The 46,477-nt window shown below is 72.4% G+C and carries 41 protein-coding genes; 28 read left to right on the top strand and 13 right to left on the bottom strand.

Going from position 1 to position 46,477, the window contains the following annotated elements; genetic code table 11:
• Window positions 1-53: 53 nt before the first annotated feature.
• On the bottom strand, window positions 54-1,661 hold the full coding sequence (locus ACFW2G_RS26570) for a PKD domain-containing protein (protein ID WP_384580876.1): 1,608 nt from the start codon (window positions 1,659-1,661) through the stop codon (window positions 54-56).
• Between the two features lie 336 nt (window positions 1,662-1,997).
• Between ACFW2G_RS26570 and ACFW2G_RS26565 the strand changes: the two genes are divergently transcribed.
• The 5 genes from ACFW2G_RS26565 (at window position 1,998) to ACFW2G_RS26545 (ending at window position 8,898) form a co-directional block, all read left to right on the top strand.
• Window positions 1,998-3,149 carry a CaiB/BaiF CoA transferase family protein gene (locus tag ACFW2G_RS26565; protein WP_384455977.1) on the top strand — a complete coding sequence of 384 codons (1,152 nt, stop codon included), beginning with the start codon at window positions 1,998-2,000 and terminating at the stop codon, window positions 3,147-3,149.
• Window positions 3,149-4,174 carry an LLM class F420-dependent oxidoreductase gene (locus ACFW2G_RS26560; RefSeq protein WP_037915963.1) on the top strand — a complete coding sequence of 342 codons (1,026 nt, stop codon included), beginning with the start codon at window positions 3,149-3,151 and terminating at the stop codon, window positions 4,172-4,174. The genes ACFW2G_RS26565 and ACFW2G_RS26560 overlap by 1 nt, the downstream gene beginning before the upstream one ends.
• An 80-nt stretch (window positions 4,175-4,254) precedes the next feature.
• Window positions 4,255-5,397 carry an acyl-CoA dehydrogenase family protein gene (locus ACFW2G_RS26555; protein ID WP_384455974.1) on the top strand — a complete coding sequence of 381 codons (1,143 nt, stop codon included), beginning with the start codon at window positions 4,255-4,257 and terminating at the stop codon, window positions 5,395-5,397.
• A gap of 72 nt (window positions 5,398-5,469) precedes the next feature.
• Window positions 5,470-6,684 (top strand): acetyl-CoA C-acetyltransferase, encoded by a 1,215-nt coding sequence (locus ACFW2G_RS26550; RefSeq protein ID WP_384455971.1) that lies wholly within the window; start codon window positions 5,470-5,472, stop codon window positions 6,682-6,684.
• 42 nt (window positions 6,685-6,726) lie between these two features.
• On the top strand, window positions 6,727-8,898 hold the full coding sequence (locus ACFW2G_RS26545) for a 3-hydroxyacyl-CoA dehydrogenase NAD-binding domain-containing protein (protein ID WP_384580874.1): 2,172 nt from the start codon (window positions 6,727-6,729) through the stop codon (window positions 8,896-8,898).
• Window positions 8,899-9,003: 105 nt separating this feature from the next.
• On the opposite strand, the gene ACFW2G_RS26540 is transcribed toward ACFW2G_RS26545, so the two are convergent.
• The 3 genes from ACFW2G_RS26540 to ACFW2G_RS26530 all read right to left on the bottom strand — a co-directional run bounded on the left by ACFW2G_RS26540 (window position 9,004) and on the right by ACFW2G_RS26530 (window position 11,091).
• Complete coding sequence (locus ACFW2G_RS26540; protein ID WP_384580872.1) at window positions 9,004-9,675, bottom strand: 1,4-alpha-glucan branching protein; 672 nt, start codon at window positions 9,673-9,675, stop codon at window positions 9,004-9,006.
• Window positions 9,676-9,731: 56 nt separating this feature from the next.
• Window positions 9,732-10,184, bottom strand: a complete 453-nt coding sequence (locus tag ACFW2G_RS26535) for an SRPBCC family protein (protein WP_384455961.1) — start codon at window positions 10,182-10,184, stop codon at window positions 9,732-9,734.
• A 178-nt stretch (window positions 10,185-10,362) separates the two neighbouring features.
• Window positions 10,363-11,091 (bottom strand): MerR family transcriptional regulator, encoded by a 729-nt coding sequence (locus ACFW2G_RS26530; protein WP_037915979.1) that lies wholly within the window; start codon window positions 11,089-11,091, stop codon window positions 10,363-10,365.
• A gap of 85 nt (window positions 11,092-11,176) precedes the next feature.
• Between ACFW2G_RS26530 and ACFW2G_RS26525 the strand changes: the two genes are divergently transcribed.
• Window positions 11,177-13,018, top strand: coding sequence for an AMP-dependent synthetase/ligase (locus ACFW2G_RS26525; protein ID WP_384580870.1), 1,842 nt, complete (start codon window positions 11,177-11,179; stop codon window positions 13,016-13,018).
• 142 nt (window positions 13,019-13,160) lie between these two features.
• On the opposite strand, the gene ACFW2G_RS26520 is transcribed toward ACFW2G_RS26525, so the two are convergent.
• Together ACFW2G_RS26520 and ACFW2G_RS26515 are read right to left on the bottom strand one after the other, a co-directional pair.
• Entirely contained in the window at window positions 13,161-13,316 is a 156-nt protein-coding gene (locus ACFW2G_RS26520) for a hypothetical protein (protein WP_157840147.1), read from the bottom strand.
• On the bottom strand, window positions 13,313-13,537 hold the full coding sequence (locus tag ACFW2G_RS26515; protein WP_037915984.1) for a hypothetical protein: 225 nt from the start codon (window positions 13,535-13,537) through the stop codon (window positions 13,313-13,315). The genes ACFW2G_RS26520 and ACFW2G_RS26515 overlap by 4 nt, the downstream gene beginning before the upstream one ends.
• A 176-nt stretch (window positions 13,538-13,713) precedes the next feature.
• On the opposite strand from ACFW2G_RS26515, the gene ACFW2G_RS26510 reads away from it, so the two are divergent.
• Window positions 13,714-14,961 carry a Twin-arginine translocation pathway signal gene (locus ACFW2G_RS26510; RefSeq protein ID WP_384580868.1) on the top strand — a complete coding sequence of 416 codons (1,248 nt, stop codon included), beginning with the start codon at window positions 13,714-13,716 and terminating at the stop codon, window positions 14,959-14,961.
• A gap of 1 nt (window position 14,962) precedes the next feature.
• Complete coding sequence (locus ACFW2G_RS26505) at window positions 14,963-15,277, top strand: 4a-hydroxytetrahydrobiopterin dehydratase (RefSeq protein WP_384580866.1); 315 nt, start codon at window positions 14,963-14,965, stop codon at window positions 15,275-15,277.
• Window positions 15,278-15,386: 109 nt separating this feature from the next.
• Here the strand turns inward: ACFW2G_RS26505 and sph are convergent, their stop codons facing one another.
• Window positions 15,387-16,376, bottom strand: coding sequence for a sphingomyelin phosphodiesterase (gene sph / locus ACFW2G_RS26500; RefSeq protein ID WP_037917933.1), 990 nt, complete (start codon window positions 16,374-16,376; stop codon window positions 15,387-15,389).
• Window positions 16,377-16,506: 130 nt separating this feature from the next.
• Between sph and ACFW2G_RS26495 the strand changes: the two genes are divergently transcribed.
• On the top strand, window positions 16,507-17,403 hold the full coding sequence (locus tag ACFW2G_RS26495; RefSeq protein ID WP_384580865.1) for an oxygenase MpaB family protein: 897 nt from the start codon (window positions 16,507-16,509) through the stop codon (window positions 17,401-17,403).
• A 58-nt stretch (window positions 17,404-17,461) separates the two neighbouring features.
• On the opposite strand, the gene ACFW2G_RS26490 is transcribed toward ACFW2G_RS26495, so the two are convergent.
• The gene (locus tag ACFW2G_RS26490) at window positions 17,462-19,021 is read right to left on the bottom strand and encodes a M1 family metallopeptidase (protein WP_384580863.1); all 1,560 of its coding nucleotides are present in this window, start codon (window positions 19,019-19,021) and stop codon (window positions 17,462-17,464) included.
• 351 nt (window positions 19,022-19,372) lie between these two features.
• Between ACFW2G_RS26490 and ACFW2G_RS26485 the strand changes: the two genes are divergently transcribed.
• From ACFW2G_RS26485 to ACFW2G_RS26465, 5 genes are all read left to right on the top strand, one after another.
• Window positions 19,373-20,236, top strand: coding sequence for a hypothetical protein (locus tag ACFW2G_RS26485; protein ID WP_037915995.1), 864 nt, complete (start codon window positions 19,373-19,375; stop codon window positions 20,234-20,236).
• 84 nt (window positions 20,237-20,320) lie between these two features.
• On the top strand, window positions 20,321-22,744 hold the full coding sequence (locus ACFW2G_RS26480) for a Tex family protein (RefSeq protein WP_384580861.1): 2,424 nt from the start codon (window positions 20,321-20,323) through the stop codon (window positions 22,742-22,744).
• A 325-nt stretch (window positions 22,745-23,069) separates the two neighbouring features.
• Complete coding sequence (locus ACFW2G_RS26475) at window positions 23,070-23,570, top strand: ImmA/IrrE family metallo-endopeptidase (protein ID WP_037916001.1); 501 nt, start codon at window positions 23,070-23,072, stop codon at window positions 23,568-23,570.
• Window positions 23,560-24,747, top strand: coding sequence for an MAB_1171c family putative transporter (locus tag ACFW2G_RS26470; RefSeq protein WP_384580859.1), 1,188 nt, complete (start codon window positions 23,560-23,562; stop codon window positions 24,745-24,747). Before ACFW2G_RS26475 ends, ACFW2G_RS26470 begins: the two co-directional genes overlap by 11 nt.
• A complete protein-coding gene (locus ACFW2G_RS26465) occupies window positions 24,744-25,523 on the top strand; it encodes an SDR family NAD(P)-dependent oxidoreductase (RefSeq protein ID WP_384447501.1) in 780 nt (259 codons plus the stop codon). Before ACFW2G_RS26470 ends, ACFW2G_RS26465 begins: the two co-directional genes overlap by 4 nt.
• A gap of 147 nt (window positions 25,524-25,670) precedes the next feature.
• Here ACFW2G_RS26465 and ACFW2G_RS26460 read toward each other — a convergent pair whose 3' ends face one another.
• Window positions 25,671-26,111: a hypothetical protein gene (locus ACFW2G_RS26460; protein WP_037916007.1), complete on the bottom strand. Its 441-nt coding sequence runs from the start codon at window positions 26,109-26,111 to the stop codon at window positions 25,671-25,673.
• A gap of 105 nt (window positions 26,112-26,216) precedes the next feature.
• Between ACFW2G_RS26460 and ACFW2G_RS26455 the strand changes: the two genes are divergently transcribed.
• Window positions 26,217-27,521 (top strand): cutinase family protein, encoded by a 1,305-nt coding sequence (locus ACFW2G_RS26455; protein ID WP_384447504.1) that lies wholly within the window; start codon window positions 26,217-26,219, stop codon window positions 27,519-27,521.
• 51 nt (window positions 27,522-27,572) lie between these two features.
• Here the strand turns inward: ACFW2G_RS26455 and ACFW2G_RS26450 are convergent, their stop codons facing one another.
• The gene (locus tag ACFW2G_RS26450; protein WP_037916013.1) at window positions 27,573-29,210 is read right to left on the bottom strand and encodes an ABC-F family ATP-binding cassette domain-containing protein; all 1,638 of its coding nucleotides are present in this window, start codon (window positions 29,208-29,210) and stop codon (window positions 27,573-27,575) included.
• 142 nt (window positions 29,211-29,352) lie between these two features.
• The gene (locus tag ACFW2G_RS26445; RefSeq protein ID WP_384580857.1) at window positions 29,353-30,105 is read right to left on the bottom strand and encodes an enoyl-CoA hydratase/isomerase family protein; all 753 of its coding nucleotides are present in this window, start codon (window positions 30,103-30,105) and stop codon (window positions 29,353-29,355) included.
• Between the two features lie 146 nt (window positions 30,106-30,251).
• On the opposite strand from ACFW2G_RS26445, the gene ACFW2G_RS26440 reads away from it, so the two are divergent.
• Complete coding sequence (locus ACFW2G_RS26440; protein WP_384580855.1) at window positions 30,252-30,938, top strand: HdeD family acid-resistance protein; 687 nt, start codon at window positions 30,252-30,254, stop codon at window positions 30,936-30,938.
• 130 nt (window positions 30,939-31,068) lie between these two features.
• Window positions 31,069-31,563, top strand: coding sequence for an ATP-binding protein (locus ACFW2G_RS26435; RefSeq protein ID WP_384447678.1), 495 nt, complete (start codon window positions 31,069-31,071; stop codon window positions 31,561-31,563).
• Between the two features lie 36 nt (window positions 31,564-31,599).
• Here the strand turns inward: ACFW2G_RS26435 and idi are convergent, their stop codons facing one another.
• Window positions 31,600-32,199: an isopentenyl-diphosphate Delta-isomerase gene (idi, locus tag ACFW2G_RS26430; protein ID WP_037916025.1), complete on the bottom strand. Its 600-nt coding sequence runs from the start codon at window positions 32,197-32,199 to the stop codon at window positions 31,600-31,602.
• A gap of 182 nt (window positions 32,200-32,381) precedes the next feature.
• Window positions 32,382-33,695 (bottom strand): GNAT family N-acetyltransferase, encoded by a 1,314-nt coding sequence (locus ACFW2G_RS26425; protein ID WP_384580852.1) that lies wholly within the window; start codon window positions 33,693-33,695, stop codon window positions 32,382-32,384.
• Window positions 33,696-34,234: 539 nt separating this feature from the next.
• Here ACFW2G_RS26425 and ACFW2G_RS26420 point away from each other — a divergent pair.
• The 11 genes from ACFW2G_RS26420 to ACFW2G_RS26370 all read left to right on the top strand — a co-directional run bounded on the left by ACFW2G_RS26420 (window position 34,235) and on the right by ACFW2G_RS26370 (window position 46,184).
• Window positions 34,235-35,869: a DUF5941 domain-containing protein gene (locus ACFW2G_RS26420; protein ID WP_384580850.1), complete on the top strand. Its 1,635-nt coding sequence runs from the start codon at window positions 34,235-34,237 to the stop codon at window positions 35,867-35,869.
• Complete coding sequence (locus ACFW2G_RS26415; RefSeq protein ID WP_037916031.1) at window positions 35,866-36,618, top strand: sugar phosphate nucleotidyltransferase; 753 nt, start codon at window positions 35,866-35,868, stop codon at window positions 36,616-36,618. The genes ACFW2G_RS26420 and ACFW2G_RS26415 overlap by 4 nt, the downstream gene beginning before the upstream one ends.
• Complete coding sequence (locus tag ACFW2G_RS26410) at window positions 36,606-37,667, top strand: iron-containing alcohol dehydrogenase family protein (RefSeq protein WP_037916034.1); 1,062 nt, start codon at window positions 36,606-36,608, stop codon at window positions 37,665-37,667. Before ACFW2G_RS26415 ends, ACFW2G_RS26410 begins: the two co-directional genes overlap by 13 nt.
• Window positions 37,645-38,424 (top strand): CDP-alcohol phosphatidyltransferase family protein, encoded by a 780-nt coding sequence (locus ACFW2G_RS26405; protein ID WP_078555802.1) that lies wholly within the window; start codon window positions 37,645-37,647, stop codon window positions 38,422-38,424. The genes ACFW2G_RS26410 and ACFW2G_RS26405 overlap by 23 nt, the downstream gene beginning before the upstream one ends.
• A gap of 8 nt (window positions 38,425-38,432) precedes the next feature.
• Window positions 38,433-39,314: a glycosyltransferase family 2 protein gene (locus tag ACFW2G_RS26400; RefSeq protein WP_370466671.1), complete on the top strand. Its 882-nt coding sequence runs from the start codon at window positions 38,433-38,435 to the stop codon at window positions 39,312-39,314.
• Between the two features lie 94 nt (window positions 39,315-39,408).
• On the top strand, window positions 39,409-40,338 hold the full coding sequence (locus tag ACFW2G_RS26395; protein WP_384580848.1) for an ABC transporter permease: 930 nt from the start codon (window positions 39,409-39,411) through the stop codon (window positions 40,336-40,338).
• Window positions 40,331-41,113 (top strand): ABC transporter ATP-binding protein, encoded by a 783-nt coding sequence (locus tag ACFW2G_RS26390; RefSeq protein WP_384447526.1) that lies wholly within the window; start codon window positions 40,331-40,333, stop codon window positions 41,111-41,113. Before ACFW2G_RS26395 ends, ACFW2G_RS26390 begins: the two co-directional genes overlap by 8 nt.
• A 431-nt stretch (window positions 41,114-41,544) precedes the next feature.
• Window positions 41,545-42,429, top strand: a complete 885-nt coding sequence (hpnC, locus tag ACFW2G_RS26385; RefSeq protein ID WP_384447529.1) for a squalene synthase HpnC — start codon at window positions 41,545-41,547, stop codon at window positions 42,427-42,429.
• Window positions 42,426-43,406 carry a presqualene diphosphate synthase HpnD gene (gene hpnD, locus ACFW2G_RS26380; RefSeq protein ID WP_106967503.1) on the top strand — a complete coding sequence of 327 codons (981 nt, stop codon included), beginning with the start codon at window positions 42,426-42,428 and terminating at the stop codon, window positions 43,404-43,406. Before hpnC ends, hpnD begins: the two co-directional genes overlap by 4 nt.
• 217 nt (window positions 43,407-43,623) lie before the next feature.
• Window positions 43,624-45,003 carry a hydroxysqualene dehydroxylase HpnE gene (gene hpnE, locus ACFW2G_RS26375; RefSeq protein ID WP_384447534.1) on the top strand — a complete coding sequence of 460 codons (1,380 nt, stop codon included), beginning with the start codon at window positions 43,624-43,626 and terminating at the stop codon, window positions 45,001-45,003.
• On the top strand, window positions 45,000-46,184 hold the full coding sequence (locus tag ACFW2G_RS26370) for a polyprenyl synthetase family protein (RefSeq protein WP_384447537.1): 1,185 nt from the start codon (window positions 45,000-45,002) through the stop codon (window positions 46,182-46,184). The genes hpnE and ACFW2G_RS26370 overlap by 4 nt, the downstream gene beginning before the upstream one ends.
• Window positions 46,185-46,477 lie beyond the last annotated feature (293 nt).

Here is a 46,477-nt window from a genome sequence, read left to right as displayed (position 1 = left end):
GGGCGCGGCCGCACGGCCGCGCCCGGGGCGCCGGGGGTTCACCTGTCGGTGGATCAGCCCTGCTGGTACAGGCCGAAGAGGTCGACGATCAGGTCGACGTCGTCCCAGCCCCGGTTCCAGAGGTCGATGATGCCGTGGCTGCCGGTGCTCGCCTGGACCAGGTTCGGGACGGTGTCGCCCCTCTTCCAGTTCAGGTTCGAGGAGTTCGGCGGGGTCGGCCAGCCGGCCGTGTCGTTGATGTAGTCGTCGATGGAGTTCGGGTCCGGGGTGACCGTGAGGTATCCGTCGCCCTCCGGGTTGGTGACCGTGGTGTTCAGCACGAAGCCCGTGATGCTCGGGTCGTCGTAGGACATCGGCATGTAGATGTAGCTCTGCCCCCACAGCTTCCCGTACACCGGGTCCTGGGGGTCGCGGGTGTCCACCAGGCGCTCGGGCGAGAACGGCAGGAAGGCGCTCTTGCTGTCGGCGCTGTAGTAGCCCACGACGTCGACGACGACGTCGGTGCCCGCCCAGGCGCCGTTGAAGACGCTGATCCTGCCGTCCGCGCTGACGGGGACGATCACCGAGTTGGCGATCGTCTGGCCCGCGGTGAAGTTCAGGTTGGACGCGGTCGGGGTGGCGCCGCCGCCCGGGAAGACCGACAGGTGGCCGGCTTCCCGCGGGTTGGTGACCGTGACGTTCAGCGCGACGGCGCTGATGCCCTGGGGGATCCCGCGCAGGCCGCTGATCTGGGTGGAGAAGGTCTTGCGGCCGCCGAGCTGGCCCTTCGCCGTGCCGAGGCCCTCGCGGGTGTCGACGAAGCGGGACGGGGTGACCGGGGTGTAACCGCTGGATGCGGTCTTGGAGAAGTAGCCGGTGACGTCGGCGATCAGGTCGACCGGGGCGTCGCCGCGGTTGGCTATCTCGACGTAGCCGTTCTTGCCGACCTTCACGATGACCAGGTTCGGGACGCTCTGGCGGGCCTTGTAGTTGACGTTCGACGTGGTCGGACGCTGGGTGCCCTCGGGGAAGGCGGTGATGTGGCCGTTGCTGGAGGTGTTGGTGACCGTGACGTTGAGGACCACGGCGGTGACGCCGGCCGGGATCCCACCGTTGCCGCCGATCTTCACGCGGGTGGAGCTGTACGGCTGGACCTTGCCCGCCGGCGCGCCGGTCCCGTCGCGGGTGTCCAGCAGCCGGGTGGGGGCGTACGGGGTGAAGTCCGCACCGGCGGTGACGAAAACGACCTCGTTGACGGCCGAGACGCCGTTCTCGGCATCCGCCACGGTGACCTTGACCGTGTAGGAGCCGACCTCGGCGTAGGTGTGGGCCGTGGTGTGGGTGCCGGAGCCGAAGGCGTCGAAGACGTCCGACTTCCCGTCGCCCCATTCGATGGTGACCGTGAGCGCGGTGTCCGCGCTGTAGATGGTGGTGTCGACCTCGATGCCGTGCGCCGTGACGCCGTAGGCGGTCAGGCCGACCGAGAGGTCCGGGTTGGCGGAGGCGGACTGCGCCGCGGCGACTCCGGTCTTCGCGGACGGGGCGGCGGCCTTGCGGACCGTGCGGTCCGCGGGGCTGGTGAAGGTGTTGCTCTTGGACTTCGCGTCCTTGCCGAGACCCAGGTCAAGGTCCGGCGCGGTGGTGCCGCGCGCCTCCGGCTGGGCCGGGTCGGCCTGGGCCACGCCCGGGATGAGACCAACGCCAGCCGCGATCGCGGCAGCGGAAACAACAAGACGGCGACGACGCACCGGCTCCCCCATGTGTGTGATTGAACGCTTGATCGACTCGAAAGCCTGATCAGGGTACAGAGTCGCGAAACGATCTATCAGGGGGGTGGGTCCCGGATTCCGCCCGCCTCCCGGTCCGCCCGGTCCGCCGGTGCCGGCCGATCCCACCGTGCCCCGGCCAGGGGGCTTGTGCTCGCTGGAGCGCGTTCCTAGCATCACCGGTGTTACATCAGTTGTGTCACACGGCCGCACACCAGGCACACCACCCACACCGCAGACGCTGGGGGCTCGATGGCAGTGACAGGGAACGCGACCGGGACGGCGGGCGGCAACGGCCCGCTCGCCGGCGTGCGCGTCGTCGAGCTGGCCGGCATCGGACCCGGACCGTTCGCCGCCATGCTCCTGGCCGACCTGGGAGCAGACGTCGTACGGGTGGACCGCCCCGGCGGCGGCGGGCTCGCCGTCGACCCGGCCTACGACATCACCAACCGCGGCAAGCGTTCCGTCCTGGTCGACCTCAAGTCCGCCGACGGGCCCGCCCGCGTCCTGGACCTCGTCGAGCGGGCCGACGTGCTCGTCGAGGGCTTCCGCCCCGGGGTCGCCGAACGGCTCGGCGTGGGACCCGCCGAGTGCCACGCCCGCAATCCGAAGCTCGTCTACGGGCGGATGACCGGCTGGGGCCAGGAGGGCCCCCTCGCGCACACCGCGGGCCACGACATCGCCTACATCGCCGTCACCGGCGCCCTCGGCATGATCGGCGGCCCGGAGCAGCCCCCGGCGGTCCCGGCCAACCTCGTCGGGGACTATGCGGGAGGCTCGCTCTACCTGGTGGTCGGGGTCCTCGCCGCCCTCCAGCACGCCCGCGCCACCGGCACCGGGCAGGTCGTCGACGCGGCCATCGTCGACGGCACCGCCCACCTCACCGCCATGATCCACGGGATGATGGCGGCGGGCGGCTGGCAGGACCGGCGCGGAGCCAACCTCCTCGACGGCGGCTGCCCCTTCTACGGCACCTACCAGACCTCCGACGGCGGCTACATGGCCGTCGGCGCGCTGGAGCAGCAGTTCTACGACACCTTCGTGCAGCTCCTCGGCATCGCGGACGAAGCGCCGGCCCGCAAGGACGTCGCCCGCTGGGGCGAGCTGCGCGAGGCCGTCGCCGCGCGCTTCCGCACCCGTACGCGCGAGGAGTGGACGGCGGTCTTCGAGGGCACCGACGCCTGCGTGGCCCCGGTGCTGTCGCTGCGCGAGGCCCCCGGCCACCCCCACCTCGCCGCCCGCGGGACCTTCACGGACGTCGGCGGGATCGTCCAGCCGGCGCCGGCGCCGCGGTTCTCCGCGACGCCGGTCGCCGTCACCACGGGCCCCGCCCGACCGGGCGCCCACACCGAGTCGGTGGCCGCCGACTGGGACGTAGCGGCCCTGCTCCCGAAAGAGGCCTGATGGAACTGTCGATGATGCTCGACTACGCGGGGGACCCGCGCCGCGCCGCCGACGAGGCGGCGGCGCTGGAGTCCGCCGGACTGGACGCCGTGTGGGTGGCCGAGGCCTGGGGCTTCGACTCCCCGACGATCATGGGCTACCTCGCCGCCCGCACCGAGCGGCTGAAGATCGGCTCGGCGATCATGAACGTCTACTCGCGCACCCCCGGCCTGATCGCGCAGACGGCCGCCGGACTGGACGCCCTCTCGGGCGGCCGGGCGCTGCTCGGCCTCGGCGCCTCCGGCCCGCAGGTCGTCGAGGGCTGGCACGGGAAGCCGTACGACAAGCCGCTCGGCCGCACCCGGGAGACGGTCGAGCTGTGCCGGCGCATCTGGCGCCGCGAGACGATCGACCACCACGGCATCACGGACATGCCGCTGCCGCCCGGGAAGGGCGGCCGGCACGGCAAGCCCCTGAAGATCCTCACCAGACCGGTGCGCGACGCGATCCCGGTCTTCATCGCCTCGCTCGGGCCCGCCAACGTCAGGCTCACCGCAGAGATCGCGGACGGCTGGCTGCCCACGCTCTTCATCCCGGAGAAGGCCGATGCGGTGTGGGGCGGCCCGCTCGCCGAGGGCGCGGCGCGGCGCGCCCCTGAGCTCGGCCCCCTGCAGACCGTCGCGGGCGGACTGCTCGCGATCGGCCCGGACGCGGCCGCCGTACGCGAACGCGCCCGCCCGCAGATCGCGCTGTACGTCGGCGGCATGGGCGCGGTCGGCAAGAACTTCTACAACGACCTCGCCGTCGCCTACGGCTATGCGGAGGAGGCCCGGAAGATCCAGGAGCTCTACCTCGCCGGACGCACCCGCGACGCGGCGGCCGCCGTACCGGACGAGTTCTGCGAGCTGATGACCCTGTGCGGGCCCGAGGGCTACGTGCGCGAGCGTGTCGAGGCCTTCCGCGCGGCCGGCGTCACGATGCTCAACGTCACCCCCGTCGGCCCCGAGCCGGCGCGCCTGATCGAAACCGTGAAGAACTGGCTCTGAGGAGCCCTGCCGAAGCCGAGAGCCTCCCGACGAGGCGAGTCCTGCGATGAAGCGAGCCGTCCGATGAAGCGAGCCGTCCTATGAAGCGCCTGATCTTCGACGCCGACCACGAGGCGTTCCGCGAGACCGTCCGCACCTTCCTGGCCAAGGAGGTGCTGCCGCACTACGAGCAGTGGGAGAAGGACGGCATCGTCAGCCGCGCGGCATGGCGGGCCGCGGGCCGGCAGGGGCTGCTCGGGCTGGCCGTCCCGGAGGAGTACGGCGGTGGCGGGAACACCGACTTCCGCTACGCCGCCGTGATAGCGGAGGAGTTCACCAGAGCGGGCACGCCCGGGTTCGCCATCGGCCTGCACAACGACATCATCGGGCCGTACCTGACCTCGCTCGCCACGGAGGAGCAGAAGCGCCGCTGGCTGCCCGGTTTCTGCTCCGGCGAGACCGTCACCGCCATCGCGATGACCGAGCCGGGAGCGGGCTCCGACCTCCAGGGGATCCGGACCACCGCGGAGGACCGGGGCGACCACTGGGTGCTGAACGGCTCCAAGACCTTCATCTCCAACGGCATCCTGGCCGACCTGGTGATCGTGGTCGCCAAGACCACCCCCGAGGGCGGGGCGCACGGACTGTCGCTGCTGGTCATCGAGCGCGGAGCGGAGGGCTTCGAGCGCGGCCGTAACCTCGACAAGATCGGCCAGAAGGCGCAGGACACCGCCGAGCTGTTCTTCCACGACGTACGCGTCCCGAAGGAGAACCTGCTCGGCGAGCTGAACGGCGCCTTCGTCCACCTGATGACCCATCTCGCGCAGGAGCGGATGGGCATCGCGATGGCCGGGATCGCCGCCGCCGAGCACCTCCTGGAGATCACCACGCAGTACGTGAAGGAGCGCGAGGCCTTCGGACGTCCGCTGTCCAAGCTCCAGCACGTCCGGTTCGAGATCGCGGAGATGGCCACCGAGGTCGCCGTCACCCGGGCCTTCCTCGACCGGTGCATCACCGACCACTCGAACGGCGAGCTGGACCATGTGCACGCCTCCATGGCCAAGTGGTGGGCCACCGAACTGCAGAAGCGCGTGGCGGACCGCTGCCTGCAACTCCACGGCGGGTACGGGTACATGACCGAGTACCGGGTGGCCCGGGCCTTCACCGACGGCCGGATCCAGACGATCTACGGCGGCACGACCGAGATCATGAAGGAGATCATCGGCCGGTCTCTCCTCAGCTGACCCCCTCGTCCCACCCCGCGGCCCCGCCGAGGACCATCCCAGGACCTTCCAGCACACCGAAAGGCTTGACCAGTGAGCACCGAAGCTTACGTATACGACGCGATCCGCACCCCGCGCGGCCGCGGCAAGGCCAATGGCTCCCTGCACGGCACCAAGCCGATCGACCTGGTCGTCGGACTCATCGACGCGCTGCGCGAGCGCAACCCCGCCCTGGACCCGGCCGCCATCGACGACATCGTGCTCGGCGTGGTCGGCCCGGTCGGCGACCAGGGCTCCGACATCGCCCGTATCGCGGCGATCGCCGCCGGTCTCCCCGACACCGTGGCCGGCGTACAGGAGAACCGGTTCTGCGCCTCCGGGCTGGAAGCCGTCAACCTGGCCGCTGCGAAGGTCCGTTCCGGCTGGGAGGACCTGGTCCTGGCGGGGGGCGTGGAGTCCATGTCCCGCGTTCCGATGGCCTCGGACGGCGGCGCCTGGTTCGCCGACCCGATGACGAACTGGGACACCGGTTTCGTGCCGCAGGGCATCGGCGCCGACCTGATCGCCACCATCGAGGGCTTCTCCCGGCGGGACGTCGACGAGTACGCGGCCCTCTCGCAGGAACGCGCCGCCGCCGCGATCAAGGACGGCCGCTTCGCGAAGTCGGTCGTCCCGGTCACCGACCGCAACGGCCTGACCGTCCTGGACCACGACGAGTTCGTCCGCCCGGGGACCACCGCCGACACCCTCGCCAAGCTCAAGCCGTCCTTCGCCGACATCGGCGAGCTCGGCGGCTTCGACGCCGTCGCCCTGCAGAAGTACCACTGGATCGAGAAGATCGACCACGTCCACCACGCGGGCAACTCCTCCGGCATCGTCGACGGCGCCGCGCTCGTCGCGATCGGCTCCCGCGAGGCGGGGGAGCGGAGCGGCCTCACCCCGCGCGCCCGCATCGTCTCGGCGGCCGTCTCCGGCTCCGAGCCCACCATCATGCTCACCGGCCCCGCCCCGGCCACCCGCAAGGCCCTCGCCAAGGCCGGACTGACCATCGACGACATCGACCTGGTCGAGATCAACGAGGCCTTCGCCGGGGTCGTCCTGCGCTTCGTCAAGGACATGGGCCTCTCCCTCGACAAGGTCAACGTCAACGGCGGCGCCATCGCGCTGGGCCACCCGCTCGGCGCCACCGGTGCCATGATCCTCGGCACGATCGTCGACGAGCTGGAGCGCCAGGACAAGCGCTACGGCCTCGTCACCCTCTGCGTCGGCGGCGGCATGGGCGTCGCCACCATCGTCGAGCGCCTCTGAACCGTCCTGTATCCCCGACCCTCCGACACGGAAGTAGCGAACATGAGCGAGTCCACCACGATCCGCTGGGAACAGGACGAGACCGGCGTCGTCACCCTGATCCTCGACGACCCGGGCCAGTCCGCCAACACGATGAACCAGGCCTTCAAGGACTCCATCGCCGCGGTCGCCGACCGCGCCGAGGCCGAGAAGGACTCCATCCGCGGCATCATCTACACGTCCGCCAAGAAGACCTTCTTCGCCGGCGGCGACCTCAAGGACATGATCCGGCTGCGCCCCGAGCACGCGCAGCTCGCCTTCGACACCGGCACCGAGATCAAGCGGTCCCTGCGCCGCATCGAGACCCTCGGCAAGCCCGTCGTCGCCGCCGTCAACGGCGCCGCTCTGGGCGGCGGTTACGAGATCGCCCTGGCCTGCCACCACCGGGTCGCCCTCGACGTGCCCGGCTCCAAGATCGGCCTGCCCGAGGTCACCCTCGGCCTGCTCCCGGCGGGCGGCGGCGTCACCCGCACCGTGCGCCTGATGGGCATCGCCGACGCGCTGCTCAAGGTACTGCTCCAGGGCACCCAGTACACCCCCCGGCGCGCCCTCGACAACGGCCTCGTGCACGAACTGGCCGCCACCCGTGAGGAGATGCTGGCCAAGGCCCGTGCCTTCATCGACGCCCACCCCGAGTCGCAGCAGCCCTGGGACGTACCCGGCTACCGGATCCCCGGCGGCACTCCGTCCAGCCCGCGCTTCGCCGCGAACCTCCCGGCCTTCCCGGCCAACCTGAAGAAGCAGCTGAACGGCGCCCCGTACCCGGCGCCGCGCAACATCCTGGCCTGCGCCGTCGAGGGCTCCCAGGTGGACTTCGAGACCGCGCTGACGATCGAGGCCCGCTACTTCACCGAGCTGGTCACCGGGCAGACCGCCAAGAACATGATCCAGGCCTTCTTCTTCGACCTGCAGGCCGTCAACGCCGGCCGCAGCCGCCCGCAGGGCATCGAGCCGCGGCAGGTCCGCAAGGTCGCCGTCCTCGGCGCCGGCATGATGGGCGCCGGCATCGCCTACTCCTGCGCCCGCGCGGGCATCGAGGTGGTGCTCAAGGACGTCACCACCGAGGCTGCCGCGAAGGGGAGGGCGTACTCCGAGAAGCTGCTCGACAAGGCCCTGTCCCGCGGCCGGATCACCGAGGCGGGGCGTGCCGAGCTGCTCGCCCGGATCACCCCGACCGCCGACACGGCCGACCTCGCGGGCTGCGACGCCGTCATCGAGGCCGTCTTCGAGGACACCGCGCTCAAGCACAAGGTGTTCCAGGAGGTCCAGGACGTCATCGCGCCCGACGCCCTTCTGTGCTCCAACACCTCGACCCTGCCCATCACCGGTCTCGCCGAGGGCGTGAAGCGGCCCGCCGACTTCATCGGACTGCACTTCTTCTCGCCCGTCGACAAGATGCCCCTGGTCGAGATCATCAAGGGGGACCGGACCGGGGACGAGGCCATCGCGCGCGCCTTCGACCTGGTGCGCCAGATCAACAAGACCCCGATCGTGGTCAACGACTCGCGCGGCTTCTTCACCTCGCGCGTCATCGGCCAGTTCATCAACGAGGGCGTGGCGATGGTCGGCGAGGGCGTCGAGCCCGCGTCGATCGAGCAGGCCGCCGCCCAGGCCGGCTACCCGGCCAAGGTCCTCTCCCTGATGGACGAGCTGACCCTGACCCTGCCGCGCAAGATCCGCAACGAGAGCCGCAAGGCCGTCGAGGCGGAGGGCCGGACGTGGACCGAGCACCCCGCCGACACCGTCATCGACCGGATGGTCGACGAGTTCGGCCGCCCCGGCCGCAGCGGCGGCGCCGGCTTCTACGAGTACGACGAGTCGGGCAGGCGCGCCCGCATCTGGCCGGGGCTGCGTGAGCACTTCGCCAAGCCGGGCCACGAGGTCCCCTTCGAGGACATGAAGGAGCGGATGCTCTTCTCCGAGGCCCTCGACACCGTCCGCTGCCTGGACGAGGGCGTCCTCACCTCGATCGCCGACGCCAACATCGGCTCCATCATGGGCATCGGATTCCCGGCCTGGACGGGCGGTGTGATCCAGTACATCAACGGCTACGAGGGCGGCCTCGCCGGCTTCGTGGCCCGCGCCCGCGAGCTCGCCGGCACGTACGGCGAGCGGTTCACCCCGCCGGCCTCCCTCGTGGAGAAGGCGGAGCGGGGCGAGACGTACACCGACTGATCCCGTACGGCCCCCGGCCGCCCCTTCCACCCCGGACGTCACGGTCACCCCGGCCGTCCCGCCCGGGACGGTCGGGACGGCCGGGGCGGTCAAGGTGTCTGCCGGTCAGGCCTTCGCGGCGTGCAGGACGGCGAAGACCCCGTGCAGTTCGCCCGCGTCGGCGTCCGTCCACCGGTTCAGCAGCTGGGCCAGGACGGATCCGCCGGTCACGGCGGGCCCGGCCGCCAGCACCCGGGACACGGACAGGGCCCGCACCGGCTCGTCCCGTCCGGCCGGTGCGACGCCGACGACGGTCGCGTCGGAGGTGTCCGTCACGTCCTTCGGCCCGGCCAGCCCCTCCGGCACTCCGGCAGCTTCGGCGAGCACCCGGGCCGCCGGGTCCGGTGCGTCGCTCGCGTTCTGGTCCTGAGCGGCCGCCCGGCCCGCCAGCAGCGCGAGCAGCTGTGCCACCAGGACCGGGTCGTGTGTTCCGTCGTAGATCCAGCGCAGGCCCAGGACCCCGTGCTCGGAGGTGCCGATCAGGGCGTCCTCGCCGTGTTCCAGCGGCGTCCCGCGGTAGGTCATCGGTACCTGGTAGGTGACGGGGACGCCCCCCGAGGTGTCGGTGACCACCATGAACTCGATGCCCACCTCGCCCGCGGGGTCGTCGAGCCGGAAGCCGCCGGCCTTGGCGAGCAGCGGTGCGTCCCCGCCCCGGTACCAGGGCTTCGACGGCAACCAGGCGGCGATCAGTTCGAGCTTGCCCGGTGACATGGTGGTGCGGTGAATGACTGCCATGATCCGTAAACTACCCGGGCGTCAACGGGTGTTGGCGGGCGAGGACCCGGCCGGGGTCAACGGGGCGCGGCCGTGCCGTGTTCCCGGACGGCGATCCTGGCCAGCTTCGTCAGCATCATGCCGTTGCGCACGGCGACCAGGTAGTCCACCGGCAGCCCGTGCATGCGGGTGCCGGGACCCCGCAGCGGATGCCAGTCGAGGGTGAAGAGCGTGTTCCGGCCCCAGGGAGCCAGGTTCATGGCGACGCGGGCCGCGCCGAAGGGTTCGGCCCGGGCCTCCAGCTCCAGGCGCCGCTGCGGTTCGCAGACGCGGACGACGCAGGTGTCGTCGAGGGTCAGCGGGCCGGCGCCGACCCGGACCCGCAGCCGGGCGCCCACGCCGGGCCAGTGCGGGTCCGCGGCGAGGACCTGCCGGGTGCCCGTCACCCACTCCCCGTAGCGGTGCCCGTCGGCCAGCAGGCGCCAGACCTCGGAGGGCGGGCTCAGGATGAGACGGCGGTTGCGGGCCACGGCTGTCACGCTCCTTCCGGACGGTGGCCGGGCCGTCGCGCCGCCCCGCCCACCCCCACCCTCACGCCGTACCCGCGCCCCCGCAGTCCGGCAGACCCGAACGGCTGTCACGGACTGCGGCCGCCCGGGACCGTCCCCGGTCCGTCCCCGGACCCGCCCGGGACCCGCCCGGGACCCGTCAACCGTGTTCGGAGGCGAACGCCGCGCGCAGCTCCTCCCGCAGCGACCGCTGGAAGGCCGTCACCAGGGCCTGGACCACCATCGGCTGCATGTGCGCCGACAGGGCCTTCATCGACTCCACCCGCTCCGGATCGCTCTCGCCCTCCGTGAACGGCCCCCACACCTCGTCCCGGAAGAGAGCCGTCAGCTCGTGCGCTGCCGACCGGGTGTGCTCCACCAGCACCGTGCGCGCCGCCAGGATCGTCTCGTGCGCGATCGGCACGTCGAGCAGGGCGACCCCCAGCCGCAGCAGGCCCACGTCCACCCGGAAGCCCCCGCCCGAGGCGGCGAGCACGTTCATCGCCGTCAGCCGCCGCACGTCCGTGTCCGACAGGCTCCGTCCCGCCCGCTTCTCCAGCTCCTCCCGGGAGACCTCCCGGGCCGCGTCCGGGGCCCAACTGGCCACCATCGCCCGGTGGATCGCGAGATCGTGCGCGCTCAGGTCGTCGGGCAGCGCGTCCAGGTAGCGTTCGATCGCCGACAGGGTCATGCCCTGGTGCTGGAGCTCCTCGATCAGAGCCAGCCGCGACAGGTGCTCCGGCCCGTAGTGCCCCACCCGACGCGGACCGATCACGGGAGGGGGCAAAAGCCCGCGGGTGCTGTAGAACCGTACCGTGCGCACGGTGACGCCCGCCCTGGCCGCCAGCTCGTCGACGGTGAGCATCGGCTCGGGTGCCTGGTCGGCCATCGTCTGCGCCTCGCTCTCTGCTCCACAGCTTGGGTTCAACAGTATTGCTGTCGCACCAATGATGTGAAACGGCCAGGAGCTGCCCATGACCACGAACCTGCGACTGCCCGGACGACCCGAAGAGATCACCTTCCCCGCCCTGATGGCCCGCAACGCCGCCGCGTACGGAGACCTCCCCGCCCTCTCCTGGCGGGCCGGACCCGACGCGGCCGGGTGGACCACGCTCACCTGGAGCGAGGTCCGCCACGAGGTCGCCGTCCTCGCCGCCGGATATGCCGCCCTCGGCGTCGGGCGCGGCGAGCACGTCCTGCTGATGATGGGCAACCGCCCCGAGCACTGGCTCAGCGACCTCGCCCTGGTCCACCTCGGCGCCGTACCCGTCACCGTCTACGGGACCTCCGCGCCCGAACAGACCGCCCACATCGCCCGCCACAGCAGGGCCCGGATCGCCGTCGTGGAGGGCGCCCGCGAACTCGGCCGGTGGGAGCCGCTGCTGGCCGACGCCGACGTCCCCCTGGAGCGCATCGTCGTGGCCGAGGCGGCCGAGGCCCGCGGCCACGGCACGTACGCCTCCCTGTACGAGAGCGGCGCCCGGTTCCACCGCGCCGAGGACTTCGAGAAGGCCTGGCAGCAGACCGGCCCCGAGGACCCGCTGACCGTCGTCTACACCTCGGGCACCACCGGCGACCCCAAGGGCGTGCGCCTGACCCACCGCAACCTGATGCTCCAGGCGGTCCGCCTCGACCGGCACGTGGACCTGCCCGAGCATGCCGAGCACATCTGCTACCTGCCCTTCGCGCACATCGCCGAGCGGGTGCTCGGCATCTACCTGCCGCTGCTGAGGGCCGCCCACGTCATGCTGTGCGCCGACCCCACGGCTGTCTCGGCGGCCGTACGAGAACTGCGCCCGGTGCAGTTCTTCGGAGTGCCCCGGGTGTGGGAGAAGCTCGCCGCCTCGGTCCGCGCGGTCCTCGCGCAGCTCCCCGAGGACCGGCGCGGCGCCATCGAGGCCGCGAACGACCTCGCCCGCACCCGGGCCGCCCACCACGAGCGCGGCGAGGAGGTGCCCGCCGCGCTGGAAGCCTCGTATGCAGCGGCCAAGGAGCGGACGCTGGACCCGCTGTTGCGTCTGGCGGGCATGGACCGGCTCACCTGGACGGCCAGCGCCACCGCGCCGATGCCCATCGACGTCGTCCGCTTCTGGGCCGGCTGGGGCATCACGATCATGGACGCCTGGGGGCTCACCGAGACGGCCGGGGTGTGCACGCTCAACAGCGCCGAAGGCTTCCGGCTGGGCTCGGTGGGCCGCCCGATCGAGGGGCTGGAGCTGAGGATCGCGGAGGACGGGGAGATCCTCACCCGCGGTGCGACCGTCTTCGGCGGCTACCTGCGGCCGGACGGCTCGGTGCAGAGCGCCTCCGACCCGGAGGGCTGGTTCCCCACGGGGGACGTCGGCCGGATCGACGGGGACGGCTACCTGTGGATCACCGACCGCAAGAAGGAACTGATCATCACGTCCAACGGGAAGAACGTCTCGCCCGCGCTGGTGGAGAACACGGTCAAGGAGCACCCCCTGATCGGGCAGGCGCTGGTGCACGGCGACGGCCGCTCCTACTTGGTCGCCCTGCTCGTCCTGGACGCCGAACTGGCCCCCGTCTGGGCGGCCGCCCGGGGCATCGAGGACACCTCGCCGGGCGCGCTCGCCGGACATCCCGCGGTCCGGGAGGAGATCGCCCGCGCGGTCGCGGCGGCCAACGCGCGGCTCAACCGGACCGAGCAGATCAAACGCTACCGGCTGCTGACGCAGGAGTGGGGCCCCGAGACGGGAGAGCTCACCCCGTCGCTCAAACTCCGCCGTCGGGTGGTCCGCGACCGGTACGCGGACCTGATCGAGGGCCTGTACGAGGAGCCGTACGACCCGGCGTGACCCGGGCGCCCGGCCGGCGGGCGGTGTGCGCGCCCGCCGGCCGGGGCGGTCCCGGCCCGCCCGATCGCGGTGAGGGTGGCGCCGGGCGCCTCTCCTTCGGCGGCGGAATGCAGGGTCCGGCGAGTGCTGCGGAGGACCTGGGTCAGGTGATGCCGTGGCGGCCGCCGCGCGGGCAGCCCTTCGCATGGACCACGGCGCCGCCCTCGGGCCCGCCGAGCGGCAGCGGCCGCGCGCCGCACGGGCACGGCCGCGGCGGCTGCTTGGCGGCCCGCTGGTAGGTGATCTCGTCCGTCGTCACCGGGCCGCCTCGATGTTCGCGACGGCCGTGGACAGTTCGCGGCCGCCGCCGGCCGGCCGGATGTAGGCGATCTCCGCCCAGCGTTCCGGCAGGTCGGCCGCGGCCGTGTTCTCCATCAGCACCGCCATGAGCGTTCCCTCGATGCCGGACGCGATGTCGCGGACCGGCTTCCTGAGGAGCGGGTGCGGAATCTCTGTGTGCGCGTCCTGCGGGGCGGCCATGGCGGGTGCTCCCTACGTCGTCAGTGGGTCATCCGGCCTTTTCGCCTGCGGAGTTCGAGGCCGTACCAGGATGATGGGCCAGCACGCAGATGGGCGGACAGGCCATCGCGTGGCCATCGGCGGCCACCTGGCGGCCACGACCGGGGACCGACGTGATGACACCTCACACTGGGGTCATGAGCCCCCGCAACGACGCGCTCAGGGCCGCCCGGCTCCGGGTGGGCTGGCGCACCATGGAGCAAGCCGCAGCCCAGCTCCAGGCACTCGGGCAGCGATTCCTCGACGACCCGCACTACACCGTCAGCGCACGCACCTGGCGCCGATGGGAAGGCAGGACGCCCGGCTGGCCGCCGGAAGAGACCGCCACCGTCCTCCACGACGCCCTCGGCCAGTGGCCCGAAGACCTCGGGTTCACGGCGCCCGCCGGTTGGATCCGCCCCGAGGCAGAAGCAGAGGAAGCCGTGAAGCGAAGGACCTTCGTCTCCGTGACTGCGGCCGCCCTGATGCCCGGTCCCGTCGCCGCACAGCATGTCGACCCCGCGCTGATCGAGTACTTCCAGCAGCAGCTCGAAGGGCACTACAGGGCCGACATGTTTCTGGGCCCGCACGACCTCATCGGTACCGTGTCGGCTCAGTACCAGCTCATTGACAAGCTCCTCCGGAGCGCGCGCGGCGAGACCCGCCGTGGTTTGCTCCGCGTCGGAGCGGCCTACGCCGCACTCGTCGGCTGGCTGTACCAGGACGCCGGGGACCTCGGGGCGGCGGGCTTCTGGCGGGGGGTGACCCAGGAGATAGCGGTACGGTCCCGGGACCCGCACCTGATCGGGTACTCCCTCGTCAACCAGGCCCAGGTTCGCACCGACCTCGGTGACGGCCGCGGCGTCATCGACCTCTGCGAGGCCGCCCTTGACGACGCGGACCGGCTCTTTCCCAAGGTTCGCATCATGGCCATGCAACAGCAGGCCCACGGCGCCAGCCTCACCGGAGATCGGAACGCCGTCGACCGGCTCATCGACACCGCCGGCGGGCTCCTGCCGCGCGTCGACGACGACCTGCCCTGGGGCAACGCGTGCCGTCGGACTCCCGGATACCTGGAGGTGCAGAGGGCCACCTGCTACGGCCGGCTCGGACTCGGCCGCGAGGCCGACCGACTCTGGTCGCAGGTCCTCGCCGCAGTGCCGTCCGCAGCGCGCCGGGACCGCGGCGTGTACCTGGCCCGGCACGCCATCGCCGCCGCCGTCTGCCGGGACCCCGACCACGCTCTGGAGATCGCCCGTGAAGCGGCGACCATCGCCGTCGAGACCAGGTCGGTGCGGATGCTGCGCGAACTCGGTTCCCTGGAGCGGGCCATGCGGCCGTGGCACGATGCCCCCGTTGGCCGGGACCTCGCCGAGGTCTTGGGGCCTGTGAACGAGGGGAGCTGACATGGGCGCACAGAAGCCGCTGACGCACGAGGAGATCGCCGAGCACCTGGCGGCGTTGCCGGGGTGGGAGCAGGTGGGTGACGAGATCACCCGCACCTACCCGATCCGCTACCACGCGGCCGTGGCCGCGATCGTGACGATCGCCGACCGGTCCCGGCGGATCCAGCATCACGCTGACCTGGACTTGAGGATCGACCATCTGCGGGCGGCCATCACCACGCACGACGCCGGGAACCGGCTCACGTCGGCAGACTTCGACCTGGCCGCGCGCATCGACGCGATCGTCGCCGCGCACCAGGCCCTGCCGCTGGACTGACCCCGGCCATGACGACAACCCCCTCCCGCCCGAGGGCGGGAGGCGGGCCGTTGCGGTCAGGCGGAGAGGTCCTGGGCGGCGCGCGCGGCCCACCCGCCGGGACGGGGCGTCAGCGTCCGATCAGCGGGTAGTGGTCGGAGAGGTTGGTGTAGGTGTACGAGGTGCCCCAGCTGGATACGGTCCAGGGCGCCGACTCCTCCTTGACCACGTTGTTCTCCCAGCCCGCCGGGCGGGCGTTGCCCTTGCGGTAGAGGACGTAGTCCAGGTCCTCGCGCGGGTCCGTCGGGTAGCGGTACTTCGCTATCGAGTTCAGGGCGGTGTCGAAGGAGTACGGGTGGCCCGTGCGCGAGTCGGAGTCGGCCAGGTCGGCGTTGGCGAGCATGCTCGCGTACTCCGGGGTGCGCGAGTCGACGTTGAGGTCGCCGGCCAGGATGACCTGCTCGTTCGCCGGGATGTTCTTGCCGTCCAGGAAGGTGTCGATGGCCCGGAACTGCCGGGCGCGCATCTGCGCGGCCTCGCCCGCGCCGCAGCCCGGATCGGTGGACTGCGCGTGCGTGCCGACCACGTGCACCTTCGTGCCGCCCACGTCGAGCACGACGTAGGCGAAGCCCTTGTTGGACCACCAGTCGGCGCCGCAGGCGTCCTTGAAGACGAACTGTTCCTTGCGGACGATCGGCCACTTGCTGAGGACCGTGACGCCGCCGTCCTCCGGGGTGGTGGAGGAGTAGGCGCCGCCCGTGGCGTCCCAGCCGCTCCTGCTGCGGCCGACGACCGGGGTCTGGTACGGGTACTGCGCGGCGGAGTTCGCCTTCAGCGCGTCCGAGGAGCTGTTGTCGAAGGCCTCCTGGAGTACGACCACGTCGTGGCCCTGGTAGAAGGCGGTCTTGGGGATCTCCGCGGCCCGGTGGTCCTGGCCCCAGTTCGGGTAGAGGTTCTTGCTCATCAGGAACACGTTGTACGACAGGACGCTGAGCCGGGGGGCGGCGGTGTGCTCCGCGGCCGTGGCGGCGGGCGCGGTGGTGGCGGCCAGTGCGCCTGCGGCGACCGCGGCGACGGCCGTGGCGGCGGCGCGGCGCGAGCGGGTCGTGGAAAGCAGCATGAAGGTCTCCGTCATTCCTGCGGGGGAAGATCGACGCCGTCATACAAGCAGCAGCAGTTACCTCTGGGTAACACCCGTGCAGAGACTTTCTGACCGTGAGACGGCCGTCCGGTGCTCGCATACTTGTCGTATGACGGAGATCGACTCGGCACACCCCAGCGGACCTGCGGCTACGCGCCGCACCGACCCCGAACCGCCACCGCCCGGCGGGGTGCTGTGGACCATCGCCGGCGACGTCCGCGCCTTGCTGATGCTGCCCGCCGCCTTCACCCTGCAGGTCGCCCACCCGGCCATCGCGGCCGGCGTCGACGAGTACTCCGTCTTCCGCACCGACCCCTGGGGTCGCGGCGAGCGCTCCCTGCGCTCGGTCCAGCTGTGGGTGTACGGAGGCGAGGGGGCCGCCGAGGAGGGCCGCAGGGTACGCCGCCTGCACAAGGACATCCAGGGCACCGACACCCGCGGCCGGCGCTACCACTCCCTTGACCCGGCCTGCTACGCCTGGGTCCACGCCACCGGCTTCCCGGTCTACCTCTACGCCGGCCGCTACCTGCTGCGCCGCTTCACCCCCGCCCAGGAGCATCAGCTCTACCGCGAATGGCTGCAGGTCGGCCGGATCCTCGGCCTGCACGACCGGGACATGCCGCAGACCGTCGAGGAGTACTGGAGGTACTGGGCCAGGATGCTGGCCGAGGAGATCGAGCCCACCGCGGTCGCCCGCGAGCTCGTCGCCACCGACGTGCCGCTGCCCCCGCCCGAGGGCGGCCCGCTTCCCGTGCGGCTGCTGGTGCGGCTGACCTGGCCCGTGCTGCGCGCGGCCTTCCTGCACCTGCGGGCCTTCGTCACCGCCGGGTACATGCCGCCCGAGGCCCGGGCCGCGATCGGGCTGGAGTGGAGCCCGGCCCAGGAGCGCAGGCTCCGCCGGTTCAGCACCGCCGTACGGATCCTCGTCCCGCTGCTGCCGGAGCGGCTGCGCTACCTGCCGATCGCCTACCGGGCGCGCGCCGCCTGGCACGCGGGCCGCCGCTGACGACCGGGCACGCGGCCCCCGCGAGCAGCGGGAGCCGCGTGCGCGGCGCGGCGCGGCGTCAGTGCCGGTGGCCGGGCCCGGAGCCGTGCTCGGTGTCGTGGACCGTGTTCGTCTCCGCGATCTTCTTCCAGGACTTCGGTTCGGCGGCTGCCCCCGCCGGTGCGGACTGCGGCGGGGCCGGCCGGGCCGAACGGGCCGACGGCCCGGCGGACGCCGGGTGCAGCGCCGACGCGTCGGGCCTGCCCGGGGTGTAGAGCCAGGTCTCGAACAGCTGGGCCAGTGGCGTGCGAGAGACCTTCTCCGCGTACCGTACGAAGTCACCCACCCCGGCGTTGCCGTGGGCCCGCTCGGTCGGCCAGCCCTTGAGGATCCGGAAGAACGCCTCGTCGCCGATCTCGTTGCGCAGCGCCTGCAGGGCGATCGCGCCGCGGTCGTAGACGGCCCCGTGGAACTGGTTCTCCGGGCCGGGGTCGCCCGGCTTGACCTGCCAGAAGGCATCCTCCGCCGGGCGCAGGGAGTACGCCCAGTCGGCGAGCTCCTGGGCGGTGCCCTCGCCCTCCTTCTCCGACCACAGCCACTGGCTGTAGCGGGCGAACCCCTCGTTGATCCAGATGTCCTTCCAGCCCTTCACGGACACGCTGTCGCCGTACCACTGGTGGGCCAGCTCGTGCACCACCACCGAGACGTTCGAGCCGTTGTTGAACAGGCGCGGACCGTAGAACGGGCGCGTCTGGGTCTCCAGGGCGAAGCCGGCGTTCACGTTCGGCACGTAGCCGCCCAGCGCGTTGAAGGGGTACGGCCCGAAGACCCCCTCCAGCCACTCGGTGACCTCGCCGGTCCGCTCCACGCTCGCGCGCGCCGCCCCCGCGTTGTCACCGAGGTCCTTGCTGTACGCGTTGACGATCGGCAGCCCGCTCGCGGTCCTGTCCGTGGTGATGTCGAACTTGCCGACGGCGAGGGTGGCCAGGTAGGTCGCCTGCGGCTTGTCGGAGCGCCAGTTGTACCGCGTCCAGCCGAGCCGCGAACTCTGCGACTGGAGCACGCCGTTGCTGATGGCCTGGGTGCCGTCGGGCACGCTGACGGAGACGTCGAAGGTCGCCTTGTCCAGCGGGTGGTCGTTACTCGGGAACCACCAGACCGCCGAGTCGGGCTCCTGCGCGGCCACCCCGCCGTCCGGGGTGCGGTGCCAGGCGGTCCATCCGTCGATCTTCAGCTCGGAGGGCTTGCCGGCGTACGTGACGACGACGGTCAGCGGGGTGTCGCGCGCCAGCGGCTTCGCCGGGGTCACCTCCACCTCGTGCGCACCGGACGCGGCGAACTTCGCCCTGGCACCGTTGACCCGGATCTCGCTGACCCGGAGGCCGAAGTCGAGGTTGAAGCGGGACAGGTCCTGCGTGGTGGTGGCGATCAGGGTCGCGGTGCCTTCCAGCAGGTCCGTCGCCGGCTGGTACTTCAGGCGCAGGTCGTAGTGCGACACGTCGTATCCGCCGTTGCCGCTGGCCGGGTAGTAGGGGTCGCCGATACCCGGGGTGCCCGGACCGTAGCTCGCCGCCGACGCCGGGACCACCAGCAGGAGGGAAGCGGCGAGCACGCTCGGGGCGATGACTTTGCGGTGCACGAATGACTCCAAGTGGTTGGGGAGACAGCTCGGTTCGAGGTCGTCGCTCGACCGTATTCACCCCTGGCCGCTCAGGCCGTGTCCATGGCGCCCACTGTCACACGATCGCCATTCGGCCGTCACGCGACCGCGTGCGCAGCGGTGCCGATCCGCCCGCCGCGGTGCCGCCGAGCCGCCCGCACCGGCCCCGGCCTGCGCCTCGCCCGCCCGCCCCGCCGGCCCGGCGCTCCCGCCGAACGGCCGGGCCCTGCCCGGGCGATCGTCCGGATCGAACCTCCGCCCGGAGGCCGGCCGGGATCGGGGGCGGGGCCGCCCTACCCGACGTACCGAACAGTCGGTACCGTGCCGCGCATGACCCTTCACCCGCTCGCCGCGCGACGCTGCTGGCACGCCGCCGTCAACCCGCTGCACGCCACCGTCTACTTCTCGCCCGAGATCGCCGAGGAGTTCGCCGCCCTCGGGATATCCGACCCCGTCGCCGTCAACCTGGCGCACCGCTCCGCCGCGATGGGGGCCGTCGGGGCCGGCGCGGTCACCGCCGCCTTCTACAACTACCGGCACGACCTCGTCGCCCGGCACCTGCCCGCCGTCTGGGACACCGTCACCCCCGAGCAGGCCCTCGCCGCCCGGCTGCGCGCCGCCGACGCCGCCCTCACCCGGCTGCTCGGCGCCGACACCGTGAAGTCCCCCGAGGTGGCCGAGGCCGCCGACCTGGCGATGCGCGCCACCGAGGGCTGCACCCGGCACGCCCGCACCCTGTACGCGGCCCACGCCGACCTCGACGTCCCCGAGGAACCGCACCTGAGGCTGTGGCACGCCACCACCCTGCTGCGCGAACATCGCGGCGACGGCCACCTCGCCGCCCTGCTCCTCGCCGGCCTGGACCCGGTCGAGGCCCTGGTCAGCCACACCGCCACCGGCAAGGGCATGACCCCGAAGTGGCTCAAGGGCATGCGCGGCTGGACGCAGGACGACCTCGACGCCGCGGCCGGCCGGCTGCGCGAGCGCGGCGTCCTCGACGCCGACGGCGAGCTGACCGAGGAGGGTACAGCCCTGCGCGAGCGGCTGGAGAGCGACACCGACCGGCTCGACGCCGCCCCCTACACGCACCTCGGCGCGGAGGGCCTGGCCCGCCTCACCGAGCTCGGCGGCGCCCTCGTCGTCAAGGCCGTGACCGCCGGGGCCTTCCCGAGGGACCTGATGGGCAGGGCCTGACGGGCAGGGCTCCCGCCGTCCGTCACGACCACCTGCCACAATTGGCAGCCTTCCAGTGCAAACGAAGGCAGGCGGGACCCGATCGTGACGATGTCCATCGAAGGCAGGATCGCCGAGGAGCTCGGCGTACGGGAGCGGCAGGTCAAGGCCGCCGTCGAGCTGCTCGACGGCGGCTCCACCGTGCCGTTCATCGCGCGCTACCGCAAGGAAGCGACCGAGATGCTCGACGACGCCCAGCTGCGCACCCTTGAGGAGCGCCTGAGGTATCTGCGCGAGCTGGAGGACCGGCGCGCGGCGATCCTGGACTCCGTACGGGAGCAGGGCAAGCTCGACGCCGAACTGGAGGCCCGGATCAACGCGGCCGACACCAAGGCGCGCCTGGAGGACATCTACCTCCCGTTCAAGCCCAAGCGCCGCACCAAGGCGCAGATCGCCCGCGAGGCCGGCCTGGAGCCGCTCGCCGACGGCCTGCTGGCCGATCCGTCGGTGGACCCGGCCGCCGCCGCGGCCGCGTTCGTCGACGCCGACCGGGGCGTCGCCGACCCGGCGGCCGCCCTGGAGGGCGCCCGAGCCATCCTCACCGAGCGGTTCGCCGAGGACGCCGACCTGATCGGCGAGCTCCGCGAGCGCATGTGGGGCCGCGGCCGGCTGGCCGCGAAGGTCCGCGAGGGCAAGGAGGAGGCCGGCGCGAAGTTCGCCGACTACTTCGACTTCGCGGAGCCGTTCACCGCGCTGCCCTCGCACCGGGTCCTGGCCATGCTGCGCGGGGAGAAGGAGGACGTCCTCGACCTCACTCTGGAGCCCGAGGCCCCCGAGGACGCCGACACCCCCGGCCCCTCCACGTACGAGGGCATGATCGCGCGCCGCTTCGGCGTCGCCGACCGCGGTCGGCCCGGCGACAAGTGGCTCGTCGACACCGTCCGCTGGTGCTGGCGCACCAAGGTCCAGGTGCACCTCGGCATCGACCTGCGGATGCGGCTGCGTCAGGCGGCGGAGGACGAGGCGGTACGGGTCTTCGCGTCGAACCTGCGCGACCTGCTGCTCGCGGCGCCCGCCGGCACCCGGGCCACCCTCGGCCTCGACCCGGGCTTCCGCACCGGTGTGAAGGTCGCCGTCGTCGATGCCACCGGCAAGGTCGTGGCCACCGACGTGATCCACCCGCACGTGCCCGCCAACCGGTGGGACGAGTCCCTCGCCAAGCTGGCCCGCCTCGCGAAGGAGCACGCGGTCGAGCTGGTCGCCATCGGCAACGGCACCGCCTCACGTGAGACGGACAAGCTGGCCGGGGACCTGATCTCCCGCCACCCGGAGCTGGGTCTCACCAAGGTGATGGTCTCGGAGGCGGGTGCCTCCGTCTACTCGGCCTCCGCCTTCGCCTCGCAGGAACTGCCCGGCATGGACGTGTCGCTGCGCGGCGCGGTCTCCATCGCCCGACGCCTCCAGGACCCGCTCGCCGAGCTGGTCAAGATCGACCCGAAGTCCATCGGCGTCGGCCAGTACCAGCACGACCTGTCCGAGGTGAAGCTCTCGCGATCCCTCGACGCGGTGGTCGAGGACTGTGTGAACGGCGTCGGCGTGGACGTCAACACCGCCTCCGCGCCGCTGCTGTCGCGGGTCTCCGGCATCAGCGGGACCCTCGCCGAGAACATCGTCGCCCACCGCGACGCCAACGGCCCCTTCCGCAACCGCAAGGGGCTCAAGGACGTGGCCCGGCTGGGTCCCAAGGCGTACGAGCAGTGCGCGGGCTTCCTGCGGATCCGCGGCGGGGACGACCCGCTGGACGCCTCCGCCGTGCACCCCGAGGCCTATCCCGTGGTCCGGGCGATGGGGAAGACGTCGGGCGGCGAGGTGGCCGCGCTGATCGGCAACACCGGGGTCCTGCGCTCCCTGCGGCCCGAGCAGTTCGTCACCGAGGCCTTCGGTCTGCCCACGGTCACCGACATCCTGCGGGAGCTGGAGAAGCCGGGCCGCGACCCGCGCCCGGCCTTCAGGACGGCGACCTTCAAGGAGGGCGTCGAGAAGATCGGCGACCTCGCCCCCGGGATGATCCTGGAGGGCGTGGTCACCAACGTGGCCGCCTTCGGCGCCTTCATCGACATCGGTGTCCACCAGGACGGTCTGGCGCACGTCTCGGCGCTGTCGAAGAACTTCGTCAAGGACCCCCGGGACGTCGTCAAGCCGGGCGACATCGTCCGCGTCAAGGTCCTGGACGTGGACATCCCGCGCAAGCGGATCTCGCTGACCCTCCGGCTGGAGGACGAGGCCGGTGCCGAGCGCGGCGCGGGTGCCCCGCGCCAGCGCGACGAGCGGCGCGGCGGCGGCCGTCCCCCGCAGCAGCGCGGCGGAGCGGGCGGCCAGGGCGGAGGCAGGAGCCAGGGCGAGCGGGGCCAGAGCGGCGGCCAGGGACGGCGCCAGGGCGGCGGAGCCCCCGCGCCCGCCAACAGCGCGATGGCCGACGCGCTGCGACGGGCCGGCCTCACCGGACCCGAGGAGCGCCGCAAGCGCTGACAGGAGCGTCGAGGGCGTGCGGGGGAGGCCCCGTACGCCCGTGGTCGTGTCCGCCCCCCGGGGCGGCTGCCCGGCCACCCGGCGCGTGAGGACCTTCGTACGCGATGGCCGAATAGGTTCCCCACCTGGGGACTTTCCTTGCCAACTCCCGTACAAGATCTGTAGGCATGGTGGAACGCCCGTTCGTCGTCCGGCGGACGGGCTTCCGTGTTTCCTCCCCCTCAGGACTGCATTCCCCGAGGCCGCCTTGAAGGCACAGGACGTCATGCCCATGCCCACACACGCCTACCGACGCTGCCCCGGACAGGCGCCGAAGAGGGATCACATGCCCCACCGGCAACTCAGCATTCGCAAAAGGTGCGAGAACATTCTCGGCCATCTGGATCTGACCCACCCGTTCTCCCTGGACGTCCTGTGCCGCCGGATCGCGGAGCAGCGCGGCCGCCCCATCCGGCTCCACCCCCTGCCCAAGGAGGCGGCGGAATCCGGTGTCTGCGGCCTCTGGGTGGGCACGGCCAGCGTCGACTACGTCTTCTACGAGGCGCAGACCACCCCGCTGCACCGGGAGCACATCGTCCTCCACGAGCTCGGCCACATCCTCTTCGGACACCACTCGCTGGAGGGCGAGGAGAGCGACGGCAGCGCCCCCGTGGTGCTCGGCCGCACCAACTACACCACCCGCCAGGAGCAGGAGGCGGAGATGCTCGCGAGCATGATCCGCATCCGGACCGCCAACGCCGGCCCCCGCACAGCGGGCCAGGGCCGGGGCGCCCTGGCCCGACTGGAGTCCGCCATGGGGTACGAGCGGGGCACCGATGGCGGCTGATCTGACCGCCTTCGGCAACAGCCTCGCCGTCCCGGGCGTGGTCTGTCTGTGGCTCGCCGTCCTGCTGCGCGCCCCCGGCGCCCTGCGCTCGCCCCAGCAGCGCGGCCTGTGGCTGGCCGTCGCCACCGCCGCCGCGGCGATGACCCTGAACCTGCCGGAGGTCGTCTCCTACGCGATGACCCGCGGCGCCTCCTACGCCCACACCATCGGCCTCGTCCGCAACCTCATCGGGGTGCTGTCGGCGGGCGCCGTCCTCTACTTCGTCGCCGCCGCCACGCGCGGTCGCCGCCTCCGGCTGGCCTCCTGCGCCGCCACCGCAGCCTGGCTGGCCCTGCTGGTGGCGCTGGACGCCACCGCACCCGGCCACGGCACGCATACCATGCCCCCGGTCGGCGACCCGGTGCCCTCCCTCGCGTACTGGCTCGTCCTGATCTCCGCCCACCTGGTCGCCAACACCGTCTGCGTGTCCGTGTGCTGGCGCTACAGCCGGCGCACCGAAAGCCGGGGGCTGGCCGCCGGCCTGCGCCTCTTCGGCCTCGGCACCGCGCTCGCCGGGCTGTTCTGGCTGGCCTACCTGCTCAAGGCCCTGTCCGCCGGAACCTGGGCGATGCCCGCCCTCCCGCTGCTGATGAACCTGCACGGCCTGCTGCGCGCCGCCGCGATCCTCGTGCCCACCGTGTTCACCCTCCGCCGCACCATCGCCGACACCACCACCGCCTGGCGGCTGTGGCCGCTGTGGCGCGACCTGGTCGAGGCGGTCCCGCACGTCGCCCTCAACAAGCCGCGCTCGGGCCGGGTGGTGGAGCTGCTCTGGCCGCCGGTACCGCGCAACCTGCTGGTCTACCGCAAGGTCATCGAGACGCGCGACGCCATCCTGATCCTGGGCGAGCATGTCCGGCCGGGCGCCCTGGAGCAGGCCCGCGGCCATGTCGCCGACCACGGGATCCCCGAGCAGCGGCGTACCGCGGCCGCGCTCGCCCGGGTACTGAAGGACGCACGGCGGGCCAGGCTCGCCGGGCTGCCCGGGCAGACGGGCGAGGCGGCCGGGCTGGAACTGCCCGCGGCCATCCAGAGTTCGAACGAAGGCGGGGACCTGGCGGACGAGGCCCGGTTCCTCGTCGACGTCGCCGAGGCCTACACCTCGCCGGCCACCACCGAGGAAGTGAACGCACCGTGACCACCGTACTGATCACCGGAGCCAGCGCCGGACTGGGTGCCGCCTTCGCCCGGGGATTTGCCGCCAAGGGCTGCGACCTGATCCTCGTCGCCCGCGACACGGACCGGCTCGACGGTGTCGCCGGCGCGCTGGCCCGCGAGTACGGCACCGCCTCCGAGGTGCTGCCCGCCGACCTGCTGGACGAGACGGGCCTTGCAGCGGTCGCCGAGCGGCTCGCCGACCACACCCGGCCCGTGGACATCCTGGTCAACAACGCCGGCTTCGGGCTTCCCGCCCCCTTCCCGTACAGCCCGGTCGAGGACGAGGAGCGCATGCTCGACCTCCTCGTCAGGGTCCCGCTCCGGCTCACCCACGCCGCGCTGCCCGGTCTGCGCGAGCGCCGCCGCGGAGCCGTCGTCAACGTCTCCTCGGTGGCCGGACTGCTGCCCACCGGCACCTACGGGGCCGCCAAGGCCTGGGTCACCGCGTTCAGCGAGTCCCTCCGGGTGGACATGGAACCCCACAACGTCCGTGTGCTGGCCGTCGTCCCCGGCTTCACCCGCACCGAGTTCCAGGAGCGCGCCGGAATGGACGTCAGCGCGCTGCGCGACGCGGTCTGGCTGGAACCGGAGGCCGTCGTCGGGCAGGCGCTCAAGGACCTCGCCCTGCGCCGCCCGGTCAGCATCACCGGCCGCCGCTACCAGGCCTACGCCCTGGCCGCCCGGCACCTCCCGCGCGCCTTCGTCGCCCGGAGGATGGCCCGCAGGCGCAGGCCCCCGGCCGGTCCGGACGCATGACGGGCGGCCTGGACCGGGCCTGCCGGACCCTGTGGTCCGGTTCCGGCGCACGCCACGAGCTGCCCGACGGCATGGGTGCACCGAACCCGCGGCGGGCTCCTGCGAGGGCGCGCCGGCCGGGAGCCCGGGCGGGTGACCGGAGCCGGCTCACGGCCCCTGCGGGCCGTGCCGGTCGAGCTGGTCCTGAAGGTCGTCCCAGCGGATGGTCTCCCAGCGCTCGGTCAGGGCGGACAGCAGCCGTCGGGAGTCCTCGGCGTCGAGGTCGGGCAGGGTCAGCGTGCGTGCCTGCCGGGCCCTGCGCGCGAAGCCCTCGCAGAGCAGGGCCAGCGTCTCGGCCTTGCGGGCCTGGTCGGCGGGGCGGCTGAAGCCCAGTACGGCTCCCAGCGCGGAGGAGGCGAGGGCGAGCACGGCCGCCGGGCCCTGGTGCTGCTGCGAGGCCAGGACGCTGACTCCGGCCAGCGCCGAGAGGACCGCCACGGTCAGCCCCGCCCATGTTTCGACGAAGCGCCACCACACCGCCCAGCTCCGCTGGCCCCGCGCGGTCTTCGCCGCCAGCTCCTCCAGCGCGGAGATCTCCTCGGCGGCCATGCCGCGCACGGTGTGCGCCAGGTCTGTCTCTCCGTCAACGCCTTCGCTACGCTCGGTAGTACGAGGACGAGCACGGCCACGGACCTCGGGGGGAGTGGTGGAGTCGTGATCCGCAGAAGGTGTCTGGTGCTCCTGGTCCTGATCGGGCTCGCGCTGACGGGGTGTTCCCGTGAAACCGTCGGACAGGGCCCCTCCCGGCGCTACGGCACGCTCACCCAGGACTGCTCGGAGGAGTACATCGTGGTGTTCGCCCGTGGATCGAGTCAACCCCAGGACGTGTCGGGGCAGCCCGAGACCCGGCGCTTCTTCGACGCGATCGACGAGGTGATCCGCCACGAGGCGAAGATCGGGTTCATCTCGGTGGAGTACCCGGCGCGCGGCGGCCACACCGGCAACTGGGAGGCGTACCGCAACCAGGCCACGTCCGGCTCCTACCACGACAGTCGGGCCGCCGGATCGGAGGCGGCGGCCCGTCTGTTGAACGACCGCTCAGCGCACTGCGACGGGCTCGAAGCGGGGACGAAGGGGCGCGCCCGGCAGTGGTTCATCCTCGGCGGCTACTCGCAGGGAGCCCACGTCATGCGCGAAGCGCTCTTCCGGTTGACCGACGCGGCCAGGCAACGGGTGCTCTACGTCGCCCTGTTCGGGGATCCCACCTTCCGGGACTCGGAGATCGCGGCCGGCAGTCGCCAGAAGGGCGCCCAGGGCGTCTTCGGCGGGCCGGAACAACAGGTCCCGGCGGACCTCGTGGACAACACCGAGTCGTACTGCGACGGTCGGGACCTGTTCTGCGGCGGCGGCCGGGAGCTGGGCGCCCTCGCGGCCAGCCAGGCCAAGGACATCCTGCTCAGCGCGGTGGGCCGGCAGTCGGCACACGCCCTCTACCCCTTCGAGGAGATGTACGAGGCGGCCGCCCGGTACCTCAGGCGCCGGACCGTGCCCTTCGCCTTGCCGCACATCGACATCAACAGCGGTCAGTTCGCCGGCCGGTACGAGGGCACCGCCGGATGCGCATGGAGCGGCGAGGTGGGCTACTCCGAGCCCGGGCTGATGATGTACCTGACCCTCGACATCACCCCGGAGGGCACGGACCTCAGCGGTACCGAACGGGTCGACCGCCTCACCGCAGTACTCACCTACGAGGACACCGGCCGGCCTCGGCGCAAGCGCCTGGGTCAGGCACAGCTGGCGGGGACCGCACGGGAGGGCGGCGTCGACCTCAAGCACCAGAAGTGGCTCAGCGGCGGCGAGGGGGTGACGCCTCTGGACGTCGTCGCCGAGGCCTCGTTCCGGGTGACGGGGGAGGGGCCGGTCGGCAAGGCCAAGAAGCTCGCCGCCCTCGCCACCCCGCTCTCCGGCCACCAGGGCTGCTTCTACCGGCTGGGCGACACGGTCCGCACCGGCCGGTGAACGGCGGCCGGCGGCCTTGCCGCCCCCGCCCCGCACCGGACGGCTCCGGCCCTACAGCTCGGTGACCCTGCCGCCGGAGACCTCCAGGCGGCGGGTCACCCGGACCGCGTCGAGCATCCGGCGGTCGTGCGTGACCAGCAGGAGCGTGCCCTCGTACGACTCCAGGGCAGACTCCAGCTGCTCGATCGCCGGGAGGTCGAGGTGGTTGGTCGGCTCGTCCAGGACCAGCAGGTTCACTCCGCGGCCCTGGAGCAGCGCGAGCGCGGCACGGGTGCGCTCACCGGGGGAGAGGGTCGCCGCCGGGCGCAGGACGTGTGCCGCCTTGAGCCCGAACTTGGCCAGCAGGGTGCGCACTTCGGCGGGCTCGGTGTCCGGGACGGCCGCGCAGAACGCCTCCAGCAGGGGTTCGTCCCCGAGGAACAGGCCGCGGGCCTGGTCGACCTCGCCGACGAGGACGCCGGAGCCGAGGGCGGCCGAGCCGGTGTCGGGGGCCAGCCGGCCCAGGAGCACCGCGAGGAGGGTGGACTTGCCGGCACCGTTGGCCCCGGTGATCGCCACCCGATCGGCCCAGTCGATCTGCAGGCTGGCCGGACCGAAGGAGAAGTCCCCGCGCTTGAGAGCCGCCTCGCGCAGGGTGGCCACCACGGAGCCCGAGCGGGGCGCCGCCGCGATCTCCATGCGCAGCTCCCATTCCTTGCGGGGCTCCTCGACGACCTCCAGGCGTTCGATCGCGCGCTGCGTCTGGCGGGCCTTGGCTGCCTGCTTCTCGCTGGACTCGCCGCGCAGGGCCTTGCCGATCTTGTCGTTGTCGGTGGACTTGCGGCGGGCGTTGCGCACGCCCTTGTCCATCCAGTTGCGCTGCATCTGGGCCCGGCCCTCCAGGGCGGCCTTCTTGTCGGCGTACTCCTCGAACTCCTCTCGGGCGTGGCTGCGAGCCCGCGCGCGCTCCTCCAGGTAGGAGTCGTAGCCGCCGCCGTAGAGGTTGATCTGCTGCTGCGCCAGGTCGAGTTCGAGCACCTTGGTGACGGTCCGCGTCAGGAACTCGCGGTCGTGGCTGATCACGACGGTCCCGGCGCGCAGCCCCTTGACGAACCGCTCCAGCCGCTCCAGACCGTCCAGGTCCAGGTCGTTGGTGGGCTCGTCGAGCAGGAAGACGTCGTAGCGGGAGAGGAGGAGCGAGGCCAGGCCGGCCCGGGCCGCCTGCCCGCCGGACAGCGCCGTCATCGGCAGGTCGAGGCCGATGGTCAGGCCGAGGTCGTCGGCGACCTCCTCGGCGCGCTCGTCGAGGTCGGCGCCGCCGAGGTCGAGCCACCGGTCGAGCGCGGCCGCGTACGCGTCGTCCGCGCCCGGCGTGCCGTCCACCAGGCCCTGCGTCGCCGTGTCGAGCTCCGCCTGGGCGGCGGCCACGCCGGTCCGCCGGGCCAGGAACTCCCGTACCGACTCGTCGGGCCGGCGCTCCGGTTCCTGCGGGAGGTGGCCGACGGCGGCGGTGGGCGGTGAGAGCCGCAGGTCCCCGGTCTCGGGGGTGTCCAGCCCGGCGAGCAGGCGCAGCAGGGTCGACTTCCCGGCGCCGTTCACGCCGACGAGGCCGATGACGTCGCCGGGCGCGACGACGAGGTCGAGATCGGCGAACAGCGTGCGCTCACCGTGCGCGGCGGTGAGCTTCTTGGCGACGAGGGTTGCAGTCATGATGGGCCGATCCTATCGGCGTGCCGGCCGGCCCCCGGCGCGGCCGGACAGGCGGGACGCCCTGCATGGCGCCCACCCGAGGGGGTCTGCCCACCACGCGGCCACGGGATCGTCGCCGTGCGGCGTCCTCACGGGGGCGTCGTCACGGGGCCCATGTGAAGCGGGGCGCCCGGCGTTCCAGGAACGCGGCGACGCCCTCGGCAGTGTCGTCGCTCCCGGCCGCCTGCTCCTCCCAGTACGCCTCCCGGTCGGTGCGGCCGTCCGCGAATTCCTTGGCGGCCGCCTGCGTCAGCTGCGAGCGGGAGGCCAGGACCTTCGTGAACGCGGCCACGCGCTGGTCGAGCCCGCCGGCCGGCAGCAGCTCGTTGAGGAACCCGGCGCGCAGCGCCTCTTCCGCCCCCATCAGCTCCGCGGAGAACAGGAGGTACTTGGCCCAGGCCGGGCCGACCAGGGAGGCGAGCCTGCGGGTGGAGGACGCCGGGTAGACGATGCCCAGCTTCGCCGGGGTCACCCCGAAGGACGCCCCCTCCTCGGCGAAACGCAGGTCGCAGGCGGCCGCCAGCTGGCTGCCGCCGCCCACGCAGAAGCCCCGGATCGCCGCCAGGGTCGGCTTGGGGAAGGCCGCCAGGGCCTCCTCCGCAGCCACCGCGAGGGCCCGCGGGTCCTCGTCCCCGGTGAGGGAGGAGATGTCGGCGCCCGCGCAGAACGTCGGCCCGGCTCCGGTCAGGACGAGCACCCGGACGGCCGGGTCGCAGGCCAGGCCGTCCAGCAGCCCGGGGAGCCTCCGCCACATCGCGGCGGTCATGGCGTTGCGCTTGGCGGGGTGCGAGACGACGACGGTGGCGAGCCCGTCGCAGACCGTGTGCAGGAGGGTTGCGTCCCGGGCTTCATCCATGCGCCGGATGCTATCCCGGGCGGTGAAACCTATGATCAGGGGAGTCCTCGGGGGGCGTCTCGTCGGTCCGGCGGACCGACGGGCGGGGTCCGCTGCGACGGGGTCTTCCCGGACCCCACCAGGGGGTGTGAGGAGGTGGCACGTCCATGGGTGCAGACCGTGCGCAGGACACCGCGGCCGGAGGCGGGGAACCGCGGCGGGAGAAGAAGAAGGTCAGCCGCAGCTTCGGGCTGATGGCCGTGCTCGGGGTGTTCCTCGTACTGGCCGGACTGGTCGGACTGATCTACACCGGCCTCGCCACGCTCACCTCGATGTTCCTCTTCGGCTGGCTGCTGCTCATCGGCGGCGTGGTCGGGCTGGTGCAGGCGGTGCAGTCGCGGGGAAGCAGCTACTTCTGGCTCGCCGTCATCGTCGCCGCGATCAACATCGCGGCCGGCTTCGTGATCCTGCGCCGCCCCGAGGCGAGCGCCGAGGCACTGACCATGTTCGCGGCCCTGCTCTTCCTCACCGGGGGACTGTTCCGGCTGGTCGGCGCCTTGGTGGTGCGCGGTGCCAACTTCGGGCTCGCGCTGGTCCAGGGCGCCTTCGGCGTGCTGCTGGGCTTCCTGATCCTCTCGAACTGGCCGGGCAACAGCCTCTACGTGATCGGAACCTTCTTCTCGCTCGCCCTGTTGTTCGACGGCCTGAGCCTCATCGCGATGGGGATGGGGGCGCGCCGCATCCTGGGGTTGGTCAGCGAAGACGAGCCGGGCGCGGGCCCCGCCGCCGGGCAGGGGGCGCGTGAGGCGGCCGAGAAGCGTCCGGCAGAAGATCAGGAACAGACCAACAACTGACGCAGTCACTCGCCAGTGGTCGGAAACTGTCCTATTGACGCTGACTTCTGGTCAGCGGTCCGGGCCGGATCCACCCCTTCACCACTCTTGTCGCGTGGAGACGATCGAGCGCGAAGACGGGGGCCGGGAGATGGACGCCAGCGGGAGCGGCCCACGAGCCGGGGAAGGGGTACCGGAGGCCCCGGCCGACCCCCTCGCCTACGAGGGTGTGTGGAGGTTCACCGCTCCCGCGGTTGAAGAATCCGTTCCGCAGGCCCGCCGGGCCGTGCGGGACCTGCTCGGGCGCCAGGGGGTGCCGGCCGCGCAGGACCTCGTGTACTCCCTGCTCCTGATCGTCTCCGAACTGGTGACGAACTCGGTGCGGCACGCCGCCCTGCTCTCGCCCGAGGTCGCGGTCGAGGTCGCGATCGGCCGCGAGTGGGTACGGGTCGCCGTCGAGGACAGTCACCCCTACCGCCCCAAGGCGCTGGAGGCCGATTTCGGCCAGACCGGAGGCCGCGGCCTCCTGCTCGTCCGGGAGATCACCCTGGAGTACGGCGGGGTCTGCGACGTCGAACACACCTCCACCGGCGGCAAGGTCGTCTGGGCGGCCCTCCCGATCGCCACCCCGCCGACCGCCCGCTGAGCGGCGGACGGCGGGAGTGGCGAGGACGCCTACGGGCTACCAGCCCGCCGCGTCGCCGGTCAGCTCGCGGATCGCGGGCCGCGCCGCGTCCAGCACGGTCATGAACCAGGCCGAGAACGGCACCTCGGCGTGCCGCTTCGCCAACTCCTCGGCGGTGACGAAGGCGGTGTCCTCGACCTCCTCCGGGTCCGGCCGCACGGCAGCCTGCGCAAGTCCCACGAACAGGTGATTGAACTCCTGCTCCACGAGGCCCGACGCGGGGTCCGGGTGGTTGTAGCGCACCGTTCCCGCCTCCGCGAGCAGCGAGGGCGACAGCCCCAGCTCCTCGTGGGTCCGCCGGGCCGCCGCCGCGAACGGAGACTCCCCGGGGTACGGGTGGCCGCAACAGGTGTTCGACCAGACGCCCGGCGAGTGGTACTTCCCGAGGGCCCGCTGCTGGAGCAGCAGACGGCCCCGCTCGTCGAACAGGAACACGGAGAACGCCCGGTGCAGCTGCCCCGGTGCCTGGTGGGCGGAGAGCTTCTCCGCCGTGCCGATGGTGTTCCCGGACTCGTCGACCAGTTCGAGCATGATCGGTTCTTGAGTACCGGTGCCGTTGGACGCGCTGTTCGCGGCGGTGGCTGGTGTGGTCGGCATACCCATCCTTCGCTTCGGACTTCGGCCTTCAGTCTGCCGTACAAAAGAGGCTTGTCCCCACTTCGGACATCCGTGTATGCACGCCCCCCGCCGCGTGCTACGGCCCGTCCCGCGGCCCCGGTCGCGGTCCGCGGGACGGCCCCTGAGCGGGGGCGGATGCCCCTGCGCGGCCCTCCCGCCCGTCAGACTCCGAACGGGGCCGGATACGCGATCGTCCCCGCCGGCACCGGTCCGGAACCGTCCAGCACCAGCGCCATCAGCGCCTCGTCGGGGACCTCGAAGGGGCCCCGGATCCCGAATCGTGACGCCGCGGTGAATCCGAAGCGCGGGTAGTAGGCCGGGTGCCCCAGCACCAGCACCAGCGACTCACCCCGCTCCCGCGCCGCCGCGAGCAGGGCCCTCACCACCGCGCTGCCCGCCCCCGAGCGCTGGTGCGCCGGAGCGACCGCCACCGGGGCGAGCGCCAGCGCCGGGGCGCCGCCGACCTCGCACCGGGTGAGCAGGGCGTGCGCCGCCACCGAGCCGTCCGGGGCCTCGACCACGTACGACAGCGCGGCCGGCCAGGAGGGGTCCGCACGCAGCGCGTCCACGAGATCCGCCTCCAGCGGGGTCTCGAAGGCCGCCAGGTGGACCGCCCGCACGGCGGCGGTGTCCGCAGCGGTCTCCGGACGGGCCGGCCAGGCCCCGTCCGCGCCGGCCTCCACCGGACGCAGGACGTAGCCCGTGTAGCCGTACTCGTGCCCGTGCCGGGCCCGTACGCCGAGCTCCTCGCGGGTGGCGGCCAGCGCCCGCGCCAGGGCAGGGGAGCCGTCCCCGGACCGGTCGCGGACCCGCTCGGCGAGTGGGCCGTAGTACTCCTCCCAGTCGGATTCGGGCAGCGGGTGCACGCCCAGGACCCGGTAGCCGGCGGCCTGCGCGGCCGCGACGTTTCCGGCGGTGGAGCGCAGCGGGTACTGGGGGTCCCAGAAGGCGCGGGCCCCGGCGGACGGCTCCGCTGCCGTCCACTCGCACTCGGTCAGCACGAGCGTGCCGCCCGGGGCGAGGAGCCGCTTCCACCGCGCGAGCGCGGTGTCGAAGCCCAGGATGTAGGCGGAGCCCTCCGCCCAGACGAGGTCGAAGGAGCCGTCCCCGGCCTCTTCGGCGGGCAGCGCGCCCATGTCCGCCTCGACGGTGCGGATCCGGTCGGTGAGGCCGCGGTCCGCCGCGGCCGCGCGGAGCTCGTCGAGGAAGGGGCCGTGCAGGTCCACGGCGGTCACCTCGGCGGCGTCCGGGCCGGGCCCGCCCGCCTCGGCGGCGAGCAGCAGCGCGCTGCGGCCCGGACCGCAGCCCAGGTCGAGGACGCGTGGACGCTCGGGCAGCGGCCCGCACAGGGACAGCAGGGCGCGGGTGCTCGCGTCGGAGCCCGGAGCCTGCCGGGGAAGGCCGTGGTGGAGGGTGAGGAAAGCCTCGAAGGAGGCGGCGTCGGTGATGCTGACGTCACTGATGTCGTCGGTCAACGTGAACCCTGGGAACAGGGGCTCCGGCCGATCTGGACGTTCCCGGCTCGATACGGGGAACGATGGATCAGGCCCGGCCGGTCGCCCGGAGGAAGGGGGAGATGCACCGGAGCTCGCAGCGCTCGGCCGCGACCCTCGCGACGGTCATCAACCCACCTCGTTTCCGCTCGACACCTGCAGGGGCGTGTCCACCGTAACATCCGGGCCGTTTGTGGTACCGCATCGTGATCACCGATGATGATCACGACGCGGCCCGACCCCGGATATTCGGCTTGTCAGGGCGTAAACGGGCGATGAATCCCTGGTTCCCTTCATCCGATAGCCTCTGCCGACGTGCCGCCCCACGGGTGCGCGCGTTCGGAATCCGTCACAAGGAGTGAGTTCGTCTGCCGACCGTCATCCTCACCGGCCTGCCGGTCCCCGGATCGCCGCTCGCGGACGAGCTCCGCTCACTCGGCTTCGAGGTCCGCCCGGCCGCCGGTCCCCAGGACGCCGCAGCCGCACTGGCCGGCGTACCCGCCGACCAGCGGGTGGCCGTCGTGGACAGCGCCTTCGTCGGCCACGTCCACTCCCTGCGGCTGGCGCTGACCGACCCGCGCTTCGACGCCTGTGCCGTCACCGGTGCCCTCTCCGTCCAGGCGGGTGCCCGCGAAGCCCTCGACAAGGCGGTGGCGTCCGAGGGCGCCCACGGGGCCGCCTCCTACGCCGACCGGCTCGCCGCCGCCGTCGAGGCCGCCGGGACCACCGTCCAGCGCCCCGAACTCGGCAGCCTGGTCGCCACCGTCCCCGCCGGCGCGGACGAGCGGGCGGCGGCTGCCGCCGCGGTCGCCGCCGTGGACGAGGAGGCCGTCCGGCTGCGGTCGGCCGTGAAGTCCCGCGACGGGTTCTTCACCACCTTCTGTATCAGCCCCTACTCGCGCTACCTCGCCCGATGGTGCGCGCGCCGCGGTCTGACCCCGAACCAGGTCACCACCGCCTCGCTGGTCACCGCACTGATCGCGGCCGGCTGCGCGGCCACGGGCGAGCGCTGGGGCTACGTCGCGGCCGGTGTGCTCCTCATCGTGTCCTTCGTCCTGGACTGCACCGACGGGCAGCTCGCCCGCTATTCCCTGCAGTACTCGACGATGGGAGCCTGGCTCGACGCGACCTTCGACCGGGCCAAGGAGTACTCCTTCTACGCCGGCCTCGCGCTCGGTGCCGCCCGCAACGGCGACGACGTCTGGGGCCTCGCCCTCGGCGCCATGATCCTGATGACCTGCCGGCACGTCGTGGACTTCTCCTTCAACGAGGCCAACCACGACGCCACCGCCAACACGAGCCCGACCGCCGCCCTGTCGGACCGGCTCGACAGCGTCGGCTGGACGGTGTGGGTCCGGCGGATGATCATCCTGCCGATCGGCGAGCGCTGGGCGATGATCGCGGTCCTGACCGCCCTGACCACCCCCCGGATCGTCTTCTACGCCCTGATCGCCGGCTGCGCGTTCGGCGCGCTGTACACCACCGCCGGCCGCGTCCTGCGGTCCCTGACCCGCAGGGCCCGGCGCACCGACCGCGCCGCCCAGGCGCTCGCCGACCTCGCCGACTCGGGCCCGCTCGCGGAGTTCCAGGCCAGGCTGCTGCGCGGGCGGGCCGGCTCCTTCGGGTCCGTGTACGTCGCCGCCCTCGGCACCGTGCTGATGGCCGCAGCCGCCCTGTACCTCCCCTTCGGGGACCCGAGGCTCATCGCCGTCGCCGTGATCTACGTCATGACCGCGGGCCTCGCCGTCGCCGCCCCGCTGCGGGGCGCACTCGACTGGCTGATCCCGCCGCTGTTCCGGGCGGCCGAGTACGTGACGGTCCTCGCTCTTGCCGCCAAGGCGGACGTCCCCGGCGCGCTTCCGGCGGCATTCGGCCTGATCGCGGCGGTCGCCTACCATCACTACGACACGGTGTACCGCATTCGCGGCGGCACCGGCGCGCCCCCGCACTGGCTGGTGCGGACGATCGGCGGCCACGAGGGACGGGTCCTGCTGACCACGGTCCTCGCCGCCGTCCTCGTGGACCGCGCATCGGACTTCCCCGTCGCGCTCACGGTCCTGGCCGTGTTCGTGGCACTCGTGGTGCTCGTGGAGAGCATCCGCTTCTGGGTCTCCTCCGGGGCACCCGCCGTACATGACGAAGGAGAACCAGCATGATCGGCCTTGTCCTCGCTGCCGGTGCGGGACGCCGCCTGCGCCCCTACACCGACACCCTGCCCAAGGCCCTCGTGCCCGTCGGCCCCGAGGGCGACGAGGAGAGCCTGACGGTCCTCGACCTGACCCTCGGCAACTTCGCCGCGGTCGGTCTCACCGAGGTCGCGATCGTCGTCGGCTACCGCAAGGAGGCCGTCTACGCGCGCCAGGCCGCGCTGGAGGCCACGTACGGGCTGAAGATCACTCTGATCGACAACGACAAGGCCGAGGAGTGGAACAACGCCTACTCCCTGTGGTGCGCGCGTGAGGTGCTGCGGCGCGGTGTGATCCTCGCCAACGGCGACACCGTCCACCCGGTCTCCGTCGAGGAGACCCTCCTCGCCGCCCGCGGCAACGGCCAGAAGATCATCCTCGCCCTCGACACGGTCAAGGACCTGGCCGACGAGGAGATGAAGGTCGTCACCGCCGACGGCGAGGGCGTACGGAAGATCACCAAGCTGATGGACCCCGCCGACGCCACCGGCGAGTACATCGGCGTCACCCTCATCGAGCCCGAGGCGGCCGAGGCCCTGGCCGAGGCGCTGAAGACCACCTTCGAGCGCGACCCGGACCTCTACTACGAGGACGGCTACCAGCAGCTCGTCAACGACGGCTTCGTGGTCGACGTGGCCCCCATCGGCGACGTCAAGTGGGTCGAGATCGACAACCACGACGACCTCGCCAAGGGCCGGACGATCGCATGCCAGTACTGACGAGGCTCATCCCCTCGCCCGTCGTCGTCGACATCAGCCGCGGGGCGATGGACGACCTGGCCGGCCTCCTCGCCGACCAGCGGATCTCCGCCTCCGGCAAGCTCGCCATCGCCATCAGCGGGGGCTCCGGCGTGGCGCTGCGCGCCAAGCTGGAGCCCGTGCTCCCGCACGCCGACTGGTACGCCGTCGTCGACGGCACCATCGACTCCGCGGTCAAGCTGGCCGACGACATAAAGGGCCGCCGCTACGACGCCGTCGTGGGCCTGGGCGGCGGCAAGATCATCGACGTGGCCAAGTACGCCGCGGCGCGGGTCGGGCTGCCCATGGTGGCCGTCGCCACCAACCTCTCGCACGACGGGATCTGCTCGCCGGTGTCCATCCTGGACAACGACAACGGCCGCGGCTCCTACGGCGTCCCCACGCCGATCGCCATGGTGATCGACCTCGACGTCATCAAGGAAGCCCCGGTGCGGTTCATCCGCGCCGGCATCGGCGACGCGATCTCCAACATCTCGGCGATCGCCGACTGGGAGCTCTCGCACCGGACCACCGGCGAGCCCGTCGACGGCCTGGCCGCGGCCATGGCCCGTACCGCGGGCGAGTCCGTGCTGCGCCACCCGGGCGGCTGCGGTGACGACGAGTTCCTCACCGTGCTCTCCGAGGCGCTCGTGCTCTCCGGCATCGCCATGTCGATCAGCGGGGACTCCCGCCCCTCCTCCGGGGCCTGCCACGAGATCAGCCACGCCTTCGACCTGCTCTACCCGGGGCGCTCCGCGCTGCACGGAGAGCAGGTCGGCATCGGAGCGGCCTTCGCGATGCACCTGCGCGGGGCCGCGGACGCCTCCGGCCACTTCGTCGAGGTGCTGCGCCGGCACGGCCTGCCGGTCGCCCCCGAGGAGATCGGCTTCAGCGTCGAGGAGTTCGTCGCGGCCGTCGAGTACGCCCCCCAGACCCGCCCGGGACGCTTCACCGTCCTGGAGCACCTCAACCTGTCCGCCGCCGAGATCAGGGACGCATACGCCGACTATGCCAAGACCATCCGTAGCTGAACTGAGGCCCGTCGTCCACCCCGCGGGCGTGAAGGACCGGGTCAGCGGCGAGCACTGGGGCGGGCGCCTCTACATGCGCGAGATCTCCCTGCGCATCACCCGCGTCCTGGTCACCACCAAGGTCACCCCCAACCAGCTGACCTACCTGATGACCCTCGCCGGCGTCCTCGCCCTGCCGGCGCTGCTGGTGCCGGGCGTCTGGGGCGCCGTCCTCGGCGTGGTCGCGGTCCAGCTGTACCTGCTGCTCGACTGCGTCGACGGCGAGGTCGCCCGCTGGAAGAAGCAGTACTCGCTTTCCGGGGTCTACCTGGACCGGGTCGGCGCCTACCTGTGCGACGCGGCGGTCCTGGTCGGCTTCGGCCTGCGCGCCGCCGACCTGGGGGGCACCGGAGGCGCCGACTGGCTGTGGGCCTTCCTCGGCACGCTCGCCGCGCTCGGCGCCATCCTGATCAAGGCAGAGACGGACCTGGTCGGAGTCGCCCGCCACCAGGCGGGGAAGCCCGTGGTCAAGGACGCGGCGGCCGAGCCGCGCGCCAAGGGCATGGCCCTCGCGCGCCGCGCGGCGGCCGCGCTCAAGTTCCACCGCCTGATCCTCGGCATCGAGGCCTCGCTGCTCATCCTGTTCCTGGCCGTCCTGGACCAGATGCGCGGCGATCTCTACTGGTCGCGCGTCGGCGTCGCCGTCCTCGCGGGCATCGCGATGCTCCAGACCGTGCTGCACCTGGTGTCGATCCTCGCTTCCAGCAGGCTGAAGTGACCGCCCCGATGCGGCTGGGCGCCGTGATCATCACCATGGGCAACCGGCCCGACGAGCTCAAGGCCCTCCTGGACTCGGTGGCCCGCCAGGACGGCGACCCGGTCGAGGTCGTCGTCGTGGGCCAGGGAGTACGGGTGTCCGAGGTGGCGGACCTGCCGCCGGGCGTCCGCTGCGTCGACCTGCCCGAGAACCTCGGCATCCCGGGCGGCCGCAACGTCGGCATCGAGGCCTTCGGGCCCGGCGGCCGCGAGGTGGACGCCCTGCTCTTCCTCGACGACGACGGGCTGCTGGAGCGCACCGACACCGCCGAGCTGTGCCGCCAGGCCTTCGCCGAGGACCCCGAGCTCGGGATCATCAGCTTCCGGATCGCCGACCCGGACACCGGGCGGACGCAGCGCCGCCACGTGCCGCGGCTGCGCGCCTCGGACCCGATGCGGTCCTCACGCGTGACCACCTTCCTGGGCGGTGCCAACGCCGTCCGCACCACGGTGTTCCAGCAGGCCGGAGTCCTGCCGGGGGAGTTCTTCTACGCTCACGAGGAGACCGACCTGGCCTGGCGCGCGCTCGACGCGGGGTGGCTGATCGACTACCGCGCGGACATGGTCCTGCTCCATCCGACCACCGCCCCCTCCCGGCACGCGGTCTACCACCGTATGGTGGCCCGTAACCGGGTGTGGCTCGCCCGCCGCAACCTGCCCGCCCCGCTGGTACCGGTCTACCTGGGCGTCTGGCTGATGCTGACGCTCCTGCGGAAGCCGTCGGGCCCGGCGCTCAAGGCCTGGTTCGGCGGGTTCCGCGAGGGATGGGCCACTCCCTGCGGGCCCCGCCGCCCGATGAGATGGCGTACGGTCTGGCGGTTGACCCGTCTGGGCCGACCTCCCGTCATCTGACCAGCCCGCGTCTGCGAACATGGCGCGAAAACGGGCTTCGAGCCACCAGCCTGCTGCCCACCTGGCCGCATCTTGAAGACGAAAGTTTCAACTTGTGAGTGACACAACCCACGACGGCGCCCTCGCCACGAGCAGGCCGCCGTCCGCAGACGCGGGGCTCAGCGCCGCGGAGCTCGCCAGGAAGTACGGCCTGTCGGTCAGCGGCGCCCGGCCCGGCCTGGGCGAGTACGTGCGGCAGCTCTGGGGCCGGCGCCACTTCATCATGGCCTTCTCCCGGGCCAAGCTGGTCGCGCAGTACAGCCAGGCGAAGCTCGGTCAGGTGTGGCAGGTGGTGACCCCCCTGCTGAACGCGCTCGTCTACTGGCTGATCTTCGGCCTCATCATCGGCGCGGGCCGGGAGATGCCCAAGGACGTCTACATCCCCTTCCTGGTGATGGGCATCTTCGTCTTCACCTTCACGCAGAGTTCGGTGATGGCGGGCGTCCGGGCGATCTCGGGGAACCTCGGGCTGGTGCGCGCGCTGCACTTCCCGCGCGCCTCCCTGCCGGTGTCGTTCTCGCTCCAGCAGCTCCAGCAGCTGCTGTACTCGATGATCGTCGTCTTCGTGGTCGCGGTCTGGTTCGGCAACTACCCGCGGCTGTCCTGGCTGCTGGTGATCCCGACGCTGGCGCTCCAGTTCGTCTTCAACACCGGCCTCGCCATGATCTTCGCGCGGATGGGCTCGAAGACCCCCGACCTGGCGCAGCTGATGCCGTTCGTGATGCGTACCTGGATGTACGCGTCGGGCGTCATGTTCCCGATCGGGATCTACCTCAAGGAGCAGCCGCAGTGGATCAGCGACGCGCTGCTGCTGAACCCCGTCGCGATCTACATGGACCTGATCCGGTTCGCCCTGATCGACGACTACGGCGCGAGCAACCTGCCTCCGCACGTGTGGCTCTTCGCCGTGGGCTGGGCCGCGGTGATCGGCCTCGGCGGCTTCGTGTACTTCTGGAAGTCTGAGGAGCGTTACGGCCGTGGATGACAACACCAGGGGACGCGTCCCCACAGTGATCGCGGACGGCGTTCACATCGTCTACCGCGTCAACGTCGGCAGCAGCGGCAGGGGCGCGGCCACCGCCGCGCTCAGCAAGATAGTCCGCCGGAGGAAGGGCGACGCCCCGGGCGTGCGCCGCGTCCACGCCGTGCGCGGGGTCTCCTTCACCGCCTACCGCGGCGAGGCCATCGGCCTCATCGGCTCCAACGGCTCCGGCAAGTCCACCCTGCTGCGCGCCATCGCCGGCCTGCTGCCCTGCGAGGAGGGCAAGGTCTACACCGACGGCCAGCCCTCGCTGCTCGGCGTGAACGCCGCGCTGATGAACGACCTCACCGGTGAGCGCAACATCGTCCTCGGCGGTCTCGCCATGGGTATGAGCCGTGAGCAGATCAAGGAGCGCTACCAGAGCATCGTCGACTTCTCCGGCATCAACGAGAAGGGGGATTTCGTCTCCCTGCCGATGCGCACGTACTCCTCCGGTATGGCGGCGCGGCTGCGGTTCTCCATCGCGGCGGCCAAGGATCACGACGTCCTGATGATCGACGAGGCCCTCGCCACCGGTGACCGCGCCTTCCAGGTGCGTTCGGAGAATCGGATCAAGGAGCTCCGGGAGAAGGCCGGCACGGTCTTCCTCGTCAGTCACAACAACAAGTCCATCCGGGACACCTGCGACCGGGTGCTGTGGCTGGAGAAGGGCGAGCTCCTGATGGACGGGCCGACGGAGGAAGTCGTCTCGGCCTACGAGAAGGCCACCAACGGCTGATCCCCGGGTCGCGCGGCGTCCTGCGAGGCGCTTGCCCGCTTCACCGAAGGCCCCCGCCGCTCAGCGCGCCGGGGGCCTTGACCATGTGCGCGGATTACGCCGCCCCCGCGTTCCCGTATTGCGCGACGACATTCGCCGGCCCGGCGAATACCCGGGCGGCCTCCACGGGGTTCTACAGCGTAAGCTGGGGCGGTCTTGAATCGCGGCAAGAGGGGACGATTCCCCGCAGGTGAACGGCCCTGGGACGGCCCCGGGAAAACTCCGGCGGCGTGTCCGAAATAGGATGTAATGGGTCGGCAGTGTAGAACGGGAGATGTGACGGCATTGGCTACGGGAATTCTCCGGCCCCCAGGGACGGCAGCCGTCCCCGCCCCGGGCGGCCGACGGTGAACCCGGGACACGGCATCCGACCCCCGTCTAACCCGGTCCACGTGAGCGCCACCCTCGACAAGGCGGCGGCGGAGAACTTTCCCGTCGCCCCCGCCTTCCTGCCCCGGGCCTGGCGCGACGGGCTGATGGCCGTCTACGGATACGCCCGCCTCGTCGACGACATCGGCGACGGCGACCTCGCCCCCGGCGGACGCGACGCCGTGCTCCTCGGCCTGGACCCCGCGGCGGTGGACGACCCGCCCGCCATGCTGGACGCCTTCGAGGCCGACCTGCTGCGCGTGTTCGGATCCGCCGACGGGCCCCCGCGCCACCCCCTGCTGCTCGCGCTGCAACCCGTGGTGCGCTCCCACGGCCTGACCCCCGAGCCCTTCCTCGCGCTCATCGAGGCCAACCGCCAGGACCAGCGGGTCACCCGCTACGAGACCTACGCGGACCTCGCCGCGTACTGCGAGCTGTCCGCCCAACCGGTCGGCCGCCTCGTGCTGTCCCTCACCGGCACCAGCACCCCCGAACGGATCCGCCTCTCCGACTCCGTCTGCACCGCCCTCCAGATCGTCGAGCACGTCCAGGACGTCGCCGAGGACCTGGGCCGGAACCGGATCTACCTGCCGGCCGAGGACATGCGGCGCTTCCACGTGTCCGAGGCCGACCTGGCGGCACCGTCCGCCGGCGCCTCCGTGCGCGCCCTGATCGCCTTCGAATCCGAACGCGCACGCGCGTTGCTGAATGAAGGCGTACCGCTCGTGGGTAGCGTGCACGGCAGGCTCCGACTGCTGCTCGCGGGCTTCGTGGGAGGGGGGCGTGCCGCCCTGCGAGCCGTCACCGCCGCAGGCTTCGACGTACTCCCCGGCCCGCCCAAACCGACCAAGAGCGGCCTGCTCCGCGAGGTTGCCGCCGTCCTGCGCACAGCGCCGAGAAAGGGGTGAGCCCGACCGTGGAGGGCCCCACACACGCTTCCGCACCGACCGCGGTCTCCGCACAGGTCTCGGCGGCCTACAGCTACTGCGAGGCCGTCACCGGTTCACAGGCGCGCAATTTCGCGTACGGGATCCGGCTGCTGCCCACCGACAAGCGCCATGCGATGTCCGCGCTCTATGCCTTCTCCCGGCGGGTCGACGACATCGGCGACGGCACGCTGCCCGTCGAGGCGAAGTTCGCGCGCCTGGAGGAGACCCGTGCCGTCCTCGGGCGGATCCGGGCCGGTGAGGTCGACGAAGACGACACCGATCCGGTCGCCGTTGCGCTGGCGCACGCCGCCCGCCGCTTCCCGATCCCGCTCGGCGGCCTCGACGAGCTCATCGACGGCGTGCTGATGGACGTCCGCGGCGAGACCTACGAGACCTGGGACGACCTCAAGATCTACTGCCGCTGCGTGGCCGGCGCCATCGGACGGCTCTCCCTCGGCGTCTTCGGCACCGTGGGCGCAGCGGGCCCGGACACCCCCGGCGCCGCGCGCGCCGCCGAGTACGCCGACACGCTCGGCCTCGCCCTGCAACTCACCAACATCCTGCGCGATGTTCGCGAGGACGCCGGCAACGGACGCACCTACCTGCCCGCCGAGGACCTCGCCAAGTTCGGCTGCTCGGAGGGCTTCCGGGCCGACCGGCTGTCCGCGGGCGCGGACTTCGCCGGGCTGGTCCACCACGAAGTCCGGCGTGCCCGCTCCCTGTTCGCCGAGGGCTACCGGCTGCTGCCGATGCTCGACCGGCGCAGCGGCGCCTGCGTGGCCGCCATGGCCGGTATCTACCGGCGCCTCCTCGACCGCATCGAGCGGGAGCCGGAGGCGGTCCTGCGCGGCCGGGTCTCGCTGCCGCCGCACGAGAAGGCGTACGTGGCCGTGCGCGGCCTGTCCGGCCTCGACGCGCGCACCGTCTCCCGCCAGGCCGTCCGGAGGCGGACGTGACCCGGAAGAAGGCACTCCCGCCTCTCACGGCCGCCGCCCCGGGGACGTTCCGGAGCATCCGCCCGGCGCGCGCCGGCGGCGCCCGGCGTACGGGCACGGCGTGCCGTCCCGGCCGCGCGCCGGGCGGAGCAACCGGGCCGACGGCGGGTGCGTCCCTGCCTGCGGACCGCGGCCTGCCCGTCCGCCCGGAGGGCGGCCGCACCACGGGGGAGGACGCATGACCGGTACCGACCAGCACGCCGTCGTCGTCGGCGGCGGCCTCGCCGGGGTCACCGCCGCCCTCGAACTCGCCGACGCCGGACTCCGCGTCACCCTGCTCGAAGGCCGCCCCCGGCTCGGCGGGCTCGCCTTCTCCTTCAAGCGCGGCGACCTCGACGTCGACAACGGCCAGCACGTCTACCTGCGCTGCTGCACCGCCTACCGGTGGTTCCTCGACCGCGTCGAGGGCTCCGCGCTCGCCCCGCTCCAGGACCGGCTCGACGTACCCGTCCTCGACGTCGCCCACCCCGGCGGGCCGCGCCTGGGACGGCTGCGCCGCGGCGGCCTGCCCGTGCCCCTGCACCTCGCCGGGGCGCTGGCCCGCTACCCGCACCTGTCCCTCGCGGAGCGCGCCAGTGTCGGCCGCGCCGCCCTCGCCCTGCGCCGCCTCGACCCGGCCGACCCGGCGCTGGACGGCCTGGACTTCGCCACCTGGCTCGGCCGCCACGGGCAGTCCGCCCGCACCATCGAGGCCCTCTGGGACCTCGTCGGCATCGCGACCCTCAACGCCACCGCCGAGCACTCCTCCCTGGGCCTGGCCGCCATGGTCTTCAAGACCGGACTGCTCTCCGAGAAGGGCGCGGCCGACATCGGCTGGGCCCGCGTACCGCTCGGCGACCTCCACGACACCCTCGCCCGCAAACAGCTCGACGCCGCCGGGGTCCGCACCGAACTGCGCACCCGCGTCACGGCCGTGACCCGTACGCCGGACGGGGCCTGGCGGGTCGACACCGAGCAGGAGTCCCTGGCGGCGGGCACCGTCGTCCTCGCCGTACCGCAGCGCGAGGCGCACGGACTGCTGCCCGCCGGCGCCCTCGACGACCCCGGCAGGCTCCTCGACATCGGCACCGCACCGATCCTGAACGTCCACGTCGTCTACGACCGCAAGGTGCTCCGGCAGCCCTTCTTCGCCGCCCTCGGCTCCCCGGTGCAGTGGGTCTTCGACCGCACCGACTCCTCCGGACTGACCGACGGCGGCCAGTACCTGGCGCTGTCGCAGTCCGCCGCCCAGGACGACATCGACGAGCCCGTCTCGGTGCTGCGCGCCAAGTACCTTCCCGAGTTGGAACGACTGCTCCCCGCCGCGCGCGGCGCCAAGGTACGGGACTTCTTCGTCACCCGGGAGCGGACGGCCACCTTCGCGCCAACCCCGGGCGTCGGCCGGCTGCGCCCCGGGACCCGGACCGACACGCCGGGGCTCTACCTGGCCGGTGCGTGGACTGCCACGGGTTGGCCCGCGACCATGGAGGGCGCCGTGCGGAGCGGACTGAGCGCGGCGCAGGCCGCACTCGCCGGGCTCGGCCGCCACCGCGAACACCCTCTGCAGGAGGCGGCATGACGACCACCACCACGACGACCGGCACCAGCGCCGTCACCAGCACCACGAGCACAGCACGTACAGGAACAAGAGGAGAGCCAGTGAACCCGGGGAATCCGGCTGTCGAGAACACGGATGCCAGTGTGGGCGCAGCCGGAAGGGGCGTGGAGAAGGCCGACACCGTCGCCCTCCTGGAACGCGGCCGGACGATGTCGACGCCCGCGCTCCGCGCGGCCGTGGACCGGCTCGCCGCGCCCATGGACACCGTCGCCGCCTACCACTTCGGCTGGATCGACGCCCAGGGCCACCCGGCCGACGGCGACGGCGGCAAGGCCGTCCGTCCCGCCCTCGCCCTGCTCTCCGCCGAGGCCGCCGGCGCCGCCCCCGAGATCGGCATCCCCGGCGCCGTCGCCGTCGAGCTCGTGCACAACTTCTCGCTGCTCCACGACGACCTGATGGACGGCGACGAGCAGCGCCGCCACCGCGACACCGTCTGGAAGGTGCACGGACCGGCCCAGGCGATCCTGGTCGGCGACGCCCTCTTCGCCCTCGCCAACGAGGTCCTGCTGGAACTCGGCACCGTCGAGGCCGGCCGCGCCACCCGCCGCCTGACCACCGCCAGCCGCAAGCTCATCGACGGCCAGGCCCAGGACATCTCCTACGAGCACCGCGAGCGCGTCAGCGTCGAGGAGTGCCTGGAGATGGAGGGCAACAAGACGGGCGCCCTGCTCGCCTGCGCGGTCTCCATCGGCGCCGTGCTCGGCGGAGCCGACGACCGAACGGCCGACAAGCTGGAGGAGTACGGCTACCACCTCGGCCTCGCCTTCCAGGCCGTCGACGACCTGCTCGGCATCTGGGGCGACCCGGAGTCCACCGGCAAGCAGACCTGGAGCGACCTGCGCCAGCGCAAGAAGTCCCTCCCGGTGGTCGCCGCCCTCGCCGCCGGCGGCCCGGCCTCCGAGCAACTCGCCGAGCTGCTCGCCGCCGACGCCAAGAGCAGCGACTTCGAGAACTTCTCGGAGGAGGAGTTCGCGGCCCGCGCGAGACTCATCGAGGAGGCCGGCGGCCGCCGGTGGACCGCGGACGAGGCACGCCGCCAGCACGCCGTGGCGATCCGCGCCCTGGACGACATCGACATGCCCCAGCGGGTCCGTGAACAGCTCGTGGACCTCGCCGACTTCGTCGTCGTACGCAAGAGGTGACCGCCACCCGGCAGCGGATATGAATCGCGAGTCGCCGGTCGGCGCCGCCATCTGAACGAGGCGCGCACCGGCCGACGGCAGACCCCAGCACAGCACAGGACACTGTTCTAAGGGGAAGCCATGACAGCGACGACCGACGGCAGCGCAGAGAGCGCCGGCGCCGGCAGCGAATCCACCCAGGGCGCCCCGCCGCCCGACCCGGCCGCCGCGGCCGGCCCGCCGGCGGGCGCCGCGCCCCCCGGGCCGGTGGCGGTCACGGAGCGGGTCACCGCCCCGCCCGACCCGGGCCGGCG

The organism is Streptomyces sp. NPDC058880 (genome assembly GCF_042742535.1).
Lineage (GTDB): Bacteria > Actinomycetota > Actinomycetes > Streptomycetales > Streptomycetaceae > Streptomyces.
Note: the sequence above shows the minus strand (reverse complement) of the source record. Positions and strands in the feature narration are given on the sequence as shown.

Coding starts and splice junctions, on each gene's coding strand:
- ACFW2G_RS26565 (WP_384455977.1), top strand. CDS start 1,998: ATGGCAGTGACAGGGAACGCGACCGGGACGGCGGGCGGCAACGGCCCG.
- ACFW2G_RS26560 (WP_037915963.1), top strand. CDS start 3,149: ATGGAACTGTCGATGATGCTCGACTACGCGGGGGACCCGCGCCGCGCC.
- ACFW2G_RS26555 (WP_384455974.1), top strand. CDS start 4,255: ATGAAGCGCCTGATCTTCGACGCCGACCACGAGGCGTTCCGCGAGACC.
- ACFW2G_RS26545 (WP_384580874.1), top strand. CDS start 6,727: ATGAGCGAGTCCACCACGATCCGCTGGGAACAGGACGAGACCGGCGTC.
- ACFW2G_RS26540 (WP_384580872.1), bottom strand. CDS start 9,675: ATGGCAGTCATTCACCGCACCACCATGTCACCGGGCAAGCTCGAACTG.
- ACFW2G_RS26530 (WP_037915979.1), bottom strand. CDS start 11,091: ATGGCCGACCAGGCACCCGAGCCGATGCTCACCGTCGACGAGCTGGCG.
- ACFW2G_RS26525 (WP_384580870.1), top strand. CDS start 11,177: ATGACCACGAACCTGCGACTGCCCGGACGACCCGAAGAGATCACCTTC.
- ACFW2G_RS26515 (WP_037915984.1), bottom strand. CDS start 13,537: ATGGCCGCCCCGCAGGACGCGCACACAGAGATTCCGCACCCGCTCCTC.
- ACFW2G_RS26510 (WP_384580868.1), top strand. CDS start 13,714: ATGAGCCCCCGCAACGACGCGCTCAGGGCCGCCCGGCTCCGGGTGGGC.
- ACFW2G_RS26505 (WP_384580866.1), top strand. CDS start 14,963: ATGGGCGCACAGAAGCCGCTGACGCACGAGGAGATCGCCGAGCACCTG.
- sph (WP_037917933.1), bottom strand. CDS start 16,376: ATGCTGCTTTCCACGACCCGCTCGCGCCGCGCCGCCGCCACGGCCGTC.
- ACFW2G_RS26495 (WP_384580865.1), top strand. CDS start 16,507: ATGACGGAGATCGACTCGGCACACCCCAGCGGACCTGCGGCTACGCGC.
- ACFW2G_RS26485 (WP_037915995.1), top strand. CDS start 19,373: ATGACCCTTCACCCGCTCGCCGCGCGACGCTGCTGGCACGCCGCCGTC.
- ACFW2G_RS26475 (WP_037916001.1), top strand. CDS start 23,070: ATGCCCCACCGGCAACTCAGCATTCGCAAAAGGTGCGAGAACATTCTC.
- ACFW2G_RS26470 (WP_384580859.1), top strand. CDS start 23,560: ATGGCGGCTGATCTGACCGCCTTCGGCAACAGCCTCGCCGTCCCGGGC.
- ACFW2G_RS26460 (WP_037916007.1), bottom strand. CDS start 26,111: ATGGCCGCCGAGGAGATCTCCGCGCTGGAGGAGCTGGCGGCGAAGACC.
- ACFW2G_RS26450 (WP_037916013.1), bottom strand. CDS start 29,210: ATGACTGCAACCCTCGTCGCCAAGAAGCTCACCGCCGCGCACGGTGAG.
- ACFW2G_RS26445 (WP_384580857.1), bottom strand. CDS start 30,105: ATGGATGAAGCCCGGGACGCAACCCTCCTGCACACGGTCTGCGACGGG.
- ACFW2G_RS26440 (WP_384580855.1), top strand. CDS start 30,252: ATGGGTGCAGACCGTGCGCAGGACACCGCGGCCGGAGGCGGGGAACCG.
- ACFW2G_RS26435 (WP_384447678.1), top strand. CDS start 31,069: ATGGACGCCAGCGGGAGCGGCCCACGAGCCGGGGAAGGGGTACCGGAG.
- idi (WP_037916025.1), bottom strand. CDS start 32,199: ATGCCGACCACACCAGCCACCGCCGCGAACAGCGCGTCCAACGGCACC.
- ACFW2G_RS26415 (WP_037916031.1), top strand. CDS start 35,866: ATGATCGGCCTTGTCCTCGCTGCCGGTGCGGGACGCCGCCTGCGCCCC.
- ACFW2G_RS26410 (WP_037916034.1), top strand. CDS start 36,606: ATGCCAGTACTGACGAGGCTCATCCCCTCGCCCGTCGTCGTCGACATC.
- ACFW2G_RS26405 (WP_078555802.1), top strand. CDS start 37,645: ATGCCAAGACCATCCGTAGCTGAACTGAGGCCCGTCGTCCACCCCGCG.
- ACFW2G_RS26400 (WP_370466671.1), top strand. CDS start 38,433: ATGCGGCTGGGCGCCGTGATCATCACCATGGGCAACCGGCCCGACGAG.
- hpnE (WP_384447534.1), top strand. CDS start 43,624: ATGACCGGTACCGACCAGCACGCCGTCGTCGTCGGCGGCGGCCTCGCC.
- ACFW2G_RS26370 (WP_384447537.1), top strand. CDS start 45,000: ATGACGACCACCACCACGACGACCGGCACCAGCGCCGTCACCAGCACC.